At 71.3% G+C, this 57,671-nt stretch carries 43 protein-coding genes and 1 tRNA gene (2 of these 44 cut by a window edge); 31 read left to right on the forward strand and 13 right to left on the reverse strand.

Features of this window, described 5'->3' with window-relative positions; all coding sequences use genetic code 11:
• From ABD333_RS05350 to ABD333_RS05385, 8 genes are all read left to right on the forward strand, one after another.
• Window positions 1-411 carry the 3' portion of a DsbA family protein gene (locus ABD333_RS05350; protein WP_344538186.1) on the forward strand. 345 nt of this gene lie to the left of the window's left edge, so only the last 411 of its 756 coding nucleotides appear in the window; its start codon lies beyond the left edge, outside the window; its stop codon occupies window positions 409-411.
• 95 nt (window positions 412-506) lie between these two features.
• Window positions 507-1,862 carry a prolipoprotein diacylglyceryl transferase gene (gene lgt / locus ABD333_RS05355; RefSeq protein WP_344538187.1) on the forward strand — a complete coding sequence of 452 codons (1,356 nt, stop codon included), beginning with the start codon at window positions 507-509 and terminating at the stop codon, window positions 1,860-1,862.
• 17 nt (window positions 1,863-1,879) lie between these two features.
• Entirely contained in the window at window positions 1,880-2,578 is a 699-nt protein-coding gene (locus ABD333_RS05360; RefSeq protein WP_344538189.1) for a VIT1/CCC1 transporter family protein, read from the forward strand.
• A 66-nt stretch (window positions 2,579-2,644) separates the two neighbouring features.
• On the forward strand, window positions 2,645-3,454 hold the full coding sequence (locus ABD333_RS05365) for a hypothetical protein (protein WP_344538190.1): 810 nt from the start codon (window positions 2,645-2,647) through the stop codon (window positions 3,452-3,454).
• 52 nt (window positions 3,455-3,506) lie between these two features.
• A complete protein-coding gene (locus ABD333_RS05370) occupies window positions 3,507-4,628 on the forward strand; it encodes a hypothetical protein (RefSeq protein ID WP_344538192.1) in 1,122 nt (373 codons plus the stop codon).
• A 355-nt stretch (window positions 4,629-4,983) separates the two neighbouring features.
• Window positions 4,984-9,540, forward strand: coding sequence for a glutamate synthase large subunit (gene gltB / locus ABD333_RS05375; protein WP_344538194.1), 4,557 nt, complete (start codon window positions 4,984-4,986; stop codon window positions 9,538-9,540).
• A gap of 15 nt (window positions 9,541-9,555) precedes the next feature.
• Window positions 9,556-11,019: a glutamate synthase subunit beta gene (locus tag ABD333_RS05380; protein ID WP_344538196.1), complete on the forward strand. Its 1,464-nt coding sequence runs from the start codon at window positions 9,556-9,558 to the stop codon at window positions 11,017-11,019.
• 76 nt (window positions 11,020-11,095) lie between these two features.
• Complete coding sequence (locus ABD333_RS05385) at window positions 11,096-11,671, forward strand: GNAT family N-acetyltransferase (RefSeq protein WP_344538198.1); 576 nt, start codon at window positions 11,096-11,098, stop codon at window positions 11,669-11,671.
• A gap of 19 nt (window positions 11,672-11,690) precedes the next feature.
• Here the strand turns inward: ABD333_RS05385 and ABD333_RS05390 are convergent, their stop codons facing one another.
• Window positions 11,691-13,112 carry a pyridoxal phosphate-dependent decarboxylase family protein gene (locus ABD333_RS05390; RefSeq protein WP_344538200.1) on the reverse strand — a complete coding sequence of 474 codons (1,422 nt, stop codon included), beginning with the start codon at window positions 13,110-13,112 and terminating at the stop codon, window positions 11,691-11,693.
• Window positions 13,113-13,394: 282 nt separating this feature from the next.
• Here ABD333_RS05390 and ABD333_RS05395 point away from each other — a divergent pair, with 282 nt between their 5' ends.
• Entirely contained in the window at window positions 13,395-14,270 is an 876-nt protein-coding gene (locus ABD333_RS05395) for a hypothetical protein (RefSeq protein ID WP_344538202.1), read from the forward strand.
• The gene (locus ABD333_RS05400) at window positions 14,267-14,674 is read left to right on the forward strand and encodes an MmcQ/YjbR family DNA-binding protein (RefSeq protein WP_344538204.1); all 408 of its coding nucleotides are present in this window, start codon (window positions 14,267-14,269) and stop codon (window positions 14,672-14,674) included. Before ABD333_RS05395 ends, ABD333_RS05400 begins: the two co-directional genes overlap by 4 nt.
• Before the next feature lie 37 nt (window positions 14,675-14,711).
• Here the strand turns inward: ABD333_RS05400 and ABD333_RS05405 are convergent, their stop codons facing one another.
• Complete coding sequence (locus tag ABD333_RS05405; protein ID WP_344538206.1) at window positions 14,712-15,452, reverse strand: helix-turn-helix domain-containing protein; 741 nt, start codon at window positions 15,450-15,452, stop codon at window positions 14,712-14,714.
• 77 nt (window positions 15,453-15,529) lie between these two features.
• Between ABD333_RS05405 and ABD333_RS05410 the strand changes: the two genes are divergently transcribed.
• The 3 genes from ABD333_RS05410 to ABD333_RS05420 all read left to right on the forward strand — a co-directional run bounded on the left by ABD333_RS05410 (window position 15,530) and on the right by ABD333_RS05420 (window position 17,926).
• Window positions 15,530-16,084: a type 1 glutamine amidotransferase domain-containing protein gene (locus tag ABD333_RS05410; protein ID WP_344538208.1), complete on the forward strand. Its 555-nt coding sequence runs from the start codon at window positions 15,530-15,532 to the stop codon at window positions 16,082-16,084.
• Window positions 16,085-16,219: 135 nt separating this feature from the next.
• Window positions 16,220-17,650, forward strand: coding sequence for a pyruvate kinase (gene pyk / locus ABD333_RS05415; protein ID WP_344538210.1), 1,431 nt, complete (start codon window positions 16,220-16,222; stop codon window positions 17,648-17,650).
• A gap of 96 nt (window positions 17,651-17,746) precedes the next feature.
• Window positions 17,747-17,926 (forward strand): hypothetical protein, encoded by a 180-nt coding sequence (locus tag ABD333_RS05420; protein ID WP_344538211.1) that lies wholly within the window; start codon window positions 17,747-17,749, stop codon window positions 17,924-17,926.
• Between the two features lie 209 nt (window positions 17,927-18,135).
• On the opposite strand, the gene ABD333_RS05425 is transcribed toward ABD333_RS05420, so the two are convergent.
• Window positions 18,136-18,208, reverse strand: a tRNA-Leu gene (locus ABD333_RS05425).
• An 87-nt stretch (window positions 18,209-18,295) separates the two neighbouring features.
• Between ABD333_RS05425 and ABD333_RS05430 the strand changes: the two genes are divergently transcribed.
• The 6 genes from ABD333_RS05430 to ABD333_RS05455 all read left to right on the forward strand — a co-directional run bounded on the left by ABD333_RS05430 (window position 18,296) and on the right by ABD333_RS05455 (window position 24,234).
• Entirely contained in the window at window positions 18,296-18,910 is a 615-nt protein-coding gene (locus ABD333_RS05430) for an ANTAR domain-containing response regulator (protein WP_344538213.1), read from the forward strand.
• Between the two features lie 401 nt (window positions 18,911-19,311).
• The gene (locus ABD333_RS05435) at window positions 19,312-20,448 is read left to right on the forward strand and encodes a branched-chain amino acid ABC transporter substrate-binding protein (protein ID WP_344538214.1); all 1,137 of its coding nucleotides are present in this window, start codon (window positions 19,312-19,314) and stop codon (window positions 20,446-20,448) included.
• Between the two features lie 97 nt (window positions 20,449-20,545).
• On the forward strand, window positions 20,546-21,511 hold the full coding sequence (locus ABD333_RS05440; protein ID WP_344538216.1) for a branched-chain amino acid ABC transporter permease: 966 nt from the start codon (window positions 20,546-20,548) through the stop codon (window positions 21,509-21,511).
• Entirely contained in the window at window positions 21,508-22,665 is a 1,158-nt protein-coding gene (locus tag ABD333_RS05445) for a branched-chain amino acid ABC transporter permease (RefSeq protein ID WP_344538218.1), read from the forward strand. Before ABD333_RS05440 ends, ABD333_RS05445 begins: the two co-directional genes overlap by 4 nt.
• Complete coding sequence (locus ABD333_RS05450) at window positions 22,662-23,453, forward strand: ABC transporter ATP-binding protein (RefSeq protein ID WP_344538220.1); 792 nt, start codon at window positions 22,662-22,664, stop codon at window positions 23,451-23,453. The genes ABD333_RS05445 and ABD333_RS05450 overlap by 4 nt, the downstream gene beginning before the upstream one ends.
• Entirely contained in the window at window positions 23,443-24,234 is a 792-nt protein-coding gene (locus ABD333_RS05455; RefSeq protein WP_344538222.1) for an ABC transporter ATP-binding protein, read from the forward strand. The genes ABD333_RS05450 and ABD333_RS05455 overlap by 11 nt, the downstream gene beginning before the upstream one ends.
• A gap of 57 nt (window positions 24,235-24,291) precedes the next feature.
• On the opposite strand, the gene ABD333_RS05460 is transcribed toward ABD333_RS05455, so the two are convergent.
• On the reverse strand, window positions 24,292-24,831 hold the full coding sequence (locus ABD333_RS05460; RefSeq protein ID WP_344538223.1) for a DUF4352 domain-containing protein: 540 nt from the start codon (window positions 24,829-24,831) through the stop codon (window positions 24,292-24,294).
• Window positions 24,832-25,086: 255 nt separating this feature from the next.
• Window positions 25,087-25,518: a PaaI family thioesterase gene (locus ABD333_RS05465; protein WP_410558288.1), complete on the reverse strand. Its 432-nt coding sequence runs from the start codon at window positions 25,516-25,518 to the stop codon at window positions 25,087-25,089.
• 45 nt (window positions 25,519-25,563) lie between these two features.
• On the opposite strand from ABD333_RS05465, the gene polA reads away from it, so the two are divergent.
• The 6 genes from polA (at window position 25,564) to coaE (ending at window position 34,891) form a co-directional block, all read left to right on the forward strand.
• Window positions 25,564-28,254: a DNA polymerase I gene (polA, locus tag ABD333_RS05470; RefSeq protein WP_344538225.1), complete on the forward strand. Its 2,691-nt coding sequence runs from the start codon at window positions 25,564-25,566 to the stop codon at window positions 28,252-28,254.
• Window positions 28,255-28,611: 357 nt separating this feature from the next.
• Window positions 28,612-29,691 carry a polysaccharide deacetylase family protein gene (locus ABD333_RS05475; protein WP_344538227.1) on the forward strand — a complete coding sequence of 360 codons (1,080 nt, stop codon included), beginning with the start codon at window positions 28,612-28,614 and terminating at the stop codon, window positions 29,689-29,691.
• A gap of 252 nt (window positions 29,692-29,943) precedes the next feature.
• Window positions 29,944-31,440, forward strand: a complete 1,497-nt coding sequence (rpsA, locus tag ABD333_RS05480) for a 30S ribosomal protein S1 (RefSeq protein WP_344538229.1) — start codon at window positions 29,944-29,946, stop codon at window positions 31,438-31,440.
• 313 nt (window positions 31,441-31,753) lie between these two features.
• Complete coding sequence (locus ABD333_RS05485; RefSeq protein WP_344538231.1) at window positions 31,754-33,712, forward strand: endonuclease/exonuclease/phosphatase family protein; 1,959 nt, start codon at window positions 31,754-31,756, stop codon at window positions 33,710-33,712.
• Between the two features lie 37 nt (window positions 33,713-33,749).
• On the forward strand, window positions 33,750-34,244 hold the full coding sequence (locus tag ABD333_RS05490) for a GNAT family N-acetyltransferase (protein ID WP_344538233.1): 495 nt from the start codon (window positions 33,750-33,752) through the stop codon (window positions 34,242-34,244).
• 20 nt (window positions 34,245-34,264) lie between these two features.
• Window positions 34,265-34,891 carry a dephospho-CoA kinase gene (gene coaE, locus ABD333_RS05495; protein WP_344538860.1) on the forward strand — a complete coding sequence of 209 codons (627 nt, stop codon included), beginning with the start codon at window positions 34,265-34,267 and terminating at the stop codon, window positions 34,889-34,891.
• A gap of 146 nt (window positions 34,892-35,037) precedes the next feature.
• Here the strand turns inward: coaE and ABD333_RS05500 are convergent, their stop codons facing one another.
• Complete coding sequence (locus tag ABD333_RS05500; RefSeq protein WP_344538235.1) at window positions 35,038-36,633, reverse strand: MFS transporter; 1,596 nt, start codon at window positions 36,631-36,633, stop codon at window positions 35,038-35,040.
• A gap of 111 nt (window positions 36,634-36,744) precedes the next feature.
• Between ABD333_RS05500 and ABD333_RS05505 the strand changes: the two genes are divergently transcribed.
• On the forward strand, window positions 36,745-39,216 hold the full coding sequence (locus tag ABD333_RS05505; protein ID WP_344538236.1) for an AfsR/SARP family transcriptional regulator: 2,472 nt from the start codon (window positions 36,745-36,747) through the stop codon (window positions 39,214-39,216).
• Here ABD333_RS05505 and ABD333_RS05510 read toward each other — a convergent pair.
• The gene (locus ABD333_RS05510; RefSeq protein ID WP_344538238.1) at window positions 39,199-45,042 is read right to left on the reverse strand and encodes a WD40 domain-containing protein; all 5,844 of its coding nucleotides are present in this window, start codon (window positions 45,040-45,042) and stop codon (window positions 39,199-39,201) included. The genes ABD333_RS05505 and ABD333_RS05510 overlap by 18 nt on opposite strands.
• A gap of 68 nt (window positions 45,043-45,110) precedes the next feature.
• On the opposite strand from ABD333_RS05510, the gene ABD333_RS05515 reads away from it, so the two are divergent.
• Complete coding sequence (locus ABD333_RS05515) at window positions 45,111-46,340, forward strand: ArsB/NhaD family transporter (RefSeq protein WP_344538240.1); 1,230 nt, start codon at window positions 45,111-45,113, stop codon at window positions 46,338-46,340.
• A gap of 21 nt (window positions 46,341-46,361) precedes the next feature.
• Here ABD333_RS05515 and ABD333_RS05520 read toward each other — a convergent pair whose 3' ends face one another.
• From ABD333_RS05520 to ABD333_RS05530, 3 genes are read right to left on the reverse strand one after another with little or no spacing between them, the layout of a single operon-like run.
• On the reverse strand, window positions 46,362-47,246 hold the full coding sequence (locus ABD333_RS05520) for an inositol monophosphatase family protein (protein WP_344538242.1): 885 nt from the start codon (window positions 47,244-47,246) through the stop codon (window positions 46,362-46,364).
• 24 nt (window positions 47,247-47,270) lie between these two features.
• Entirely contained in the window at window positions 47,271-47,975 is a 705-nt protein-coding gene (locus ABD333_RS05525) for a hypothetical protein (protein ID WP_344538244.1), read from the reverse strand.
• A complete protein-coding gene (locus ABD333_RS05530) occupies window positions 47,972-48,985 on the reverse strand; it encodes a hypothetical protein (protein WP_344538245.1) in 1,014 nt (337 codons plus the stop codon). The genes ABD333_RS05525 and ABD333_RS05530 overlap by 4 nt, the downstream gene beginning before the upstream one ends.
• A gap of 136 nt (window positions 48,986-49,121) precedes the next feature.
• Here ABD333_RS05530 and ABD333_RS05535 point away from each other — a divergent pair, with 136 nt between their 5' ends.
• The 3 genes from ABD333_RS05535 to ABD333_RS05545 all read left to right on the forward strand — a co-directional run bounded on the left by ABD333_RS05535 (window position 49,122) and on the right by ABD333_RS05545 (window position 53,897).
• A complete protein-coding gene (locus tag ABD333_RS05535; RefSeq protein ID WP_344538247.1) occupies window positions 49,122-50,276 on the forward strand; it encodes a sensor histidine kinase in 1,155 nt (384 codons plus the stop codon).
• 171 nt (window positions 50,277-50,447) lie between these two features.
• On the forward strand, window positions 50,448-52,565 hold the full coding sequence (gene uvrB / locus ABD333_RS05540) for an excinuclease ABC subunit UvrB (protein WP_344538248.1): 2,118 nt from the start codon (window positions 50,448-50,450) through the stop codon (window positions 52,563-52,565).
• A 123-nt stretch (window positions 52,566-52,688) separates the two neighbouring features.
• A complete protein-coding gene (locus tag ABD333_RS05545; protein ID WP_344538250.1) occupies window positions 52,689-53,897 on the forward strand; it encodes a serine hydrolase domain-containing protein in 1,209 nt (402 codons plus the stop codon).
• Here the strand turns inward: ABD333_RS05545 and fahA are convergent.
• The 3 genes from fahA to ABD333_RS05560 are packed head-to-tail and all read right to left on the reverse strand — an operon-like array spanning window position 53,887 to window position 57,067.
• Window positions 53,887-55,029 carry a fumarylacetoacetase gene (gene fahA / locus ABD333_RS05550; RefSeq protein ID WP_344538252.1) on the reverse strand — a complete coding sequence of 381 codons (1,143 nt, stop codon included), beginning with the start codon at window positions 55,027-55,029 and terminating at the stop codon, window positions 53,887-53,889. The genes ABD333_RS05545 and fahA overlap by 11 nt on opposite strands.
• 2 nt (window positions 55,030-55,031) lie before the next feature.
• Window positions 55,032-55,898 carry a hypothetical protein gene (locus ABD333_RS05555; protein WP_344538254.1) on the reverse strand — a complete coding sequence of 289 codons (867 nt, stop codon included), beginning with the start codon at window positions 55,896-55,898 and terminating at the stop codon, window positions 55,032-55,034.
• Entirely contained in the window at window positions 55,877-57,067 is a 1,191-nt protein-coding gene (locus ABD333_RS05560; protein ID WP_344538256.1) for a homogentisate 1,2-dioxygenase, read from the reverse strand. The genes ABD333_RS05555 and ABD333_RS05560 overlap by 22 nt, the downstream gene beginning before the upstream one ends.
• A 95-nt stretch (window positions 57,068-57,162) precedes the next feature.
• Between ABD333_RS05560 and ABD333_RS05565 the strand changes: the two genes are divergently transcribed.
• Window positions 57,163-57,671: the 5' portion of an IclR family transcriptional regulator gene (locus ABD333_RS05565; protein ID WP_344538258.1), read on the forward strand. It continues 196 nt past the right edge of the window; only the first 509 of its 705 coding nucleotides appear in the window; the start codon lies at window positions 57,163-57,165; its stop codon lies beyond the right edge, outside the window.

Raw genomic sequence — 57,671 nt, forward strand, 5'->3', positions numbered from 1 at the left:
CAGGCCGCCGCGGGCAAGGTCAGGGTCGTCTACCGGCCGTTCCGGCTGTTCGGCCAGGAGCCGCTCCGGTCCAACTCCCAGCGCGCCGCCAACGCGGCGGCGTGCGCGCCCGCCGGAAGGTGGGTCCAGTACCACGACCGGCTGTACGCCGAGCAGCCCGAGGAAGGCGACGTGGGCTTCCGGAACGGCGACCTGATCAAGTGGGCGGGCGAGACGGGCATCACCGGCGACGCGTTCGCCCGGTGCGTGAACGGCGGTGAGAAGAACGCCGTGGTCGACCAGGCCACCGCGTACGCCGCCAAGGCGGGGGTGACGGCGACTCCGACGCTCATGCTCGACGGGCGGAAGGCCCCGAACGACGCCCTCACACCGGACGGCCTGAAGAAGGCGATCGAGACGGCCGGAAAGTAGCGCGCGGGCCGCTGACCGGTGATCGGGCCGCCGGTGCCGCGGACGACACCGATCTTGGGGCGCGGAGGGGCCCGGAGGCTGTAACGTCCATGCTCATGCAGTCGGTCGCCTACATTCCGAGCCCCTCCGAAGGTGTCTGGCACCTCGGGCCCGTCCCGATCCGCGCGTACGCGCTGATGATCATCATCGGCATCGTCGTCGCGGTCTGGCTGGGCGAGCGCCGCTGGGCCGCCAAGGGCGGCGCCCCCGGCGTCGTCATCGACGTCGCGGTCTGGGCCGTGCCGTTCGGCCTGGTCGGCGGCCGCCTCTACCACGTCGTCACCGACTACCAGCGCTACTTCGGCGACGGCCGGGACCCGGTCGACGCGCTGAAGATCTGGGAGGGCGGCCTCGGCATCTGGGGCGCCGTGCTCCTGGGCGCGGTCGGCGCGATGATCGGCTGCCGCCGCCACGGCGTCTCGGTGCTGGCCCTCGGCGACGCGATCGCGCCCGGCGTCGCGCTGGCCCAGGCGATCGGCCGGTGGGGCAACTGGTGGAACCAGGAGCTGTACGGGCGGCCGCTCGACACCTGGTGGGCGCTCAAGATCGACTATGGCCACCGGCCGAAGCTGCCCGACACCAGCGTGGACCCCAAGTACGCCGACATCGCCACCTACCACCCCACGTTCCTGTACGAGTCGCTGTGGTGCGTCGGCGTCGCGATCCTCGTCATCTGGGCCGACCGCCGCTTCAAGCTCACCCACGGCCGGGCGTTCGCCCTCTACGTGGCCGCCTACACGGTGGGCCGGTTCTGGGTCGAGTGGCTGCGCATCGACGAGGCCCACGAGTTCCTCGGGCTGCGGCTGAACGACTGGACGGCGCTGGTCGTCTTCGTGGGCGCCGTGGGTTATCTCTACTGGGCGCGCGACAAGACCGGCCCCGAGAACGTCGGCGCGGCCCCGGCCGCGGAGACCGCCGAGGGCGCCGCAGTGGTCCAGGAGCCGGACACCGTCGCCGAGGAGGAGGCCGTCGAAGAGCCGGTGGCCGAGGCCCCGGAAGAGCCGGAGACCGAAGAACCGCCGACCGAGGAAACGGCCACGGACGAGTCCGCCGAGCAGCTCCGCGAAACGGACGAGAGCACGGCGGCCACAGACGCCAAGCCCGAGCCCGATCCGGAAGCCGAAACCGAGCCGGAGGCTGCGGCCGAGCCCAAGACCAAGACCGAGACCGAGCCGGAGCCGGAGCCGGAGCCCGAGGCTGAGCCCGAAGCGGAGCCCGCGGCCGAAGTGGAGCCCGAGGCCGAAGCGGAGCCGGAGACCGTGGCTGCGACCGAGCCGGGGGCCGAGAGCAGGGATGAAGAGCCCGCCAAGGGCGACTCCGCCGACGACGAACCCGCCCCCGGCGAGGAGCCCGCTCAGGCCGCCGAGGACAATGAAGGCGGCAAAGGGGCGCCGGTGAAGGACGCCAAGTAGCGGACCGGGGGGCCGGGGTGACAGCGGAGATCCACCACAAGCACCGCGACGTCACCGGTGGCTGGCTGCGTCCCGCCGTGTTCGGCGCGATGGACGGCCTCGTCTCCAACTTCGCTCTGATCGCCGGGGTGGCGGGCGGCCAGGCGAGCCGCCAGGTCGTCCTGCTGGCCGGTCTCGCGGGCCTGGCGGCGGGCGCGTTCTCCATGGCGGCGGGGGAGTACATCTCGGTGGCCTCGCAGTCGGAGCTGGCCGAGGCGGAGATCGAGGTCGAACGGCTGGAGCTGCTCCGGCATCCCAAGGCCGAGATGCACGAGCTCGCCGCCGTCTTCGAGGCGCGCGGCGTCGACCCCGACGTGGCGGCCGAGGTGGCGCGCCAGCTCTCGCGCGATCCCGAGGAGGCCCTGGAGGTGCACGCCCGCGAGGAGCTGGGCGTGGCCCCGGGCGAGCTGCCCTCGCCGTACGTGGCCGCGGGCTCGTCGTTCCTGTCGTTCGCCGTCGGGGCGCTGCTGCCGGTGCTCCCGTACGTGCTCGGCGTCTCCAGCCTCTGGCCGGCGGCTCTGATCGCGGGGCTGGGCCTGTTCGTCGCGGGGGCGCTGGTGTCCCGCGTGACCACCCGCACCTGGTGGTTCAGCGGACTCCGGCAGCTCGCGCTGGGCGCCGCCGCCGCGGCCCTCACCTACGGCCTCGGCGCCCTCATCGGGGCGAACGGGCTCTGAACGGAACGTACCTGAAACACCCTTTTGGGCACGCGAGAGGCGCGTGTACCGATAGAGTCCCGGACTGTGATCGAGGCTCGTGACACCGAGGCGAGGAGCGGGACGGGCGGGCGGGACTTCTGGCCCGCCGACAAACCGGGTTCCCGCGGCCCCAAGCCCAAGCTGCTGTTCGGCGCCGCGGCCGCGCTGCTCGCGGTCGTGCTCGCGGTGGTGGCCGCGGTCGTCCTGACCGGCGGCGACGACGGGGCCGAGAAGGCCACCGCCGGAACGTCCAACGGCCCAGGGGTGCTCCCGGTCGCCTACACGCCGCAGATGGCCGACAAAGCCATGATCAAGCTGGCCCGGCGCGCCGCCGATCCGCGCCCGGTCACCCAGGGCGAGGCCTTCCCGGCCGACACCAAGACGGTCAAGTACCGCACCTACGCGTTCACGCTGGCCGCCTCCCAGGTGTCCGCGGACTGCAAGAGCGTCACGTGGGGGCAGCGCCTGCAGGGCGATCTCGCCAAGTACGGCTGCACGCAGATCGTCCGCGGCTCGTACGTCAGCCAGGACAAACGGCACCTCGGCCAGATCGCGGTGCTCAACCTGGTCAGCCAGGACGGCGCCGAGCAGATCGTCCGCGACCTCGACCCCGCGACCAACGCCGGGTTCGTGCTGCCGCTGAACGCCACGGGCGAGCCCGCCTTCGGCAAGGGCTTCAGCGCCGCGTACTCCCAGGTCCACGGCCACTACGTGATCATCACCTGGGTGCAGCGCGCCGGCGGCGGCCAGCCCGCCTCGCTCAACGAGATGATCGACGCGAGCCTCGCCATCGAGAAGCCCGCCGACTTCGTGTGGGGCCGGCTGGAGCTGATCCCCGGCAGGAAACCGCGATGACGCGGGCCGACACGGTCACACCACCGCGCCGCCGGCAGTAGTCTGCGCCCTCGTGGACCACGACGAGCCAGGCCGGCGTACCGGCCGTCCCCGCCCCGGCTTCGTGCCCGGGGAGCAGCGGGGCCGGCCCGGCCCCCGCCAGCAGCAGCCCCGCGGCTCCGCGCGCCGGTCGGCAGCGCCGCGCAGGCTGGCGTCCGGGCGGGGCGGTGCGCGCCCGGCCCGGCCCGCCCAGCGTCCCCAGCGCCCACCGGCTCCGGCTGAGCCGTTCGACGTCCAGGCGAACGAGCCGCCCGTTCGCGCTCCCGACGCGTTCCAGCCCGCCGATCCCGTCACGTCCGCGCGGCTCGCCGGAACCAGCAAGCCCGGCAAGTCCGGCAAGTCCGCCAAGGCTGCGAGGCCCGGCAGGCCTGCCAAGCGGCAGCGGCGGGATGGCCGGCCGGGACGCGACCCTCGCTGGTTCTTCGTCGCGGCGGGCGCACTCGGTCTCGTCGTCGTCCTCGCCGCCGTGGCGCTGGTGGTGCTCGGCGGGCGGGACGACCCGCCTCCGCCTCGCCCGGCCGCCGCCCGGATGGGGCCGGTGGCCGCGAGCGGGCCGGCGCCCGCCTCGTACTCCAGTTCACCGTCCGCCGACGCCTACACCGGCATCGCCCAGCGTTCGGCCGACCCCGCCCCGCTCACGTCGGCCGAGCTGTTCCCCTCGTCCGCGTCCACGGTCACGCTGGCCTCCGGCAAGGCCAAGCTGACGCTGAAGGGCAAACGGCTCGACGGCGACTGCGCCCCCGCGATCTGGGGCCGGGCCGTCGCGAACGCCTTCAGCGAGGCCGGATGCACCCAGGCGGCGCGCACGCTGTACGCCGACACCAAGCGGGGATTCGCCCTCGCCGTCACGGTGTTCAACCTCAAGAGCGCGGACGACTCCGACCGGGTCGTCGAGCGGCTGGGCAACGGGCGGGGCGGGGGCTTCGTACGCCCGTTGAACGCCGCCGCACCACTGGACGAGTTCGGGCAGGGCTTCGGGATGGCGCGCGGGCTGGCCATGGGCCACTACGTCGTCGTGTCGTGGGCGCAGCGCCTGGACGGCTCGGGCGACGAGCAGGACGAGGCCCTGCTGTCGCTGCTGATCGAGGGCGGGAAGTCCCCGGCCGTCCTCGGCCGCGCCGCCAAGGCCGACTGAACACCGAGCCTCGATCGTTTGACCTTGATCATTCGTCCTCGTCAAGGCCACATCAGGCCCGTCGCGTGTACCCCGGGTTACTTGCGGGTATGGGGCCTGAACCGGTAAACGTCCCGGCCCGGTGATGATGATCACCGAGGTCAGCGCGTTGTCGTGAGAGATTTGACCGGTATCCTGGTCTAAACCACTCAGTGATGACCTACCGGCGATCAGCGCGGCCGAGTTTCGCGATCTGGTCGAGTCGGGCATGATCCCGGCAGTGATGTAATGTCATCACACCGCAGCAGGGCCAACGTCGTCCCGGACTGCACTGACACGCCAAGCCAGTGACACGACGAAGACGACGGGAGGGTTGATGGCTGCTGCTGCCCTCACTCCGGGCCTGCCTCCTAACCAGGGACTGTACGACCCGGCCAACGAGCACGACGCCTGCGGCGTCGGCATGGTGGCCGACCTGCACGGTCGCAAGAGCCACGACATCGTTCAGAACGCCCTGACCGTCCTGAAGAACCTCGACCATCGCGGCGCCGTCGGCGCCGAGCCGGACGACGGCGACGGCGTGGGCATCCTCGTCCAGATCCCCGACTCCTTCTTCCGCGAGGTCTGCGACTTCGCGCTGCCCGAGGCCGGCTCCTACGCGGCCGGGCTCGCCTTCCTCCCGGTCGACGGCGACGAGCGCGCCGCCGCGGTCGCCCACATCGAGACGCTCTGCGTCGAGGAGGGCCTGACCGTCCTCGGCTGGCGCGAGCTGCCGCACGACCCCGACTTCGCCGGTCCGGCGGCCCGGCGCGCCATGCCGCACTTCGCGCAGCTGTTCGTGACCGCCGCCGCGCACGGCCCGCACGCGGGCAAGACCGGCCTGGAGCTGGACCGCGTCGTGTTCTGCATGCGCGAGCGCGCCGAGCAGGACGTACGGGTCTACTTCCCGAGCCTGTCCAGCCGGACGATCGTCTACAAGGGCATGCTGACGACTCCGCAGTTGGAGCCGTTCTTTCCCGACCTGTCGGACCGCCGCTTCGGCAGCGCCATCGCGCTCGTGCACTCGCGGTTCTCGACCAACACCTTCCCCGCGTGGGAGCTCGCCCACCCGTACCGGTTCATCGCGCACAACGGCGAGATCAACACGGTCAAGGGCAACCGGAACTGGATGCGCGCCCGCGAGGCGCTGCTGAAGTCCGACCTGATCCCCGGCGATCTCTCCCGCGTCTACCCGGTGATCGACATCGAGGCCAGCGACACCGCCTCGTTCGACGAGTGCCTGGAGCTGCTGCACCTGGGCGGCCGGTCGCTGCCGCACGCGGTGCTGATGATGATCCCCGAGGCCTGGGAGAACCACACCGAGATGGACCCGGCCCGCCGGGCCTTCTACGAGTTCCACTCCACGCTGATGGAGGCCTGGGACGGACCCGCGTCCGTCACGTTCACCGACGGCACGGTCGTCGGTGCCGTGCTGGACCGCAACGGCCTGCGCCCCGGCCGCTACTGGGTCACCGACGAGGGCTTCGTCGTGCTGGCCTCCGAGGCCGGCGTGCTCGACATCCCCGCCGACAAGGTGGTGCGCAAGGGCCGCCTGCAGCCGGGCAAGATCTTCGTGGTCGACACCGAGGCCGGCCGGATCGTCGAGGACGACGAGGTCAAGGCCGAGCTGGCGGCGCAGCACCCGTACGGCCAGTGGCTGCACGACGGCCTGGTCCGGTTCGAGGAGCTGCCGCAGCGCGAGCGCGAGGTCCCGACCCACGAGACGCTCGTCAAGCGCCAGCAGACGTTCGGCTACACGCTCGAAGAGCAGCGCATCATCCTGACTCCGATGGTCAGGACGGGCGCCGAGCCGATCGGCTCGATGGGCACCGACACGCCGATCGCGGTGCTGTCGGAGCGGCCGCGGCTGCTGTTCGACTACTTCAAGCAGCTGTTCGCCCAGGTGACCAACCCGCCGCTGGACGCCATCCGCGAGGAAATGATCACCTCGCTGCAGTCCACGCTGGGCCCCGAGGGCAACCTGCTGGAGCCCGGGCCGGAGTCGTGCCGCCGGCTCGTGCTGCCCACCCCGATCCTGGACAACGACGAGCTGTCCAAGATCATCCACATCAACGACGAGGGCTCGCTGCCGCATCTGCAGGCCCACGTCGTGCACGGCCTGTACGACGTCAACGGCGGCGGCGAGGCCCTTGAGCACCGGCTTGAGGAGATCTGCTCCGAGGTCTCCCGGGCCATCGCGGCGGGCGCGCGGATCATCGTGCTGTCCGACCGCGGCTCGGACTCGGCCAAGGCCGCGATCCCCTCGCTGCTGCTGACCGGCGCGGTGCACCACCACCTGATCCGGGAGAAGACCCGCACCCAGGTGGGACTGGTCATCGAGACCGCCGAGGCCCGCGAGTGCCACCACATGGCGCTGCTCATCGGGTACGGCGCGTCCGCGATCAACCCCTACCTCGCCATCGAGACCGTCGAGGACCTCATCAAGACCGGGGTCATCGACGGCATCGAACCGGCGAAGGGCGTGCGCAACCTTGTCAAGGCGTACGGTAAGGGCGTCCTGAAGGTCATGTCGAAGATCGGCGTGTCCACGGTCGCCTCGTACACCGGCGCGCAGATCTTCGAGGCCATCGGCCTCGGCGGCGAGGTCATCGACCGCGCGTTCACCGGCACCACCTCCCGGCTCGGGGGCGTCGGCTTCGACGTCATCGCGGCCGAGGTGGCGCAGCGCCACAAGAAGGCCTACCCGCCCGGCGGCAACGAGGCGGCGCACCGCACCCTCGACGTCGGCGGCGAGTACCAGTGGCGCCGCGAGGGCGAGCTGCACCTGTTCAACCCCGACACGGTGTTCAAGCTGCAGCACGCCGCCCGGACCCGCCAGTACGAGATCTACAAGGAGTACACCGGCAAGGTCGACTCCCAGGCCGAGGAGCTGATGACGCTCCGCGGGCTGTTCGAGCTCAGGGAGGGCGAGCGCCCGCCGGTGCCGATCGACGAGGTCGAGCCGGTCGAGTCGATCGTCAGGCGCTTCTCCACCGGCGCCATGTCGTACGGCTCCATCTCGGCGGAGGCGCACGAGACCCTCGCCATCGCGATGAACCGCCTCGGCGGCAAGTCCAACACCGGCGAGGGCGGCGAGGACCCGCGGCGGTTCGCCCCGGACGAGAACGGCGACCTGCGGCGCAGCGCCATCAAGCAGGTGGCCTCCGGCCGGTTCGGCGTGACCTCCGAGTACCTCACCAACGCCGACGACATCCAGATCAAGATGGCGCAGGGCGCCAAGCCCGGCGAGGGCGGGCAGCTGCCCGGCCACAAGGTCTACCCGTGGATCGCCAAGACCCGGCACTCCACCCCGGGCGTGGGCCTGATCTCGCCGCCGCCGCACCACGACATCTACTCGATCGAGGACCTGGCGCAGCTCATCCACGACCTGAAGAACGCCAACCCCGCGGCGCGCGTGCACGTCAAGCTCGTCGCCGAGGTCGGCGTCGGCACGGTCGCGGCGGGCGTGTCCAAGGCGCACGCCGACGTGGTGCTGATCTCCGGGCACGACGGCGGCACCGGCGCCTCGCCGCTCACCTCGCTCAAGCACGCCGGCGCGCCCTGGGAGCTCGGCCTGGCCGAGACCCAGCAGACGCTGCTGCTCAACGGCCTGCGCGACCGCATCGTCGTGCAGACCGACGGGCAGATGAAGACCGGCCGCGACGTCATCATCGCGGCGCTGCTGGGCGCCGAGGAGTACGGCTTCGCCACCGCTCCGCTGGTGGTCTCCGGCTGCGTCATGATGCGGGTCTGCCACCTGGACACCTGCCCGGTCGGCGTCGCCACGCAGAACCCGGTGCTCCGGGAGCGCTTCAGCGGCAAGCCCGAGTTCGTGGTCAACTTCTTCGAGTTCGTGGCTCAGGAGGTACGCGAGTACCTGGCCGCGCTGGGCTTCCGTACCCTCGACGAGGCGATCGGGCACGTCGAGATGCTCGACACCCGCAAGGCCGTCGACCACTGGAAGGCCGCCGGGCTCGACCTGACCCCGATCCTGCACCGTCCGGAGCTGGCCGAGGGCGCCGCCCTCCGCCAGGTCACCGGCCAGGACCACGGGCTGGAGAAGGCGCTGGACAACACGCTGATCCAGCTCGCCGAGGGCGCCATCGCGTTCGGCGAGAAGGTGAGGCTCGACCTGCCGATCCGCAACGTCAACCGCACGGTCGGCACCATGCTCGGCCACGAGGTGACCAAGAAGTGGGGCGGCGCGGGCCTGCCCGACGACACCATCGACGTCACGTTCACCGGGTCGGCCGGCAACTCGTTCGGCGCGTTCGTGCCCCGCGGCATCACGCTGCGGCTGGTCGGCGACGCCAACGACTACGTCGGCAAGGGCCTGTCCGGCGGCCGGCTCACCGTGCGGCCGCCGCTGGACGCGACGTTCGCCGCCGAGACGCAGATCATCGGCGGCAACGTGATCCTCTACGGCGCCACCTCGGGCGAGCTGTTCGCCCGCGGCGTGGTCGGCGAGCGGTTCTGCGTGCGCAACTCCGGCGCGACCGCCGTCGTCGAGGGCGTCGGCGACCACGCGCTGGAGTACATGACCGGCGGCCGCGCCGTGATCCTCGGCGGCACCGGGCGCAACCTGGCGGCGGGCATGTCGGGCGGCATCGCCTACGTGCTCGACCTGGTCACCGAACGGGTCAACCCCGAGATGGTGGACCTGGAGGAGCTCACCGGCGAGGACCGCACGTTCCTGCGCGACATCGTCGAGCGGCACCACGCCGAGACCGGCTCGACGGTCGCGGCGGGCCTGCTCGCCGACTGGGAGGGCGCGCTCGCGCGCCTCACCAAGATCATGCCGCGCGACTACAAGCGGGTGTTGAAGGCCGCCGAGGAGGCTCGGCAGCAGGGACTCGACGTCGACGAGGCCATCATGGCCGCGGCGCAGAAGTGAGAGGGGGACTCCTTTATGGCTGACCCGAAGGGTTTTCTGACCGTCCAGCGGGAGCTCCCCAAGCGCCGCCCGGTCGACGTGCGCATCAAGAGCTGGTCCGAGGTCTACGAGAGCTTCGGCAACGAGAGGCTGGAGAAGCAGGCGAGCCGCTGCATGGACTGCGGCATCCCGTTCTGCCACCAGGGCTGCCCGCTCGGCAACCTCATCCCCGAGTGGAACGACCTCGTCTACCGCAAGGACTGGCACGAGGCGATCGAGCGGCTGCACGCCACCAACAACTTCCCGGAGTTCACCGGCAAGCTGTGCCCCGCCCCGTGCGAGGCGGCGTGCGTGCTCGGCATCAACCAGGACCCGGTGACGATCAAGCGGGTCGAGGCGGAGATCATCGAGCGGGCCTGGGCCGAGGGCTGGGTGCGCCCGCAGCCGCCCGCGGTCAAGACCGGCAAGAAGGTCGCGGTCGTCGGCTCCGGCCCGGCCGGGCTCGCCGCCGCGCAGCAGCTCACCCGCGCCGGCCACGACGTCAGGGTGTACGAGCGGGCCGACCGCGTCGGCGGCCTGCTGCGCTACGGCATCCCCGAGTTCAAGATGGAGAAGCGGCACGTCGACCGCCGCGTCGCCCAGATGCGCGCGGAGGGCACCGACTTCAAGACCTCGGTGAACGTGGGCGTCGACGTCACGGCCGACGAGCTCAGGTCGCGCTACGACGCGGTCGTTCTCGCGGGCGGGGCCACCGCCTGGCGCGACCTGCCCGTTCCCGGCCGCGAGCTCAAGGGCGTCTACCAGGCCATGGAGTACCTGCCGCCGGCCAACAAGGTGCAGGAGGGCGACTACGAGGTCTCCCCGATCTCGGCCGAGGGCAAGCACGTGGTCGTGATCGGCGGCGGTGACACCGGCGCCGACTGCATCGGCACCGCGATCCGGCAGGGGGCCGCCTCGGTCACCCAGCTGGAGATCATGCCGCAGCCGCCCGCCGCCCGTCCCGACAGCCAGCCGTGGCCCACCTACCCCATGCTGTTCAAGATGGAGAGCGCGCACGAGGAGCTCCACGACCTGGGCGGCGACCGGGTGTACGCGGTCTCCACGACCGAGTTCGCCGGTGACGCCGAGGGCAACGTCCGGGCCCTGCGCCTGGTCGAGGTCGAGGGTCCGCAGGCCGGCTTCAAGCCGATCCCGGGCACCGAGCGCGAGATCGAGGCGCAGCTGGTCACGCTCGCGATGGGCTTCCTCGGCCCGCAGAAGGAGGGGCTCCTGGAGCAGCTCGGCGTCGAGCTGGACCAGCGCGGCAACGTGGTGCGCGACAAGGACTACAGGACGAGCGTCGACGGCGTCTTCGCCGCGGGCGACATGGGCCGTGGCCAGTCCCTCATCGTGTGGGCGATCGCCGAGGGCCGCGCCGCCGCGCACGGGGTGGACAAGCACCTGATGGGCGAAACATCCCTGCCCTACCCGATCGTGCCCACCGCGCGTCCGATAGCCTGATCCTTGCAAATCCCGCCGTGCCCCGGCGTCCCACCGGACGACGGGGCACGGCGGAGTCGTGTCCAGGGGGACCCTCATGCCGACTCGTCAGATGGACGTGACCACGTGGTACCTGGAGCAGTGCGCACCGGACGAACTCCGCCCCGCCCGCGTTCCCGAGACGCCGCTGGAGATAGTCCGCGCCGAGATACCCAGCCCTGAGCTGAGCCGTTTTCTCTACACCGCGGTCGGCGGCGACTGGTACTGGACCGACCGGCTGCCCTGGTCGTACGAGCAGTGGCGCAACTGGCTGGAGCGTCCCGGCGTGGAGACCTGGGTGGCCCACGTCCAGGGCACGCCCGCGGGCTACGTCGAGCTGGACCCCCAGCCCGGCGGCCAGGTCGAGATCACCAGCTTCGGCCTGCTCCGCGCGTTCGCCGGCCAGGGTCTCGGCGGCCACCTGCTCACCGTCGGCGCCACCCGCGCCTGGGACCTCGCCACGCGCTGGGCCGACCGCAAGCCCACCGAACGGGTCTGGCTGCACACCTGCTCCAACGACGGCCCGCACGCCCTGCGCAACTACCAGGCCCGCGGGTTCCGCGTCTTCGACGTGCGCTCCGCCACCGAGGTCCGCGACCACACCCCGCCGGGCCCCTGGCCCGGCGCCCGCTGAGGGACTCCCGGCGCCGGTTTCAGCCGAGGCCGGCGGCCAGTTCCCGGAGGACGGTGATCAGTTGTTCGGCCTCGGCGGTGGTGATGCGCCAGTTGACCATGGCGGGACGGAAGACGGTCATGCCGCGGTAGGTGCTCGTTCCCGCGTAGACACGGCCGTCGGCGAGGAGCCTCGCGCCGAGGCGGGCGTTGAGGGCGTCCAGCTCCTCTTCCGGGACGCCGGGCGGGCGGTAGCGGAAACACACGATGGACAGCTGGACGGGCGCGAGGAGTTCGAGGTCGGGAGCGCTCTCGACGAGCTTGCCGAGATGGGCGGCGGCGTCCAGGTGGCGTTCGACCATCGCGCGGTAGCCGTCCCGGCCGTACGCGCGCAGCGTGGCCCAGATGGGCAGGGCGCGGGCGCGCCTGGAGGACTCCGGTCCGTACGTGTTGTAGTTGACGCGGTCGTCGCCCGGCTCGGGCAGGTAGGCGGCGCCCCAGGCCCCGAACGCCCTGGACAGGTCGTCCTGGTCGCGGACGAATGAGAAACCGCTTTCGTACGGCACGTTCAGCCACTTGTGGCCGTCGGCGGTGATGGAGTCGGCGCGCGCCGCCCCCCGGGCCAGATGGGCTGTACGGGGGGACAGCGCCGCGAACATGCCGAACGCGCCGTCGACGTGCAGCCAGGCGCCGTGGCGTTCGGCCAGGTCGGCGAGGTCGTCGAGCGGGTCGGAGGCACCGGTGTTCACGTCGCCGAGGTTGCCGACGATGACGGCCGGGCCGCCGCGGGTCAGGGCCTCCTCCAACGCGGGGAGGTCGATCGCGCCGGAGTCGTCCCGGGCGAACGTCTGGAGGGTGTCGCGGCCGCAACCGAGGATCTGCAGCGCCTTGCGCGTGCTGACATGCACCAGGCCGCTGCTGAGGACGGGCATCCGGGGGAGTCCGGCCAGGCCCTGCGAACTCACGTCCACGCCGTGCTTGCCCGCCCACCAGGCACGGGCGGCGGCGAGCCCGGCGACGTGCGCCAGCGTGGCGCTCGGCGTCAGCACGCCGCCGTAGGAGGCCGGGAGGCCGAAGAGCTCCTTGAGCCAGCCCAGGACGACCGTTTCGGCGCGGGCGGCGAAGGGGGAGGCGATCCAGATGCCGCCGGCCTGGTCGAGCAGCGAGGTGATCCAGTCACCGGCCATCGCGGCGGGCGTGGACCCGCCGGTCACCAGGTGGAAGAAGCGTGGACCCGACACGTGGGTGGCGGCCCCGGTGCCGATGCGCAGGAGCTCGGCCACCGCCGCCGGCCCTCCCACGCCCTGTGCCGGCAGGGGGCCCTCCAGCTCCGCCAGGAGGCCGTCGCGGGTCCGGTCGTGGACGGGCCGGGTCGCGAGGCTCCGCAGGTACGGGGCGGCGGCGTTCGCGACCAGGTCGAGCCCGGCGGCCGCGGTGTCATGTTCGTGGATCGGGTCGCTCATGACGTCAGTGAAGCAGGACGCCCCCGCCACGTAAACGATCACGGTGCCCGCGGCGACCGGTCATGGCCACACCGTGCCTTTCCTTGCCGCCGGCTGTTGTGCTCGGGCCGCCGGGGTCGGTTTAATTCTCGCGCCGGCGCGACGTCTCGCCGGCGACATGATCTCCCGCTTCCCCGCCTGCGGGACTCGGGGCCCGGTCATCCACCGCTGGGGTGACCGGGCCGCCCCGAGAGGTCCGATACGTACAAGACCCCTCCGGATGGTGCCCCTACCGTTGGGCACATGAAGACGATCGACGCCGAACGGCTCGCCCTGGCCGAGGACTTCCTGCGGCGCAACGGGCGGCTCATCGACCGGCACCGGTTCGCGTTCCACTTCCGCGGCGGCCCGGCCGCCGCGATCACGGCGGCGCTGCGCCCGTACGAGAACCCCGACGGCGGCTACGGCCACGGCATCGAGCCCGACCTGCGCGGTGAGGCCAGCCAGCCGGTCCCCGCCCAGCACGCCCTGGAGTTCCTGCACGAGGCGGGCGCGGACGACGACCCCGCGGTGGAGCGGATCTGCGGCTACCTGACGTCCATCACGGGACCTGACGGGGGCGTCCCGTTCGTCCTGCCGACCGTGCGGGAGGCGCCGAGCGCTCCGTGGTGGCAGGCGCCGGACGACCCGCCCGGCCACATCGTCCCTACCGGAACGCTGGCGGGGCAGCTGCACCGGATCGGCCACCGGCATCCATGGCTGGGACCCGCGACCGACTTCTGCTGGGCGTGGCTGGACAAGGCGACCGACGTGCCGCCGTACGAGACGTACGCCATCCTTACGTTCCTCGACCACGTGCCCGACCGGGAACGCGCGGAGGCGGCGTTCGAGCGGCTCCGCGAGCCGATGCTCGCCCACATCGCCCTCGATCCGCAGGCCGGGGGTGAGGCCCACTTCCCGCTCGACGTCGCGCCGGCCCCCGGTGGCCTCGGCCGCCGGCTCTTCGACGGCGACCTCATCGAGACCCATCTCGACGCGCTGGTGGAGGCACAGCGGGAGGACGGCGGGTGGACGGTCAACTTCCTGATCTGGACACCCCAGACCGAGCCGGAGTGGCGCGGATTCGTCACCGTCGAACGACTCCGGACATTGAGGGCATACGGAAGACTGTCCCCATGAAGCGTCTCACCCCCGACGAGGTCACCCGGCACTGCCTCGGGCTGGAGCAGGCGAAGGAGGACTTCCCCTTCGGTCCCCAGCCCGCCGTCTACCGGATCGCGGGCAAGATCTTCGCCCTGCTCAGCGAGGACGCCGAGCCGCCGAGGGTGAGTCTCAAGCTGCCACCGGACGAGGTCCAGGCCCTCCAGGCCCAGTACCCCGGCACGGTGCTGCCCGGCTACCACCTCAACAAGCGGCACTGGGTGACGGTGCTGCTGGAGGGCGACCTGGAGGGCGACGAGGTGCGCGCCATGATCGACCAGGCGTACGACGTCGTGGTCGCCACGCTGCCCCGCCGCCTCCGCCCGGGATTCGTGGAACCCGTGCCCGAGGCCCCATCGCGCAGGCACAGCGACAACGCCTGAAGCTCGGTCGGTCTGCGGGCGGCGGCCTGGGGCCTGGTTACAGGGTGCTTGGGCCTCCGGCCGGGCTCGCCAGCAGGGAGGTCAGGGGCGCGCCCGCCAGCTCGCGCACCTCGTGCGCGAGGTGCGCCTGATCGGAGTAGCCGGTGGCGTAGGCGACGTCCGCGAGCGGGTCGCCCGCGTACGCGAGCTTGAGGGCCCTCTGGAAGCGCAGCACCCGCTGGACCGTCTTCGGCCCGTATCCGAAGGCCGCCTGAACGCGCCGCCGCAACTGCCGCTCGCCGAGCCCCAGCGCGTCGGCGGCATCCCTGACGGAACGATCGGCCAGATCGCGCAGGAGGGGTTCGACGATCGGGTCGGCGGGCCGGGCCTCGCTGCCGCGCCGCAGCACCTCCCTGGTCAGCGTCGCCGCCGGATCGGCGGCCGAGGCCAGCGTCTCGCCCAGGCGGTCGGCGTCCGGACCCCACAGGTCCCGCAGCGGCAGCCGCCCGTCGCGCACGGCGTCGGCGGGCACGCCGAGCACGGGCGGGGCCATGCCCGGTTTGAAACGCACTCCGATCAGCCGGTCGCCGGGCTCCAGCCTGGCCAGCGCCGGGCCGGTGTCAGGCCCAGCGACCTGGAGGCGGGCGTCCCGGCTCCACCAGATCAGATCCACGCAGCCGTCGGGGACGACGCGCTGCTCGAACGGCGCGTCCGTGCCGTCCGGGAGCTCGTGGTGCCATACGCAGGCCAGCCCGGCTCCCGCGGGCGCGGGATGTTCAAGATAACGGCTGGCCTTCACCCTTCCTGCATACCACCCCCGCCGATGGGCAGGGCGTAGGTAGTACCCGAATCCGACTAGAACGGGAGAATTCCGCCATGGCCACCGATCTTCAGGGGAAGACCGTCGCCTTCCTCTGCGCTCCGGAGGGCGTCGAGCAGGTCGAGCTGACCGAGCCCTGGAAGGCCGTCGAGCAGGCCGGTGGGCAGCCCCGGCTGGTCTCGACGCAGTCCGGACGCATCCAGGCGTTCGACCACCTCGACAAGGCCGACACGTTCCAGGTCGACACGACCGTGGACGTCTCGCCGCCGCAGGAGTTCGACGCGCTGGTCCTGCCGGGCGGCGTCGCCAATCCCGACTTCCTGCGGACGCAGGAGAACGCCGTCGCGTTCGCCAAGGCGTTCTTCGACGCCGGAAAGCCGGTCGCGGCGATCTGCCACGCGCCCTGGACGCTCATCGAGGCCGACGTCGTCCGCGGCCGTACGATGACGTCCTGGCCGAGCCTGCAGACCGATCTGCGCAACGCCGGCGCCACGTGGGTCGACGAGGAGGTCAAGATCTGTGAGGGCGGCCCGAACGTGCTCGTCACCAGCCGCAAGCCCGATGACCTGAAGGCGTTCTGCCAGGCCGCCGTGGAGGTCTTCAAGCGCTGACCGCGCGGATGGTGGTGACGTGGGTCACACTTCACCTATGGTCTAGACCTCTGACCTAGACCAGTCGGTGAATCTTCGGCGACCGCATCCTGCACGAATATCCGTACTCGTTGGTAACTAAGTAGCGTTGTGCACGTGACCCGTCGAGCGAAGATTGTCAGCACCATCGGCCCTGCCTGTTCCAGCCCCGAGCAGATCCGCGCCCTCGTGGAGGCCGGCATCGATGTCGCCCGGCTCAACATGAGCCACGGCGAGCACGCCGTCCACGAGCAGGTCTACCACCGCCTGCGAGCCGCCGCCGAGGCGACCGGCCGCGGCGTCGGCGTCCTGGCCGACCTGCAGGGGCCCAAGATCCGCATCGGGCGCTTCCCGGACGGCCCGGTACGGCTGACCCTCGGCGACGAGTTCACGATCACGACCGAGGACGTGCCCGGCAGCCGCCGCGAGGTGTCCACCACCTACCAGGGCCTGCCCGGGGACGTCGGCCCCGGCGACGCCGTCCTCATCGACGACGGCCGGGTGGCGCTGGAGGTCGTGGAGGTCGACGGCCCGCGCGTGCTCACCCGGGTGACGGTCGGCGGCATGGTCTCCGACAACAAGGGCCTCAACCTGCCCGGCGTCCCGGTGAGCGTGCCCGCCCTCACCGGCAAGGACGAGGAGGACCTGCGCTGGGCGCTGCGGCTCGGCGTCGACATGGTGGCGCTGTCGTTCGTCCGCACGCCCGAGGACGCCGACATCTGCTACCGGATCATGGAGGAGGAGGGCGTCCGCGTCCCCCTCATCGGCAAGATCGAGAAGCCGCAGGCCGTGGCCGCGCTGCCCGAGATCGTGGCCGCCTTCGACGGCATCATGGTCGCCCGCGGCGACCTGGGCGTCGAGCTTCCGCTTGAGGAGGTGCCGATCGTCCAGAAGCGCGCCATCGAGCTGTGCCGCGAGAAGGCCCGCCCGGTGATCGTCGCCACTCAGATGCTGGAGTCGATGATCTCCGCGCCGCGGCCCACCCGCGCCGAGACCTCCGACGTCGCCAACGCCGTCTTCGAGGGCGCCGACGCGGTGATGCTCTCCGGCGAGACCAGCGTCGGGCAGTATCCGATCGAGGCCGTCGAGACGATGAGCCGCATCGTCACGACGGCCGAGAAGGCGTCCCTCCAGGCCACGCACGCGCTCGACCGCATCCCCGAGACCGTCGGCGGCGCGATCGCCAAGGCCGCCGCCGAGGTCGGCGCGATCATCGGCGCCGAGGCCCTCGTCGCGTTCACGATGTCGGGGGAGACGGCCCGCCGGCTGTCCCGTTACCGTTCGCCGATCCCGCTGCTGGCGTTCACGTCGGTGCCGGCGGTGCGCGGCAAGCTCGCCCACGTGTGGGGCGTCGAGACGTTCATCGTCCCGCACGCCCACCACACCGACGACATGGTCCGCCAGGTCGAGCAGGGCCTGCTGGAGACCGGGCAGGTGCAGAAGGGCGACCGCGTGGTGATCGTGGCGGGTTCGCCCCCCGGCACCCCCGGCTCGACCAACGCCCTCCGCGTGCACCGCATCGGCGACGCCATCGCCGTCCGCGACTGAAACCCGCCGGGGTCCGTGGGCGCCGGGCCGGACCCGATCCGGCGTCGGCCCGGGATACCGCTGGACACCGGGGTGAAGTGATCACATCATGGCCATATGAGCGATCATTCGCAGGACACCGACGACGAGCAGACCCCCGCGGCGCGGTGGCGGTCGCTGCCGTCGCACACGCCGTTGGGGGACACCGTGGCCTCCCAGGAGGTGCCGCCCAAACCCCAGGTCATCGCCGAGCCGGGCAACGTGAAGCTGGACGAGGCCACGCGCTACCCGGTCTGACACGCGCGACCGGCCGTTGCACGAGGTGCCCCGCATGATCGTCCGAGTGTCAGGTCCGGTCCCGCTCGGGACCGGCCGACCGGAGCGACGAGCATGCGGGGATGAAGAGGGAGATGAACCTGGGGGAACGAGTCGCGCGAACGCCCTTCAGCGGAGGAGTGCTCCTCGACGGGGTGGGGCTCGGTCGCGGCGGCGCATGTCGGGATGGGTGCCCCGAGTGGGATTCGAACCCACACTAAACGGTGTTTGAGACCGCTTCCTCTGCCATTGGGATATCGGGGCGCATTTCGGACATCCTCCTGAGGTTAAAACCCTCGTAGCGGATCGCCCTACCTGCCGCAGACCAGACTAGCGCGTCCCGGTAGTCTCGTGCGCGTGACGGAGAGCGCGCGACGTGTGGTGATCGCTGAGGACGAGGCACTGATCCGCCTGGACCTCAAGGAGATGTTGCAGGAGGACGGCTACGAGGTCGTCGGCGAGGCCGGGGACGGCGAGACCGCCGTGCGGCTCGCCGCCGAGCTGAAGCCCGACCTGGTGATCCTCGACGTCAAGATGCCGGTGCTGGACGGCATCTCGGCGGCCGAGCGGATCTCCGCCGACCGGATCGCGCCGGTGGTCATCCTCACCGCGTTCTCCCAGCGCGAGCTGGTGCAGCGGGCCACCGACGCGGGCGCCATGGCCTACCTCGTCAAGCCGTTCACCAAGACCGACCTGGCGCCCGCCATCGAGATGGCCGTCAGCCGCTACACCGAGCTGCGGGCGCTGGAGGCCGAGGTCGCCGGTCTCCAGGACCGCCTGGAGACCCGCAAGGTCGTCGATCGTGCCAAGGGACTGCTCCAGGAGGCCAACGGCTGGACCGAGCCCGAGGCGTTCCGCTGGATCCAGAAGACCTCCATGGACCGCCGCCTGACCATGCGCGCCGTCGCCGACGCCGTCCTGGCGGGCGCCCTCGGCAAGCCCTCCGACGAGCCTCCGGCCCCCTGACCGGCCGGTCGCTCCGGCCGGTCTCCGGGCGGTCTCCGGACGGTCTCCGGCGGGTCGCTCCGGGTGCCGCGAACGGCCGTCACGTCTTCGGTAGGAAGTCGGCGACCATTCGGCGTACATTGGTGGGTCCTCTGTGTCGGGTGGTAACTTTCTGTAATCAGCCCATGTACGGGCCGGTGTCACATGGGCACGGAGGCGTAACGAAGGGGTAACCCTTCTGCCCTTGGGTGCTGATCTGTGACGTCACATCGGTGTACTACGGACAGGTCCCCGAGTGACCGCTTTCACCCGCTGAGGGCGAAGTCGCGGGGTCAACACTCGTACCCGATCCATTGAGGATCCGGATGGAAAGGTTGGGCACCTTGCGGCGCAACATGATGAGAGTCACCGGTGCGGTGGCGATGAGCGCGGTGCTTGCGCTCGGTGCGGTCGCCTGCGGCGGCGACGACAAGGACTCGTCTGGCGGGGGTGACAAAGTCACGCTCGGCTTCATGGGGGACCTGACCGGTGAGAACTCCGGCATCGTCATCCCACCGTGGAACGGCGCCCAGTTGGCGGTCGAGCAGTACAACGCCACCAACCCCAAGGTCAAGATCGAGCTCAAGCGCTATGACAGCCAGGGCAAGCCGGAGCAGGCGACGGGTCTGGCCCAGCAGGCGATCAAGAACGACAAGATCCAGGGTCTGATCGGTCCCGCGTTCTCCGGTGAGTCCCAGAGCGTCGCCCCGATCCTCGACGAGGCCAAGATCCCGAGCGTTTCGCCCTCGGCCACCAACGTCACCCTGGGCGAGAAGAAGTGGACGTACTGGCACCGCGTCGTCGCCGACGACGAGGTGCAGGGCGCGGGAGCCTCGGACTTCATCGCCCGCGCGTTCAAGGCCAAGAAGGTCTTCGTCGTCCACGACAACCAGGACTACAGCAAGGGCCTGGCCGACTACGTCACCAAGGGCGTGCAGGCCAAGGGCGCCACCGTGGCGACCGACGTGGTCGACCAGAAGGGCACCGACTACTCCTCGACGGTCAACAAGGCCAAGCAGGCCGCGCCGGACGTGCTGTTCTTCGGCGGCTACTACGCCCAGGCCGGGCGGCTCTTCAAGCAGCTGCGCGAGGGCGGCGTCACGGTTCCCCTGGTGACGGGTGACGGCTCGCTGGACGGCGGCCTGATCAAGGGTACCGGCGCCAACAACGCCAACAAGGTGTACGTGAGCTGCCCCTGCCTGATCGACCCCGAGGGCAAGAAGAACCCCAAGGCCAAGACCTTCAACGACGCCTACAAGGCGAAGTTCAACGCCGACGTCGCGATCTACTCCGGCGAGGGCTTCGACGCGGCGACCGCCTTCATCGAGGCGATCAAGGCCGGCAACACCACGCCCGAGAAGATCAACCAGTTCCTCTCGACGATCAACATCGAGGGCGTCGCCAAGCCGATCAAGTTCGAGAGCAACGGTGAGCTCGCCGCCAAGGACATCTACGTGTACGAGTCCAAGGGCGGGAAGCTGCCGCTGCTCGGCAACACCAAGGACGCGACGGTCAAGTAACGCGGCATCGCACGTCTGTCAGACGACAAGCATGTAGGCGCGGGAGCGGGAGCGAGCGCAGTGCGCGCTCCCGCTCCTTTGACAAAGGCGATCCAAGGTGTTCGACGAACTCATTAACTCATTCTGGCCGTACACCATCGACGGCCTGTCGCTGGGCGCGATCTACGCGCTCGTCGCCCTGGGCTACACGATGGTCTACGGCGTCCTGCGACTCATCAACTTCGCGCACTCCGAGATCTTCATGATCGGCACGTTCGCGGCACTGTTCACCGTCCAGGCCATGGGCGTCTCCGGAGTGAGCGGCATCTCGCTGGTCGGCGTGGTGATCGTTCTTGCTCTGGCGGGCGCGCTGGCCGCCGGTGGCAGCGCCGTGGCGCTGGAAACCCTGGCCTACCGGCCACTCCGTAAGAAGGGCGCCTCACGACTGGCCGCCCTGATCTCGGCCATCGGCGCGTCCATCTTCCTGCAGCAGCTGTTCGCCACCGTCGTCATTCCCGCGGTGTTCGACCGGCCGAAGGAAGGCGGCCGGCTCCCCGTCCAGGAGCACTTCGTCCAGCGGTCCAACGTCATCGACGTCGGCCCGATCGAGATCAGCAACGACAAGCTGATCATCTTTCTGGCGGCCATCGTCATGATGATCGCGCTCGACCAGTTCGTGAGCCGGACCAGGCTGGGCCGGGGCATCCAGGCCACCGCGCAGAACCCCGAAGCGGCAGTGCTGATGGGTGTCAACATCGACCGCATCGTGACGGCGACCTTCGCGGTCGGCGGCGCGATGGCGGGGGTCGCCGCCGCGCTCTATCTGGTGCGGTTCGAGGAGACCCACTGGTTCGTCGGGTTCCTCCTCGGTATCAAGGCCTTCACCGCGGCCGTGCTCGGCGGCATCGGCAACCTGCGCGGCGCCCTGGTCGGAGGGTTCGCTCTGGGCCTGCTGGAAATGTACGGCTCGGCGATCTTCGGTTCCGAGTGGAAGGACGTGGTGGCGTTCTCGGTCCTGGTCCTTGTCCTCATGTTCCGTCCCACCGGCATCCTCGGTGAGTCCCTACAGCAGGCGCGCGCATGAACCTCAAAAAGTCGACGAATGGCGCCGGCCAGTCCCTCAAGGGCAAGGCGGGCACTCTGCTGGACGTGCCCCGCGACTGGTGGGCGACCGCTCCCGGCTATGCCCGCTGGACGGTCTACCTGCTCCTGGTCATCGCGGCGCTGCTCCTCCCGAGCGAGTCGCTCAAGCCGATCATGTCCCCGGACACCGACTGGCCGACGCTTCTCACCGATCAGATCGCCATCTTCGTGCTTCTGGGCATCGGCCTGAACGTGGTGGTCGGCCAGGCCGGCCTGCTCGACCTCGGCTACGTGGCGTTCTACGCCATGGGCGGCTACACCATGGCGATCTTCGGCACGAAGTACGGATGGAGCTTCTGGGAGATCCTGGTCGTCGCGATCCTGATCTCGGCGGCCTCCGGCGTGCTGCTGGGCGCCCCGACGCTGCGGTTGCGCGGCGACTATCTCGCGATCGTGACGCTGGGCTTCGGTGAGATCGTCCGCATCGTGGCCAACAACACCGACTACGTGAACGGGCCGCGGGGCGTCCAGGCCATCCCTCACCCGCCGAGCCTGAGCGAGTGGGAGATCGGCGGGGTCGCGCCCTTCAAGTACGGGATCCTGGACGCACGCCCGTACTACTACCTGATGCTCGTTCTGATCATCGTGGTGATCATCTTCACCAAGCGGCTGGAGAACAGCCGGGTGGGCCGCGCCTGGATGTCGATCCGGGAGGACGAGGACGCCGCCGAACTGATGGGCGTCCCGACGTTCAAGTTCAAGCTGGCGGCCTTCGCCATCGGCGCGGCGATCGGTGGCAGCGGCGGCGTGGTCTACGCCTCGAAGGTCAGCTCCATCAACCCGGAGAACTTCACCTTCCTCATCTCGGCGACGATCCTCGCGGGCGTGGTCCTGGGCGGCTCGGGCAACCTCCCGGGCGTGATGCTCGGCGCGTTCCTGGTGGTCTGGCTGCCCGAGCGGTTCCGCGGGCTGGCCGACTACCGCATCCTCGCCTTCGGCGCGGCACTGGTGATCATGATGGCGCTCCGGCCCGAGGGCATCTGGCCCTCCCGCAGACGCAAGGCGGAGCTGGCCGAGGGAACAGGGGGAATGGGCAGCATGGGCGCCGAGGTGAGCGGTCCCGGCGGCACGGCACCGGCGGAGGTGAGCAAATGAGCGCGGACAAGACCCCTCCGGCGGTGCTCGAACTGCGCGGCGTCATCATGCGCTTCGGCGGTGTGGTCGCGCTCAACAAGGTCGACCTGACGATCGGGCAAGGTGAGATCTTCGCTCTGATCGGCCCCAACGGCGCGGGCAAGACCACGGTGTTCAACGTGACCACCGGCGTGTACCGGCCGACCGAGGGGCAGGTGCTCTTCAACGGTCAGCGCATCGACGGCAAGAAGCGGTTCACGGTGACCAAGCTCGGCGTCGCCCGCACGTTCCAGAACGTCCGGCTCTTCCACAACATGTCGGCGCTGGAGAACGTGATGGTGGGTGCCGACGCGCACCACCGGACCGGTTTCGTCGGCGCGGCCCTGGGACTGCCGTGGCACCGCCGTGAGGAGCGGGAGGGACGGGAGAAGGCCCGCGAGCTGCTGGAGTTCGTGGGAATCCCGCACCGGCTGGGAGAGACCGCCAAGAACCTGCCCTACGGCGACCAGCGACGGCTGGAGATCGCCCGGGCGCTGGCCACCGAACCCAAGCTCCTGCTGCTCGACGAGCCCGCCGCGGGCATGAACCCCGCGGAGAAGGTGGCCCTGCAGGAACTGATCCGCAAGATCCGTGACGCCGGGCGCACCGTGCTGCTCATCGAGCACGACATGAGCCTGGTCATGGGGATCAGCGACCGGGTGGCGGTCCTGGACTTCGGCCAGAAGATCGCCGACGGCCTGCCGGCCGAGGTGCAGAACAATCCGCGGGTCATCGAGGCGTACCTGGGGGCTCCGGCCGATGCTTCTTGAAATCAAGGACGCGCACGTCCACTACGGAAAGATCGCGGCGCTCAAGGGCATCACGATCGAGGTACGCGAGGGCGAGATCGTCACGCTGATCGGCGCCAACGGCGCCGGCAAGTCCACGACCCTGAAGATGATCTCTGGTCTGCGCCCGCTGTCGGGTGGCAGCGTGCTCTTCGAGGGCAAGGACATCAGCAAGATGCCCGGCCACAAGCGGGTGCTCGCGGGAATCGGCCAGGCCCCCGAGGGCCGGGGGATCTTCCCCGGGATGTCGGTGGAGGACAACCTCCACATGGGGGCCTACGCGCGGAGGGGGGACGCCTCCAAGGAGCTCAAGGAGGTCTACGAGCTCTTCCCGCGCCTGGCCGAACGCAAGAGCCAGGCCGGCGGCACCATGTCCGGCGGCGAGCAGCAGATGCTCGCGATCGGGCGCGCGCTCATGGCCAAGCCCAAGGTCGTGCTCCTGGACGAGCCGTCGATGGGCCTGGCCCCGATGCTGGTGCAGCAGATCTTCTCGATCATCAAGGAGATCAACCGGCGCGGGACCACCGTTCTGCTCGTCGAGCAGAACGCCCAGCAGGCCCTCCAGATCGCCCAGCGCGCGTACGTGCTGGAGACGGGCCACATCGTGAAGTCCGCCCCGGCGGCCGACCTCCTGGACGACCCGGCGGTCCGCGCCGCCTACCTGGGCGGCGACCTCGGCGAGGCCGCTTCCGCCGGCACACCGCCGAAGGACGCCACGGTCACGCGGACCGACGACTCCCCGGAGGGGGACGAAGGGAACTGACAGCCGCGACGGGAGCCCTGGGACCGATCGACCGGTCCCAGGGCTCCTTCGTATGCCTCAGGGGAGCGGGATGTTCGCCGGGGGCGGGTCGGAGACGGCGCCCGGCGAGGGAGACCCGAACAGCCGGATGCCGTTGACCTTGACACCGGGCGGCACGTCGTACCAGAGATCGAACTCGATGCGGACGCCCGCCCCCACGGCCAGCTCCTCGGGCTGCCGCTTGACCATCATCGCGTTGACGTCCACCGGATGGGTGCGCCCGTCCGCGGTGACCAGCAGCTGCTTGCCGGTCGTCATGAACTGCGTGGTCCGGCCGCGGTTCTCGGTGATCAGCCGTACCCGCACGAACGTTCCCTTGGGCTTGATGTCGGCGTGGCTGCCGACGATCTCCGGAATGCCGGCCCGGAACCCGATGATCCTGAACTCCTGGTCGCCGCTGTGCCCGGTCCGTCCCCGTACCGCGGTCTCGCCGTCCCGGACCGGCCGGGGCGGCACCTCGTAGGTCGTCTTCCTCTCCGGCTCCTCGCCGCCGGAGCAGGAGGTGGACCCGGTCCACGACAGCAGGACCAGGAGGACTGCCACGGCGCGGCGTTGCATGATCCAGAACGTACTGCCGCGCAGGGGCCCTGGGAACGGCCTGACCAGCGCCGCAACCCGATCGTAACGATCGCTCATCTCGTCCGCTTACGGCGGAGAGGACTCGGGCCTGGGATCACCTTTGGGGCCGTACGGACCTTCCCCGGACACGTACGTTGTCTACTCGGTGATCCCAGGCCGTTCCAATCCACGCTACCGACCGTTCATGGCCGACCGCAAAGGATGTGGCGACTTGACCTGAAAAAGATCCCGTTGTCAGGAAACAGGGGCGTCCCTGAGCATGCAGGTGAGCCGGGCGGTGCACACGCGGCGGCCCTGGTCGTCGCTGATCACGATGTCGAACGTGGCGAGCGTGCGGCCGGCGTGGACGCGGGTGGCGACGGCGGTGACGAAGCCCTCCGTGGCGGAGCGGTGATGGGTGGCGTTGATCTCGATGCCGACGGCGATACGGCCCTCGCCCGCGTTGAGGGCGGCGCCGACGGACCCGGCCGACTCGGCCAGCACGCAGGAGGCGCCGCCGTGCAGGAGCCCGTACGGCTGGGTGTTGCCCTTGACCGGCATGCGGGCGACGACGCGTTCCGGGGAGGCTTCGAGATACTCCACCCCCATCGCGTGCGCCAGGTCACCGTGGGCGTCGATCCCGTGTTCCTCAAGGATCTTCGCCCGCTGCTCGCCGGTGTCAGTCACGTATGCCTCCCTCAATCTGTCGTACGGGCAGACTAGAGTCCTGGTGTGGCGAAAGAACCATCGACCCCTGACAAGCGGCTCCTCCTTCTCGACGGGCATTCCCTGGCCTACCGGGCGTTCTTCGCGCTTCCGGTCGAGAACTTCTCGACGACCGACGGGCAGCCGACCAACGCGGTCTACGGCTTCACCTCGATGTTGATCAACGTGCTGCGGGACGAGCAGCCGTCGCACATCGCGGTGGCGTTCGACCGGTCGGAGCCGACGTTCCGGCACGAGCAGTACGTGGAGTACAAGGCCGGCCGGCAGAAGACGCCCGACGAGTTCCGGAGCCAGATCAGCCTCATCTTCGAGGTGCTGGACGCGCTGCGCATCCCGCGTCTGTCGGTGGCGGGTTTCGAGGCCGACGACGTCATCGCCACGCTCGCGACGCAGGCCACCGCGGCCGGCATGAAGACGCTGATCGTCACCGGTGACCGCGACGCGTTCCAGCTGGTCAACGAGGACGTCACGATCCTGTACCCGATCCGGGGCGTGTCCGAGCTGGGCCGCTACGACCCGGCCGCCGTCGAGGCCAAGTACGGCGTCCCGCCCGAGCGCTACCGGGAGCTCGCCGCGCTCGTCGGCGAGAGCAGCGACAACCTGCCGGGCGTGCCCGGCGTCGGGCCCAAGACCGCCGCCAAATGGCTGGTCAAGTACGGCGACCTGGACGGGCTCGTCGCGCACGTGGACGAGATCAAGGGCAAGGCGGGCGACAACCTGCGCGAGCACCTCGGCGACGTGCTGCGCAACCAGCAGATCAACAAGCTCGACTGCGAGGTCGGGCTCGAACTCACCCCGCCGCAGCTGTCGATGGGCCAGTGGGAGCGCGAGGAGATCCACGCCCTCTTCGACTCCCTGCAGTTCCGGGTGCTGCGCGAGCGGCTCTACTCGTCCCTCTCGGCGCCCGAGCCGGAGGCCGACGAGGGCTTCGACATCGAGCTCGCCCACCTGGAGCCCGGCGCCCTCGGCGCCTGGCTGGAGCAGAACGCGACCGCCGCCGACCGCCTCGGCGTCGCCGTCACCGGCTCCTGGGGCCGCGGCACCGGCGAGCTGACCGCGCTCGCGCTCGCCTCCAAGAAGGGCCCCGCGGTCTCCCTCGACCCGGCCGAGCTCATCGAGGACGACGAGAACGCCCTCGCCGCCTACCTGGCCGACCCCTCGCGCCCCAAGGCCATGCACGAGGCCAAGGGCCCGATGCTGGCCCTCTACGCCCGCGGTCTCACCCTCGAAGGCCTCACCAGCGACACCGCGCTCGCCGCCTACCTCGCGCTGCCCGGCCAGCGCACGTTCGACCTGGCCGACCTGGCCCTGCGCTACCTGCACCGCGAGCTGCGCAGCGAGAGCGACGACTCCGGCCAGCTGACCCTCGACGGCTCCGGCGAGGAAGAAGCGGCCAACGGCCTCGCCGTCCGCGCCCGCGCGGTCGCCGAGCTGGCCGACGTCTTCGACAAGGACCTGGAGAAGCGCGGCGCCACCCGCCTCCTGCACGAGGTCGAGCTGCCCCTGGTCCGCGTCCTGGCCGACATGGAACGAGCGGGCATCGCCGTAGACGCCGACCACCTCGCCAACCTCTCCGCCTCCCTGGGCGGCCAGGTCAAGGAGACCGAGCAGCTCGCCCACGACGCCGTCGGCCACGAGTTCAACCTCGGCTCGCCCAAGCAGGTCCAGCAGGTGCTCTTCGAGGAGCTCAACCTCCCCAAGACCAAGCGCACCAAGACCGGCTACACCACCGACTCCGACGCGCTCACGGGCCTGCTCGCCAAGGACGGCCACCCCGTCCTGGAGCACATCCTGCGCTGGCGCGAGGTCGCCAAGCTCAAGAGCATCGTCGACTCGCTCATCCCGATGGCCGACGACGCCGGCCGCATCCACACCACGTTCAACCAGATGGTCGCCGCCACCGGCCGGCTCTCCTCGACCGACCCCAACCTGCAGAACATCCCGATCCGCACCGCCGAGGGCCGCCAGATCCGCGAGGCCTTCGTGGTCGGCGCCGACCACGAGTCCCTGCTCACCGCCGACTACAGCCAGATCGAGTTGCGGATCATGGCCCACCTCTCCGGCGACGAGGCCCTCCTGGAGGCCTTCTCCTCCGGCGCCGACTTCCACACGATCACCGCGTCCCGGGTCTTCGGCCTGCCCGCCGACCAGATCGACTCCGAGCTGCGCGCCCGCATCAAGGCGATGAACTACGGCCTCGCCTACGGCCTGTCAGCGTTCGGCCTCTCCCAGCAGCTGCGCATCCCGCCCGACGAGGCCCGCGGCCTCATGGAGGAGTACTTCCAGCAGTTCGGCGGCGTCCGCGACTACCTGCAGAACGTCGTCGCCAAGGCCCGCCAGGACGGCTACACCGAGACCATCCTCGGCCGCCGCCGCTACCTGCCAGACCTCAACTCCGACAACCGCCAGCGCCGCGAGATGGCCGAACGCATGGCCCTCAACGCCCCCATCCAGGGCTCCGCGGCCGACATCATCAAGGTCGCCGGCCTCAACGTCGACCGCGCCCTGCGCGCCCACGGCCTCAGATCCCGCATGCTCCTCCAGGTCCACGACGAACTGGTCTTCGAAGTCGCCGCAGGCGAACAAGACGACCTCAAGGCCCTGGTCCGCGAGCAGATGGCAAGCGCCTACGAACTCAAGGCCCCCCTGGAGGTCTCCATGGGCACCGGCCGCACCTGGCAAGACGCTGCTCATTAATGGCTTTTATGGCCTCGGGGGCCTCGCCTGGCGGCTCGGCCCCCGAACCACAAAAGCGGCGAGCGCGACATCGCTTCGCGATCTTCGCGGGAAGCTTCGCCTTCGGCTCGCTTCCCGCTCAGCGCCGCGCGCTCGCGTGACACCTGGGCAAGGCGGATCGGGTTTTGTGAGGCTGAGCGGTCGGTCAACGTTGCTGTTCGGTGCTGGGCAGGCTGGACGCGTTCGCGTGGCGGCCAGTGGGGTGCTGACGGCGTGGTGGCCGAGCGTTTCCTTTGTGGACGTCCGGCCTTCTGTTCGTGGGGGGTTGGGCGGGCCTAGGCTGGTCTGGTCGCGTCACGCCCGATTGACGGGAGGCCCGTGCCAGCCCTCCACAAGTTCGCCGGTTTCCTGATCGTTTGTGCGGTGGTCCTCGGGCTCGCGCTGCCCAGGGTCAAGGAGGAGAGACCCAGGACGGACGCCGCGCATGCGGCGCAACGGGGCAAGGCGTCGCCCACGGTCACGCCTGCGAGGTCTGCCAAGCCATCGGGGGCGGTGAAGATTGGGGCCGCGAGTGCGGCGGCGGTGTCGGTCAAGGCGAACGAGCTGGGTGCGATTCCGGTGCTCATGTACCACCGGATCATGAAGAAGGCCGAGCTGTCGCTGGACCGGACGACCAAGGAACTGCGGGACGAGCTCACGCGGCTCGCCGAGGAGGGGTACGTGCCCATCACGGCGGCCGAGCTGGTGAGCGGGCGGATCGACGTGCCGCTGGGGAAGCATCCGGTGGTGCTGACGTTCGACGACAGCACGCCGGGTCATTTCGGGCTGGACGAGCGGGGTAATCCCAAGGCGGACACGGCGGTGGCCATCCTGATGGAGGTCGCCGCCAGGTTTCCCGGATTCCGGCCCGTCGCGACGTTCTATCTGAACGAAGATCTTTTCGGGATGGGGGAGCGGGCCGGGGAAGGGCTCACGTGGTTGCGGCAGCACGGGTTCGAGCTCGGCAACCACACGGTGAGCCATCCCGATCTTTCGACGTTGTCCAAGTCGGAGGTGCAGAAGGAGATCGGCGGGATCGAGGCCAAGATCGTGTCGTTGACGGGGGCGCACGCGGCGACGCTCGCCTACCCGTTCGGGTCCGAGCCCGACAAGCGGTCCTGGGCGCAGAAGAAGGACGGGGAGTACGAGTTCAAGGGCATCTTCCTGGCGGGCTGGAAACCGTCGGAATCCCCGTTCGCCAGGGGCTTCGACCCGTTCGCGATCTTGCGGGTGCGATCCGAGGGCAAGATCGGCGAGAACGACTGCCGGGAGTACTGCTCGACCGCCTGGCTGGACAAGTTGGACAAAGATCCGGACACGCGATACACATCGGACGGCGATCCGAATACCATCTCGTTCCGGGCGTCGGACGAGAAGTCGCTGGCCAAGCAATACCGGCCTTATGGGCGTTCCTACTGAACGGAGGGGCCCAACCGGCCCCCCTCCGATTGACCCCAGGAGTCTCGTCCCATATCCTGATCGCTGCGCTGTGGGCTTGCGCGTGCTTCAGACGGAGCAGGCTCGCGCTCGGTCAGGTCGTTGACTTCGGTTCGGTTCATTGACGTCGCTCAGGCTGCGTCCCTTCCCTTCCCGGTCCTCGGCAGGGCGGATATAAGGCCCTCCGCGCATTAATGACACCTACGCATGTCCGTATCCGGAGCCAGCCGACACATGACGAGCAGCACCGAGGCCACCTCGACCACCCCGCAGGTAGCGGTCAATGACATCGGGTCCGAGGAAGCCTTCCTCGCGGCGATCGATGAGACCATCAAGTACTTCAATGACGGCGACATTGTCGAAGGCACCGTCGTCAAGGTCGATCGTGACGAGGTCCTCCTCGACATCGGCTACAAGACCGAGGGTGTCATCCCCTCGCGTGAACTCTCCATCAAGCACGACGTCGACCCCAACGAGGTCGTCAGCGTGGGAGACCACGTCGAGGCCCTCGTCCTTCAGAAAGAGGACAAGGAAGGCCGTCTGATCCTGTCCAAGAAGCGTGCTCAGTACGAGCGCGCCTGGGGCACGATCGAAAAGATCAAGGACGAGGACGGCATCGTCACCGGCACCGTCATCGAGGTCGTCAAGGGCGGCCTCATCCTCGACATCGGCCTGCGCGGCTTCCTGCCCGCATCGCTGGTGGAGATGCGGCGCGTGCGGGATCTCCAGCCGTACGTCGGACGCGAGCTCGAAGCCAAGATCATCGAGCTGGACAAGAACCGCAACAACGTGGTCCTGTCCCGTCGCGCCTGGCTGGAGCAGACCCAGAGCGAGGTCCGCCAGACCTTCCTCAACACCCTCCAGAAGGGCCAGGTCCGCAAGGGCGTGGTCTCCTCGATCGTCAACTTCGGTGCGTTCGTGGACCTGGGCGGCGTCGACGGTCTGGTGCACGTCTCCGAGCTGTCCTGGAAGCACATCGACCACCCGTCCGAGGTGGTCGAGGTCGGCCAGGAGGTCACGGTCGAGGTCCTGGACGTCGACATGGAGCGCGAGCGCGTCTCCCTGTCGCTCAAGGCGACCCAGGAAGACCCGTGGCAGCAGTTCGCCCGGACCCACCAGATCGGGCAGGTCGTGCCCGGCCGCGTCACCAAGCTGGTGCCGTTCGGCGCGTTCGTCCGCGTCGAGGAGGGCATCGAGGGCCTGGTGCACATCTCCGAACTGGCCGAGCGCCACGTGGAGATCCCCGAGCAGGTCGTCCAGGTCGGCGACGAGATCTTCGTGAAGATCATCGACATCGACCTCGACCGGCGCCGCATCAGCCTGTCGCTCAAGCAGGCCAACGAGGGCGTCGTCGTCGAGGAAGAGGAGTTCGACCCGACCCTGTACGGCATGCCGGCCGAGTACGACGATCAGGGCAACTACAAGTACCCCGAGGGCTTCGACGCCGACACCGGCGAGTGGCTTGAGGGCTTCGACGAGCAGCGCGAGACCTGGGAGCGGCAGTACGCCGAGGCCCGCGCGCGGTTCGACGCGCACCGCAAGCAGATCGAGGACGCCCGCAAGGCCGAGGCTGAGGCCGAGGCCACGGGCGGCACCACCTCGGTCGGCGGCGGTGGCGGCGGCGAGACCTCCTACTCCGGTGGCGGCGAGGACGCCGACACCGCGGGTGGCGCTCTCGCCACCGACGAGGCCCTCGCGGCCCTGCGCGAGAAGCTGTCCGGCGGCCAGTGAGCCCCACGGGGGCACCCGCCCCCGTGAAGGCTCGCCGCCACGCCGGTCGGTAACGTAGGACCACGGCCGGAGGGAGATCCCCAGGATCCCCCTCCGGCCGTGATCTATTTCCCCGAACCCCCATCAACGCCCCGAAGCACGACGACCAGGCGGCACCAGCTCGGCCCATGGCCTGGCGAGCCCAGCGGTGCTCTGGTGGAGGGTTGGTGGGGCTTCGCCGGACTGTGGTTGTTGCCGATACCCTCGGACATCGGCCCCCTGATCCCGGGGGCCGTCCCCTCGTACCCGCTCGTCCTCCGGAGCAGTTGTTCCCTTGGCCAGTACAGATGTAGGCACCATCAACGGGCCCACCCAGTCGGCCGGTCCCTCGATCGTCCCGCAGGGTCCGGCGCGGCTCGCGCTGATCGCGATCACGGTCGCCGTTCTCGCGCAGACTCTGCGTTTCTCGCTTCCCCAGCTCGATCGGTTCGCCGACACGGCGGGCGTCGGCGCGGCCGCCGGGCTCGTGCTGCTGGTCTATCTGGCGGGCTTCCTCAGCCCGCTGATCAGGCGCGTGGCCGGGCCGCAGGGCCTGCTGCTGGCGGGCGTGGGCGGCCTGTTCGCCGTGCGGCTGCTCGCGCAGGCGCTGTCGCCCCAGCTGTGGCTGGTGTTCCTCGGAACGGCCATCGGCATGATCGCGGTGGCGGCGCTGTACGAGGGCGCCCGCGGGTTGTCGGGTGTCGGCTTCGCCACGGCGGCGGTCGCCGGTCTCGCGGTGGACTCCGCCGTCCGGATGGCGTTCGCGACATGGGATCCGGCCTGGCGTTCGGGGGTGTGGCCGTGGCTTGCTTGCCTGGTCTATGTGGGGCTCGGTGTCGCCGCGCTCTGGCGTGAGATGTCCTCGGGGCCGGTGGCCGCGCCTGGCATCTCCTGGCGGGACGCTCTGGGCGCGGCGGCGTTCGGGCCGTTCCTCGCGCTGCAGATTCTCATCTTGTCGAGCCCGGCGTTCGTCGCGTCCTCCGGCTGGCAGTCGCTCGTCGGCGCGCACGTGGTGATCGTCGCCGGGCAGGGGCTGGCGCTGGCGTTCCTGGCGTCCGGCCTCGCGGTACGTGCCGTTCCGGGCGGGGTGTGCGTGCTCGGCGGCACCCTGCTCGGGGTGGGCGCCGGGGCGATCGCCGGGACGTACGCGGTCGCGGGCATCGAGATCGTGCCGGTCGTGATCGTCGGCCAGCTGCTCGCGGCCTGGCTGCTCGCGGTCGCCAGCCGGGCTCCGCTGCGCCGTGCCGGGGCCGGAGGGCCGGTGTGGCGGATCGATGTCGGCGCGGCTCTCGGGGGCCTCCTCGTGGCGCTGATCCTCGTCCCGTACCAGGTCAGTGCGGTCACGCCGCTGCCGTTGCCCAACAACCTGCTGCCGGGGCTGGCCGGGATCGCGCTGGGCGGCCTGGCCGCGATCGCCGCCGCGCGCGGCGGGCCGCTGCCGGCCCGCGCGCCGCTCCGGGCGGTGACCGCCGGCGCGGCCTCGCTCGCCCTGCTGCTGGGCAGCGTGATCTTCACGATCGCCACCCCGAAGAAGGAGGCCCGCGCGGCCACTCCCGGCCAGGTGCGCGTCGTCACCTACAACATCCACGACGCCGTCAACACCAAGGGCCGTCTGGACCCTGAGGGCATCGCCAAGACCATCGAGGCGCAGAAGGCCGACGTCGTTCTGCTCCAGGAGGCCAGCCGCGGCTCCCTTCTGTCGGGCACCACCGACGTGGGCGTGTGGCTGTCGCGCCGGCTCGGCATGAAGCTGCTGTGGGGTCCGGCCGCCGACGGCCAGTTCGGCAACGCGATCCTCACCTCGCTGCCCGTGAAGAAGTCCGGCACCAGCCGGATGCCGAGAGGCGACTGGTCGCAGATCCGCGGGTTCGTGTGGGCGCGGCTCGCCGTCGGCACGACCTCGCTCGACGTCTGGTCGACGCACCTGGAGGGCGGCGCCGACCAGGGCGACGAACGCCTGCGCGAGGTGGCCGCGCTGCTGCGCAGCTGGGGCGGCGCGCCTCGTACGATCATCGGCGGCGACATGAACGCCCAGCCGGGCAGCCCGGAGATCAGCCGGCTGCTGGAGGGCAACGGGGGCAGCTCCGAACTGCGCAGCGCGGCGACGGGCGACAACACCCCGACCACGCCGGACGGCGACCGGATCGACTGGATCATCGGCACCGACGACCTGATGTTCGACGACTACACGGTGGGCCGGTCGACCGCGTCGGACCACTATCCCGTCGGGGTGACCGTCCGGATCGGGCGCTGAGCGGACCGGCGGCGCGCGTCCCGGTAGTGTCGGCTGCATGAGCGCAGAGGACGTCAGGATCGAGCCCGCGAAGCCCGACGACGCCGGGGAGATCCTGACCGTCCAGCGCGCCGCGTACGTCAGCGAGGCGCAGCTGTACGGCGATCCCTTCATCCCGCCGCTGGTCGAGTCGTACGAGCAGCTCCACCGGCTGCTGAACGGCGACGCGGTGGTGCTCAAGGCGGTGACGGCCGGGCGCCTCGTCGGAGCCGTGCGCGCCCAGTTCAGCGACCACACGTGCCTGATCGCCCGGCTCGTGGTGGCGCCCGACATGCAGGGCCGCGGCATCGGCAGGCGGCTCATGGAGGCGCTCGAACGCGAGGTGATCGCCCGTGCCGACGCGTGCGTGCTGTTCACCGGCCATCTCAGCGACGGCAACCTGCGGCTCTACCGCCGGCTGGGCTACGCCGAGACCCACCGCGAACGCGTCGCCGCGCACCTCACCCTCGTGCACATGCGCAAGCCCCTGGTGCCCGCCGCCCAGGAAGCGTGATCACGTACGCTGGGGCCGTGCTGCTGAGAGTGGGACTGACCGGCGGGATCGGCTCGGGCAAGAGCGAGGTGTCCAGGCGCCTGGCCGCCCACGGCGCCGTCGTCATCGACGCCGACAAGATCGCGCGTGAGGTCGTGGAGCCGGGCACGCCCGGACTGGCCGCGGTCACCGCGGAGTTCGGTGCGCAGGTACTGCTGCCGGACGGGCGCCTGGACCGCGAGAAGGTCGCCGCGATCGTCTTCGGTGACGCCGACCGGCTCAAGGCGCTCAACGCCATCGTGCACCCGCTGGTCGGGGAACGGATGCAGGAGCTGATGGACGCCGCGCCGGAGGACGCGATCGTCGTCTACGACGTCCCCCTGCTCACCGAGAACGACCTCGCCGGGTTCTATGACGTCGTCGTGGTCGTCGACGCCCCGGTGCGGACCCAGCTCGACCGGCTCACCACCGTGCGCGGCATGACCGAGGAGGCGGCCCGGGCCAGGATCGGTGCCCAGGCCACCCGCGAGGCCCGCCGTGCCGTCGCCGACCACGTGATCGACAACTCGGGCTCGCTCGACGACCTCAAGGCCCGGGTCGACGAGCTGTGGGAGGAGCTGACCCGCCGCGCCGCCGCGGAGCGCGGGCAGCCGCACCAGGAGGCGTGATGCAGATGGCGTGGGTGACCGACCAGGGCAGCCCCGAGCGCTACGAGGGCTTCGTCGCCGCCGCGCCCGGTGGTGGTGCCGCATGCCGGAGGATGCGCGCCGTGTCCGCCCGGCGAGAGGGCCGGACGGACACGGGCCGATTCGGGTCAGGCGCCACCCGCGGTGACCTCCTCGCGCCGCGTTCCGCTTGCGGGCTCCTCCGCTCCGGCGTCCGTACTGGCGTTCTCGCCGCCCAGGCGCACCGAGCGCAGGACGCTGAGTGAGACGGCGGAGAGGGTGATCACGAGGATCGCGCTCGCCAGCGAGACGGCGGTCAGCGCGTCGCCGAACGCCGCGTGCGCGGCGCGCAGGAGGTCGGCGGCGACGGCGGCGGGCAGCCCCGCCGCGGTCTCCACGGCGCCGCTGAGCGAGTCGGCGGCGGTCTCCCGGGATCCGGGCGGCACCTGGCCGGGCACGTCGATCCTGCTGCCGTAGACGGCCGTCCCGAGGCTGCCGAGGGTCGCGACGCCGAGCGCGATCCCGAACTCCCCGGCGGTCTGCGCGACGGCCGACGCCGAGCCGGCCTTCTCGACCGGCGCCGCGCCCACGATCAGGTCGAAGACGAAGACGCCCACCGGCGCGGTGCCGAAGTACCCGATGACCAGGCCGGTCATGAGGAGCCCCAGGCCGTCCGCCGCCGCGAGCACCAGCAGGCCGGCTCCCGCCAGCCCGAGGCCCGCGCCGAGGACGTGCGACGGGCGGAACCGGCGGGCGGCGAGCGGCGCCAGCACGGAACCGGCTCCGAGCGCCACGGTCGGCGGAACGAGCCAGAGGCCCGCCTTGAGGGGCGCCATCCCCTCGACCAGTTGCAGGTACTGGCTGACGAAGAGGTAGAGCCCGCTCTGCACGACGCCCGTGAGCAGCAGGATCGCCAGCGCGGCGGTGAAGCCCCGCCCCTTGAACAGTGCCATGTCCAGCAGCGGCGTCTCCAGGGACCGCTGCCGCCGGACGAACCACAGCCCGAAGGCCACGCCGGCCACGACGGCCGCGTACGGCACGGGCCGCGCGGGCTCGTCGGCGAGCTCCTTGAGCCCGTAGATGACCGGCATGATCGTGGCGAGCGACAGGGCGACACTGACCAGGTCCACGCGGCCGGCGGCGGTGTCGCGGTACTCGGGCAGCAGCACCGACCCGGCGACCAGGAGCAGCAGCATCACCGGGACGCCCAGCAGGAACACCGATCCCCACCAGAACGACTCCAGCAGGACGCCGCCGACCACCGGCCCCAGGGCGGCGCCGCCCATGAAGCACGCGGTGAAGATGCCGAACGCCATCGCCCGCTGGCGCGGGTCGGTGAACATCGTGCCGATCAGCGCGAGCGCGGACGGGCCCAGCGTCGCGCCGGTGACGCCCAGCAGCACCCGGGCGGCGATCATCATTTCGGGGTTCGCGGCGTACGCGGCGAGGACGGAGGCCGCGCCGAACGCCGCCGCGCCGGTCAGCAGCAGCCGCCGGCGGCCGATCCGGTCGCCCAGCGTGCCCATGGTGATCATGAAGCCGGCCACCATGAAGCCGTAGACGTCCATGATCCACAACAGCTGGGTACCGGACGGGCGCAGGTCGGCGCCGAGGTGCGGGGCGGCGAGGAACAACACGCTGTTGTCCAGTGCCAGCAGCAGGACCGGCAGTGCGAGGACGGCGAGGCCGGCCCACTGTCTGGCCCCGGCGCGGGCACCGGCCTCGGGGGATGCGGTCAACGACATGACGGAGCCCTTCTCGAACTCTCGCGAACAGGTGCGATATCGGTCTCCACGGTGCACCGAGCCCGTTATGGAAAGATTCGGGCAGGGTTATGGACCGGTTAGCGTGGACCCATGCGTTTTGGGGTGCTCGGTCCGCTGGAGGTCTGGGCGGACGACGGAGGCTCAGTGAGGGTGCCCGAGCTGAAGGTCCGCGCCCTGCTCGCCGACCTGCTGGTGAACGAGGGGCATCCGGTGCCGCCGGACCGGCTCATCGCCGACCTGTGGCCGCGCGACCTGCCCGGCAAGCCGCTGGCCGCGCTGCGCGCCAAGGTCTCCCAGCTCCGCCGTGCGCTGCGCGAGGCCGAGCCGGACGGACCGGACCTGGTGCTCTCCCGGCCGCCGGGGTACGTGCTGGAGTCCGGAGCCGTGGACGCCCGTACCTTCGAGGAGCTCATCGCCAGGGCCCGCGAGGCCGAGGGGCCCGCCGCCAAGGCGACGCTCCTGACGGAGGCGCTCAGGCTCTGGCGGGGCCCGGCGTTCGCCGACTTCGCCGACGAGGAGTTCACGCGCGCCGCCATCGCGCGCCTGGACGAGCGGCGGCTGACCGCGGAGGAGGACCTCGCGGAGGCACGGCTGGAGCTCGGCGAGCACAGCGCGCTCATCGGCGAGCTCAGCGACCACGTCGCCCACCACCCGTTGCGGGAACGTTTCCACGCCGCGCTCATGCTGGCCCTCTACCGGTCGGGGAGGCAGCACGAGGCGCTGGACGTCCACCGCGCCCTCCGCGACCGTCTCGGGGAGGAGCTCGGCCTCACGCCGGGCCACGAGATCAACGCCCTGCAGCAGGCGATCCTCGCGCAGGACCCGGCGCTGGACGCGCCCCGGCCGCCGAGATCACCTCGCCCGGCCCGTGCACCGCTCGGGGCGTCCTCCGCGTCCTGGCCGCCTTCGCCGCACACGCCGCACACGCCGCGCACGTCCCGCACCCGCCTGCCCGCCCCGTTCACCGAGCTGGTCGGCCGCGCGGACCTCGTCGCGGAGCTCCGCCTGCTGGTCACCAAGGAGCGGCTGGTCACGCTCACGGGCCCCGGCGGCGTCGGCAAGACCCGTCTCGCGCTCGAAGCCGCCGCGCCGTTCCCCGACGGCGCGTACGTCGTCGAACTCGCCCCGCTCACCCCGGGCGCCTCCCTGGGCAAGGTGGCCGAGGCCGTCGCCACCGCCCTGGACCTCGGCGACGCCGATCCGCTCGCGGCCCTCTCGGACGCCGCCGTCCTCCTCGTCCTGGACAACTGCGAGCACGTCGTCGAACCGGTCGCGGAGCTCGTCCACCTCCTGCTCACGTCGGCGCCGGACGTGCGGATCCTCGCCACCAGCCAGGAGCCCATCGGCATTCCCGGCGAGGTCGTCCGCGTAGTCCCGCCACTGGCGGAGCCCGACGCCGTACGGCTGTTCCTGTCGCGGGTGGCGGCCGCCGCACCGGACTTCGTGCCCGGCCCCGCCACCGACGCCGCGGTCGCCACGATCTGCCGCCGGCTGGACCGCTTGCCCCTCGCCCTCGAACTCGCCGCCGCCCGCGTCAACGGGCTCGGCGTGACGGAGCTGGCCGACCGCCTGGACGACCGTTTCCGGCTGCTGTCGGCGGGCCGCCGCGGCACGCCGGACCGCCAGCGCACGCTGCGCGCGACGATCGAGTGGAGCTGGGAGCCGCTGACCGAGCCCGAGCGCATCCTGCTCCGCCGCCTCGCCGTCCATCCCGGCGGCCTCACGCTCGACGCGGCCGAGGACGTCTGCGCGGGGCACGGCGTGGCGGTGCAGGAGCTGCCGGGCCTGCTGGCGGGCCTGGTCGACCGTTCGCTGGTCGTGCGTACGGGCGACGGCCGCTACGGGCTCCTGGAGTCGATCGCGGCCTACGGCATGGAACGGCTGCGCGAGTCCGGCGAGCTCGACCGGACGCTACGGCGCCGCGACCTCTACTACACGATGGTCGCCGAGTGCGCCGAGGTCTACCGGCTCGGACCCGCCCGGATCCGCTGGACCGAACGGCTCGCCGCCGAGACCGCCAACCTGCGCGCCTCGTTCGAGAGCGTCCTGCGCCGCCGCGACACCGAGCTGGCCGTGCGCCTCACCGGCGCGCTCGCCTGGTACTGGACGCAGAGCGGCAGGCTGGAGGAGGCGCGCCGCTCGCTGGCGGGCGCGCTCGCCCAGGCCGAGGCGCGGCACAGGGAGGTGCTCGAGAACGACCGGGACGCCCGCAGGGTCGCCTTCGTCCTCGACGGCCTCGCGGGCATCCATCTCATCGAGGGCCAGGCCCGCCGGGCGGCCGTGCTGCTCGGCGCGGCCGCCGCCGTCCGCGACGCGGTCGATCCCGGCGACGCCCGCCTGTCCTGCGTTCCCGTCGAGGGCCCGACTCGTGCGGGCCTCGACGAGAACGCCCGGCTCATGGCCGCCGTGCGCGCCGCGCTGGACGACGACACGTTCGCCGCCGAGTTCGCCCGGGGCCGCGCTCTGACTCCGCGAGAGGCGGTCTCCGGGCACCTGTCAGCGGTCGGCTCCGCGGCCACCTCGGAGCTCGGCTCGGCGGTCGGCTCAGAGGTCGGCGTCTAGGCTGAGGCGGCGAACCTCCGGCAGGTACGGGTCCAGCTCACCCGGCTCGAACCGGCACATGCCGATGCCGTACCAGAACTCGGCGGTCGCGTTGCCCTCCCACTTGTAGCGCCCGTCCGGCGCTAGGGCGGCCCAGCCTTCCGAAAGCCCCAGCAAGGTGGCCTTCCGCGTGGGCGCCGCCGGGTCGCGCACGTCCCAGAGGATGACCGCGCCGTCGTCGCCCGCGCTCGCCAGCGTGGCACCCGTGGGATCGAAGGCCAGGGACCACACGCGGCGGGTGTGACCGCTGAGGGTGTGCAGGTGGCGTCCGGTGGACGGGTCCCAGAGCCGGATCACCAGGTCGTCGCCGGCCGTCGCGAGGAGCGTGCCCGCGGGCTGGAAGGCGGCGGCCCAGAGCCGGCCGGTGTGGTGGGTCAGCACGTGGCGGCTCTCGCCGGTGAGCAGGTCCCAGAGGCGGACGGTGCCGTCGTTGCTCGCGCTGGCCAGGGTCTCGCCGGAGGGATGGAAGGCCACGCGGTAGACACGGTCGGTGTGGCCGCGCAGCTCCCGCACGCACTCGCCGCTGCGGGCGCCCCAGATCCGTACGACCCCGTCGTCGCATCCGGTGGCCACCTCCTCGCCGTCCGGACTGAAGTCGATCGACCGGACGCGGCCCTTGTGGTCGGCGAGGTTGACGATCTCGCGGCCCGTCGTCCAGTACCAGAGCCGCACGCTGTCGTCGTCGTTGGCGGTGGCCAGCACGTCGCCGGCGGGGCTGAACGCCTGCGCCCAGACGTGGTCGGTCTCGACGTTGAGCTCGCGTTCGAACGTTCCGGTGCCCGCCTGCCACAGGTGCACGCCGCCGTCGTTGGTGGCGGTCGCCAGCTGCGCGCCGCGAGGATTGAACGCGGCGGAGGTCAGGTTGTCGGCGGTGCCGCGCAGTTCCCGGACGAGGCGTCCGGTGCGCGGCTCCCACAGCCGGACCAGGCCGTCGTTGCCCGCGCTCGCCAGCAGCCCGCCGTCCGGGCTGAAGGCGACGGTGGTGACGCGCCGCCCGTGGCCGCGCAGGACCACCCGGCTCTGGCCCGTCTCGGCGTCCCACACGCGGGCGGTGCCGTCGTTGCTGCTGGTGGCGAGCTGCGCTCCGTCGGGCCGGAAGGCGAACGGCCAGACCGCGCCGCGGTGCCCTGCCAGTTCGAGGCGCTGGCGGCCGGTCTCGGTGTCCCACAGCCGCACCGAGCCCGCGCTGTCGGCCGTCGCGAGCCGGCCGCCGTCGGGACTGAACGTCACCTGGTAGATGGCGCCGCCGTGGCCCGACAGCGTCAGCGTGTGCCGCGCGTCGCCGCGCGGCCCCGCGTTCTCCCACAGCCGCACGGAGCCGTCGGTGTCACCGGTGACCATCACGTCGCCGCCGGGGTGGAACGCGATGGCGTAGACGCGTCCGGTGTGGCCGAGGAGCTCCTGGCGGATCTCGCCCGTACGGATGTCCCAGAGCCGCACCACGCCGGCCTCGTCGCCCGCGGCCAGCAACGATCCGTCCGGATGGAAGACGGCCCGGTAGACCGCGCCCCGGTGGCCGGTGAGCGTGCGCCGCAGCTCGCCGGTCTCCAGGTCCCACACGCGCAGCGTGCCGCCGGCGTCGCCGGTCACCATGCGGGGCGCGTCCGGGTCGAAGACCGCCGTGAAGACGGGCGCGGTGTGTCCGGGCAGCTCGTGCCTGAGGCGGCCGGTCCTGGTGTCCCAGACGCGGATCGTGCCGTCGGCCGCGCCCGCCGCGACGAGGAAGCTCTCGCGGGGTCCGACGACGACCGGCCAGACACCCTCGGGATGCACGGTCAGCGTGTGCGCGCAGCGCCCGGTCGCCAGGTCCCAGAGCCGCACGGTCCCGTCGGCCGAGCCGGACGCGAGCATGTTGCCGTCCGCGTCGAAGGCGACGGCGTAGGCGCGGTCGCGGTGGCCCTCCAGGGTGCGGAGCGGGGTGCCGGTGACGGCGTCGACGACCAGCACGCCGCCGTCCTCGCTGCCGACCGCCAGGACGGCGCCGCCCGGGCTGTACGCGAGCGGCTGCGGGAGGCGGCTGGTCTGGAAGTGGAAGCCGTACGGCACGCCCACCGCCGCCGGGGCGACCTGGACGTCGATGGGGCGGCCGGGGGCGATGGCGGCCTCGCGCAGCTCGGGCGCCTGGGCGATCCGGTCCGGCAGTGACGCGCTGATGAGCGCGGCCCGCGTCCAGCGGCTGCCCTCGATGGCCACGTCCCGCAGGTCGGCGTTGGCCAGGCGTGCCCGGTTGAAGTCGGCGCCGCGCAGGTCGGCGCCCGTCAGCCGGGCGTCGTCGAGGCGCGCCCCGGCCAGCGACGCGTCCCGCAGGATCGCCCGCGAGAGGTTGGCCCCGACCAGTTGCGCGTCGGTGAGGTCGGCACCGGTGAGGTCGACCTCCTGCAGGTCGCGGTAGGACAGGTCCTCGCCCTGCAGGTTGGCGCCGCGCAGGTCGGCGCGGGCGGGCGTGCGCAGGCGCGTGGTGACCTTGATGGCGTTGGCGCGGGCCACGTCGTGGTGGTCGGGGTCGGCGAGCACGTCCGCGGCCCAGCCCTGCAGGGCCCGGGTCTCGGCGAGGTCGCAGAGGAAGTCCACGGTCAGCTGCGACAACGCGCGCAGCGACAGGGCGCGCGGCTCGGCGCCGCGCGCGAACTCGTCGGCGATGTGCCGCGCGACGAGCCACTCCATCACCGAGCCGTGGATGAACCCGAACAGCCCCTCCTCGGTGCGCACCAGCAGGCTTCCCGCGCCGACCGCGTGCGTCACCTGGTGCGGCGACATGCGGCCCTCGGTGAGGTCGGTGAGCGTGCCGGCCACGTCCGAGAGCTCGTTCAGCCGCAGGAACGACTCGTTGCTCTCCCACAGGCGCAGCGCGAGCGTGCCGACCGCCTGCCACATGTCGCCGCTGTCGAGGCCGGAGGGGCCGCCCGCGCCGCGCACCCGTTCGGCCTCGTGGGCGAGCCAGGAGGTGAGGATCTCGCGGTAGAGGTCGGCGGGACTGACGGTGTGGCGGGCCTGCGCCACGGCCCGCAGGCGTTCCTCGGGAAGGTCGGCGATGAAGCTCAGCATGCGCGGGTTGCTGGTCAGGCCGAGCAGTTCCTCGATGCCCGACAGCAGCCGCAGGCGGGCCTCGGCGACGTCCTCGTCCCCGTACCGGTGCACGAGGTAGGACCGGACCTGCGTGGGGGTGAAGTCCTCGATGCCGAGCACCCGCCGGTGGGGCAGCACGCCGACCTTCTCGCCGAGCGCGGTCAGCACCTGCGCCTGCGACTTGAAGTGCTGGGTCCGGCTGGCCACGACGATCTTGGCCTTGTCCTGCGCGGCCCGCAGGAGCGTGTCGAGGTGCTCGGCCGCCTGGTCGTAGGTCACGCGCGTGACCAGCTCGTCGAAGCCGTCGAAGAGCAGCACGATGCGGCCCTGCCGCAGCATGTAGTGGAACGCCTTCAGATCGATCAGCTCCTCGCCGTGGTTGGCGAGATGCGCGGCCACCAGGCCGTCGACCGAGTGCGCCTTGTCGAGCGCCCGCAGCTCGATGAGGATCGGGATCACGTGCGGCAGCTCGGCGGGGATGCGCCGGGCCAGCTCGCGCAGCGCGAACGTCTTGCCGCGCCCGAAGTCACCGAGCAGCAGCAGGAAACGCCCGTGGTCGGCCGCCAGCAGCCGGAGCATCTCACCGACCAGGTCCTCGTGGACCTCCGGGCCGGACCCGGGACGGTCGAGATCGCGATAGCGCTGCGGCACGTACAACGCGGGCGGGTACAGCCCGCCCGAGGCCAGCCGCCGCGTCTGCCCGCTCACGTACTCCGACAGGTCGAGCAGGCCCTGGAACTCGGTGAGGCTGCGCAGCCTGATCCCGCGCCGCAGCGCGTCCTCGCGCAGCGACCGGGGCGGCGGAGGGCCGATGTAGACCAGCTCGGAGCCGTGGTCGGCGCCGTCGGCGTGGACGTGCCGCAGGAACGCGCCGACGTCCGCCTCCGAGAGCGCGCCGACGTGCGCGCCGATGCGGTACTGCCGGACGAACCCGTCCTCCAGATGCGTCAGCAGCAGGTGCGGCGGGTCCGCCCTGCCGTCCGCCCGCGGCGCGGGGACGATCCGCCGGATCGTGGCGCGCTCGAACCGTGTCTCGCACGCCTCGGCGATCCGGTCGAGCAGCTCCGCGGTGGGATCGGACGCGGGCTCGACCTCCGCGCGGCGCGGCCCGAGCTCGGGCGCCGGGCCGACCGCGGGCTGTGCGGGCGCGTCCTGGCGCGGGGACGGGAACGTTCCGCCGACCCGGATCCACTCGCGGGCGAGCCGTTCGGGGCCGCGCCGGGCCGCCTCCTCCGGGATCCAGCGCTCCAGGCCGTCGCGCCGCACGACCACCACCTGGTGGCGGCCGGGACCGAGCGCCGGAACGCACGGCGGCCCGGACGGCAACTGCGGCAGGCCGCTGCCGAAGTCGGGCTCGGCGCCCTGGAAGAAGAGGTTGACGTGGCCGCCGAGGAGCGAGTCGACGGTCGCCGGGTCGGGATCGCGCAACGCGTTCGGCTCGCCGGCGACGGGCGTGTGCTCGACGGCCCCGAGACGGAGCCAGCCCTCGTCCTCGAAATGGCGCAGCCGTTCGGTGAACCACGCCGCCTGCGCCTGGCCGACCTGCCCGTACCGGTCCTCCTGGCGGTGGGTCTGCGGGAGCGTGGAGTTGAGGCCCGCCACCACGACCTTGAGCTCCGGCACCGGGAACAGCGTCCACGGCTGGGCGCTGTCGAACACCAGGCTGTCGAGCCCCTGGTAGAGCTCCTTGAAAAGCCCGGCGAAGTGCCGCCACTTGGGCCAGTACGGCGGCTGCGGGTCGATGTCGTCGGCCTCGCAGCTGGAGAAGTACGCCTGCGAGGCCGCGCGGTTGACGTCGTGTGTGCCCGGCACGATCACCACGCGCTGCGCCTCCAGCCCGAGCAGCGCGCGCAGGCTGGTGAGGAACGACAACGCCTCGGCGAACTCCTTGCGGCTCCCCGAATGGGTGAGGTTGCCGGTCACCACCAGCAGGTCGGGCCGTGGCACTTCGGTGTCGGCGAGCCGCGTGACGTCGCTCCAGATGCGGTCCTGCAACTCGGTCGCGGTCGTGGGCTCGTCCGGCCCGGCGAGCGTACGGCCGAACCGCGGCCCGGCGACGTGCAGCACGCTGATGTGCTCGCGCGGCTCACGGTCCGGTCCGGCCCCGGCGGGGAACGACGGCGCGGCGACCGGCGCGCGCCTGGCCTGCCGTTCGCCGGTCTGCTCCGGCAGCCGGGGCGAGGCCGGGCCGCGGCCCCCGTGGTCATCGTGCTCGACCCGTCCGGGCAGGGGCGTGCCTCCGGCACCGCCCGGGAACCCGGGCCCCGCCATCGGCATGGCGTGCCCGGCGAGGGCCTCCTCGATGCGGCGCATCAGCAGGCCCCGCGCCTCGTCGGGGTCGTCGATCCCGACCAGGTCGACGTAGGTGATGGTCGACAGCAGCCCGTCGATCGGGCAGTCCTCGATCCGTACCGTCACCAGCTTGTTGGCCGGGTTGTCCGGGTCGGCGCGCAGCGCGGTCATCCACTCCCACCGGCCGTAGCGCGAACGCAGGTAGTTGCGCGACAGCACCGCCACCACGACCTTCGCCTCCGACAGGCCGCGGTCCATGAAGTCGATGAAGTTCGTGCCCGGCACGAAGTCCCAGGCCTGCATCATCGTGCGGTGCCCGGCGGCCTCCAGTTGCCAGGCGATCCAGGACGCCCACCGCTCGTCGGCGGGCGAATAGCTGATGAAGAAGTCGGTCGGGCGTTCCTGCCGCGACGGGCCGGGGGGAGTCATGAGCGGATTATCTCGCGGTCCGCTCGGAGGGCACAGCGCTACGGGGCGCATATGGGATCATGTTCGCCGTGTCACGTCCCGGACAGGCCCTCCGCGCAGCCGTGAGCGGCATGGGCGTGCTCGACCGGATCCGCGTCGGCCTGCTGGTTCTGGGGCTGTTCTTCGTGGCCACCGGCCTGCTGCCGAGGGACGAGGCCGGCGACAGCATCGAACGCATCGCCCCGCTGCTGCTGTTCCTGTTCAGCGTCATCGTGCTGGCCGAGCTGACCAAGGAGGCCGGCGTCTTCGACGCGATCGCGCAGCGGCTGGCGAGCTGGGGGCGCGGCGACTACTTCGCGCTCTTCCTGCTGTGCGTGGCGTTCGCCTCGGTCACCACCGTCTTCCTCAACCTCGACACGACGGCCGTGCTGCTGACGCCGGTCATGCTCGCGCTGGCGGTGCGGGCGCGCATCGCCGCGCTGCCGCTCGCGGTGACGACCGTGTGGCTGGCCAACACCGCGAGCCTGCTGCTGCCCGTCTCCAACCTGACCAACCTGCTGGCGGCGGACCGGGTCGCCCTGGAGACCCCGGCGTTCGCCGCGCGGATGTGGGCACCGCAGCTCGCTGCCCTCGCCGTGACGATGGTGCTGCTGTGGGTCTTCTACTGGCGCCGTTCGATGCGGGGCGCGGACGCCGGACGCTACGAGCCGCCCCCACCCGAGCCGGTACGCGACCGGGTGCTGTTCGGGGCGACGGGGATGGCCTGCCTGCTGTTCATCGCGGCCATCCTCGCGGGCGTGCACACCGGCATCCAGCTGGGCATCGCCGCGACCGTGGCGGCGGTCGTCGCGGTGGCCGCGTTCGCGGTGCGCGACCGCCGCGCGCTGCGGCCGTCGCTGATCCCCTGGCAGCTCATGGTCTTCGTCACCGGGCTGTTCCTGGTGGTGCCCACGCTGGAGCGGTACGGGCTCGACGAGGTGATGCGGGCGGTCGTCGGCACCGACGACGGGGTGGCCGGGGCGATGCGCGCCGCGTTCGCCGGGGGTGGCCTGTCGAACGTGCTCAACAACCTGCCCGCGTACGTGGCGGGGGAGTCGGCCGTCCCCAAGGGCAACCACGATCAGCTGCTGTCGCTCCTCATCGGGACGAACGTCGGCCCCGTGATCACGCCGTGGGGCTCGCTGGCGACCCTGCTGTGGTTCGAGTGGTGCAGGCGCTGGGACGTCCGGGTGCCGATGCGCAAGTTCGTCCTGACGGGGACGGCGCTGGCGGTGCTCGGGACCGCGGCGTCGGTGGGCGCCCTCCTGATCACCGGCTGACGCTCACCGGCTGAACGGAGGTCAGCGGCTAGCGGGCACGGTCGCGTTGATCGCGCCGAGGGCGGCGCCGGCCGTCCGGAGCAGGCGGCCGAGCAGCTCGGGACGGGCGGCCACGAAGCCGCGTTCGGCCGGGGGGAGCTCGATGCTCGGCCGGTACGGGCCGCCGTCGAGCGCACGGAGCTCCGCGCCCGCCTCCTCGGCGAGCAGCGCCCCGGCGGGCAGGTCGACCAGCTCGGGCCGGTAGCCCACGATGCCGTCGATGTCGCCGCGGGCCAGCATCGCCCACGCGACCAGCGGCGCCCACAGCTGGAGCAGGCGGCCTCCCCGGCGCTCCAGCATCGCCTTCAGCGGCACCGCGACGGCGTCCTCGTAGCCGACGTCGTGGCCCTGGATCCAGGCGAGCACCGGCTTGTCGGCGCGGCCGGGCCGGGGCCGGGCGGGCAGCCGCAGCGGCGTTCCGTCCGGGCCCACCGCGCCCTCACCCCGCACGGCGCTCCACGTACGGCGGCTGACCGGCTCGTGGACGACGCCGAGCACCGGTTGCGATCCCGCGCAGAGCGCCAGGCCGATCGCGCACACCGGCATGCCGATCGCGACGTTGTTGGTGCCGTCGAGCGGGTCGACCAGCCAGGTGAAGCCGCCGTCGGCCGCGCCGACCGTCCCGGCCTCCTCGGAGATGATCCGGTGGCCGGGGAAGGCGCCGCCGAGCCGTTCCAGGATCAGGCCCTCGCAGGCCAGGTCGAGGTCGGTGACGACGTCCGCGTCGGCGTCCTTCAGGCGTATCTCCAGCGGCCCGGTCATGCGGGCGCGCAGGAGGTCGCCGGCGGCCTGCGCGGCCTCGACGGCGACGCGTCCCGCCTCGGTGAGATCGACCAGAGGGGCCGGTGCGGGGTGCGATGCGTTCATCGGGGCCTCTCCGTACGGGTGGGGTCAGAGTCGTGCCGGCGGATGGACGTCGTCCGGCGTCATGCCGGGGTGGGCCGCGGTGAGCAGCCGCGCCGAGCGGCGGGCCGCCCGGGCGGTCTCGCCCGGAGCGCAGCGTTCGCGGTGGGTGCGGTGGGTCGGGACGTCGAGGGGGCCGATGGACAGGTCGCCGCCGCCGGGCGTCTGCCGCCCGAGCGCGACGGTGGCGGCGTCCGGGCCGTCCTCGATGAACGTGCTGTGGAAGACGCCCGCCGGGAGCGTGTAGGTGTCGCCCGTCCGGTGCACCGAGGAGTCGCCCGGAGCGCAGCTGACCGTACGGGACGTGGCGTGCAGCTCGTCGATGCCGCCGCGGCTGACCACCTGGAAGATCCGCTGCTCCGGTGCGCCGGGCGCCGGGGGCTCGGTGACGTCGGCGCGCGCGTTGCGCACCGTCCCGTACAGCACGAAGCTGATCAAGTCCCAGCTGTGGCAGTGCACCGGCGAGGTCGTCGCGGGCGCGGCCGGCACCTCCGGAGACCACAGGTGCAGGCAGACGCCGAGGTCGCCGCTGCGCTCCACCGGCAGGCACAGGAAGCCCAGCGGGTGCCGCACCGCCGCGATCGCCAGCCGCCCGGCCGCGACATCGTCGAGCACGCGGCGGGCCCAGGCCGGGAGCACGCCCGCCGCCGTGCCCGCCGCGAGCGCTCGCTGGATGTCGTCGTATCGCATCATTCGAACGGGTCCTTGGCCCGCAGGCCCTTGCGGATGATCTCGATGACGTCCCGGTCGGTGTAGCCCCGGGCCAGGTCGATGCCGAGGACCTCGAAGAGCTTGCGCGTCTCCTCGACGGTCGGCTCGTCGTCGAGCGGCGCCAGCCGGGCCTGCTCGATCGGGACGCGGCGCGCCTGGTCCAGGCTGACCTGGAGCTCGGCGCTGTACCAGCCGTAGTAGAACTTGTCGGCGTCGATCACCAGCGCCTCGCCGCGCGGGTCGTCCCGCGTGACCACCACGCACGACTTGGAGAGGTCGTAACGCAGGGTGGTCATCGTCTGGGACAGGCCCATGTCGATGTCGAGCATGCCGAAGCGCTGCTTGTGCCAGCACGCCGCCAGGATCGTCGCGTACGCCTCCTTGCGGGTGCGTTCGGTCGTCCACTGCTCACCGGTGCCGTCGGGCTCGTCGGAGACCGACCGCCGGTGCCGGGCGTAGGCCTCGCAGACCTCGACGTTGGTCGGGTCGAGGATCTCCACCCGGAACAGCAGGGTGCGCCGTTCGCGCCGCGCCGCCGCCACGCACTCGGGGAGGGTGCGGGCGCGGATGTAGGTGCCGGTGCCGCCCTTGAAGAACCAGCGGTCGGTGGCGCGCCGCGCCTCGGCGAGGACCTGGCCCACCTGCGCGCCGCTGATCACCCGTACCACGGCGGTCTCGTCGAGCGCCCGCTTGGTGTCGGAGATCACACTCTCGAAGCGCTCGATGTGCTGGAGACGCTCGCTCAGCCCGTCCAGCGTGGCCGAGGACGCCCGCAGCGTGTCGCGGACCTCGGCCTCGACCGGGATCCGGCGGCCGCGGTCGCGCAGCACCGAGGACGCCAGCAGGCCCATCACCGCCAGGATGGCGCTGTTGACCACGTCCGACTCGTTCGGGACCTTCAGGCCGAGACTGATCACGGCGACGACGACGGCGATGGTGAGCGCGATGACGGCGTCGGCGTTCTTCCCGAGCCAGATGGCGAATCGGGTCATCGTGGTCTAATTCCCCGTTCCCTTGGCGGCGCCGTCATCGTAACCACAGTGCCGGTGGCAGGCCACTCGGCGGAAGCGGGTACCCCAGGGTATTTATATGGCCTGGTGGGGCAATGCCTCGCTATAGGCTCGTCACATGCGCTTTCGGAACTGGTGGTCGGCGCTGTGGCCGACACGTCGGTCTCGGGCGCTGGACCTCTCGCTGGCCGCCGGTACCGCCGTTTTCGACGGGGTCTGGCTGTGGTTCGCGCCGCAGGACTTCTGGCTGCCCGCCCCGGTGGTCTCGATCAGCAGCGCCATCCTCGCCCTCGGCCTGGTGGTGCGGCGCCGCCATCCCGTCGGGCTCGCGCTCTTCATGGCGGTGTTCGGCACGCTGGCGGGCGCCGGCGGGCTCGCTCCGTTGATCATCCTGTACTCGCTGGGGGCGTACGCCGCGTCACGGCGCACCGCGATCGTGATCACGGTGGTCGGCTACCTCTGCTTCCTGGCCTTCCCCGGCCCGACCGCGGGCGGGGAGTCGTTCCTGGCCCTGGTGACGTTCGGCGCGGCGTTCACGGCGCTGCCGCTGGTGCTGGGGCTCTACATGGGCGCGCGCAAACAGCTGATCGCCTCCCTCCAGGAGCGGACGCGGCGGCTGGAACGCGAGGTGCACCTGCTCGCCGAGAAGGCCAGGGCCGAGGAGCGCACCCGCATCGCCCGCGAGATGCACGACGTCGTGGCCAACCGGGTGAGCGTCATGGTCGTGCACGCCGGTGCCCTGAGGGCCGTGGCCGTCCGCGACCCCGAACGCGCCGCCGAGACCGCCGCGGTGATCGGCGACATGGGCCGCCAGGCGCTGGACGAGCTGCGGCAGGTCATCGGCGTCCTGCGGCAGGGCGAACAGGCCCTGCCGCAGAGCTCGCCGACGCTGGACGACCTCCGTGCGCTGGTGGGCCAGTCCACCTCCGCCGGGCTCAACGCCGACCTGCGGGTCCACGGCGAGGTACGGCCCATGCCGCCGGCGATCGGCCGGACGGTCTACCGGCTGGTCCAGGAGAGCCTGACGAACGTCCACAAGCACGCCGGAGACGCCGACACCAAGATCGGCCTGCTCCTCCTGCCGGAGGCGGTCGAGGTGGAGATCGAGAACGCCCCGCCGAACGGCCGGCCCCAGCACGGCCTGCCCAGCGGCGGCAACGGCCTGGTGGGCCTCCGGGAGCGGGTCGTGGCCCTGGGCGGCACCTTCGACGCGGGACCCTGCGAGAACGGCGGCTACGCCGTCCGGGCCCGGCTGCCGCTCCCCGTCTCCTGAGGGGTCGCCTGAGAGGCCTCTGAGGGCCTCCAGAGGTGCCTCTTGGGGGCCTCCAGAGGTGCCCTCCTGGGGGAAATACCGCAGGCTGCGAGATTGTCGTACCCCGTGCATAGAGTGTTGGGGGAGTGGGCCGACCCGGTCCGCGGGGGTTTGATCAGGGAGATTGAGGGCATGCGGCCGATCACTGACCTGCAGCGCAAGGTGGCGCCGTTCGAGGTCGTCACGGAGATGACGCCGTCGGGCGACCAGCCGCAGGCGATCGCCGAGCTGGCCGAGCGCGTGCGGCGGGGCGACAAGGACTCGGTGCTCCTCGGCGCCACCGGCACCGGCAAGACCGCCACGATCGCCTGGCTCGTCGAGAAGCTCCAGCGGCCCGTCCTGGTCATGCAGCCCAACAAGACGCTGGCCGCGCAGTTCGCCAACGAGCTGCGCGAGATGATGCCGCACAACGCGGTCGAATACTTCGTCTCCTACTACGACTACTACCAGCCCGAGGCCTACATCCCGCAGACCGACACCTACATCGAGAAGGACTCCTCGATCAACGACGAGGTCGACCGGCTGCGCCACTCGGCGACCAACTCGCTGCTCACCCGCCGCGACACCGTCGTGGTCGCGTCCGTCTCGTGCATCTACGGCCTGGGCACCCCGCAGGAGTACGTCGACCGCATGGTCCGGCTCCGCGTCGGCCAGCAGGTCGAGCGCGACGACCTCCTGCGCCAGCTCGTCGGCATGCAGTACACGCGCAACGACCTGGCGTTCACCCGCGGCACGTTCCGGGTCCGCGGCGACACGGTCGAGATCATCCCGCAGTACGAGGAGCTCGCCGTCCGCATCGAGATGTTCGGCGACGAGATCGAGAAGCTCGCTACTCTCCACCCGCTCACCGGTGAGGTCCTCACCGAGGACGAGGAGCTCTACGTCTTCCCCGCCTCCCACTACGTCGCGGGCCCCGAGCGCATGGAGCGCGCGATCGGCGACATCGAGGCCGAGCTCGGCGAGACGCTGGCCACGATGGAGCGCCAGGGCAAGCTGCTGGAGGCGCAGCGCCTGCGCATGCGCACCACCTACGACATCGAGATGATGCGCCAGGTCGGCACCTGTTCCGGCATCGAGAACTACTCCCGCCACATCGACGGCCGCTCGGCGGGCACCGCCCCCAACACGCTCCTGGACTTCTTCCCCGAGGACTTCCTCCTCGTGGTCGACGAGTCCCACCAGACCGTCCCGCAGATCGGCGCGATGTACGAGGGCGACGCCTCCCGCAAGCGCATGCTCGTCGAGCACGGTTTCCGCCTGCCCTCCGCGATGGACAACCGCCCGCTGAAGTGGGAGGAGTTCCTGGAGCGCATCGGCCAGACCGTCTACCTGTCGGCGACCCCCGGCTCGTACGAGATGAACCGCGTCAAGGGCGACGTCGTCGAGCAGGTCATCCGCCCCACCGGCCTGATCGACCCCGAGATCGTGGTCAAGCCGACCAAGGGCCAGATCGACGACCTGATCCACGAGATCCGGCTGCGCACCGACAAGGACGAGCGCGTCCTGGTCACCACCCTCACCAAGAAGATGTCCGAGGACCTCACCGACTACCTGCTGGAGCTCGGCATCGCGGTCCGCTACCTGCACAGCGAGGTCGACACCCTGCGCCGCATCGAGCTGCTCCGCGAGCTGCGCGCCGGCGAGTTCGACGTCCTGGTGGGCATCAACCTCCTGCGCGAGGGCCTCGACCTGCCCGAGGTGTCCCTCGTCGCGATCCTGGACGCCGACAAGGAGGGCTTCCTGCGTTCGGAGACCTCCCTCATCCAGACCATCGGCCGCGCCGCCCGCAACGTCTCCGGCCAGGTCCACATGTACGCCGACACGGTCACCCCGTCCATGGCGCGGGCGATCGACGAGACCAACCGCCGCCGCGCCAAGCAGCAGGCCTACAACACCGAGCACGGCATCGAGCCGACCGCGCTCCGCAAGAAGATCGCCGACATCCTCGACTCCCTCGTCCGTGAGGACGCCGACACCGAGACCCTGATCGGCGGCGGCGGCCGCCAGCAGAGCCGCGGCAAGGCCCCGGTCCCCGGCCTGGCCTCCCGCCGCAAGGAGGTCGGCCGCCATGCCGCCGACCTGGTCGGCGAACGCCCGCGCGAGGAGATGGAGTCGCTCATCCAGCAGATGACCGACCAGATGCACCAGGCCGCCACCGACCTGCAGTTCGAACTCGCCGCCCGCCTTCGCGACGAGATCAAGGAGCTCAAGCGCGAACTCCGCGACATGAAAGAGGCAGGCGTCAAGTAGCGCGCGGCAGAACGCGCCGCAGGGGCCGGTCGCGCGCCAGCAGGGGGCAGGGAAACGGGGGCGAAACACCCCGGCGTGTTGGGTCGGTTCTCGTCCGGCTTCCATCCGTACGAGGAGGACCCCATGACGTCACGCCGTTCTGTGCTCGGCGCCGTTCCGCTGGCCGTAGGAGCCCTACCGTTCACCGGGGGAGCGGCGTGGGCCGCGCAGGGGCGCCGGATCTCGCGGGATCTGCGTCCCGGCGGCGCGTTCGACCGGTACATCAAGGAACTGGCCGGCAAGGACGAGTTCTCCGGCACGGTGCTGCTCGCCCATCGCGGCCGCCCGGTGCTGACCCGTTCGTACGGAATGGCCGACCGGGAGCGCGGAATCCCCAACCGGCACGACACCGTCTACGCGCTGGCGTCGACGTCCAAGGTGTTCACGGGGCTCGCGGCCGTGCATCTCGCCCAGCGCGGCAAGCTGCACTTCTACGACACGGTCGGCACCCATCTGAAAGGCCTGCCCAAGGACATCGCCGACCACGTCAACGTGCACCATCTCCTCACGCACACGGCGGGTCTGGGCGACGCGCGTAGGCCGGGGGAGGAGCCGCCGCGCGAGGAGGTCTTCGACAACTACGAAGACCAGATGGCCGCGTTCTGGAAGAACGTGCGCGAGTACGAGCTCGAATTCACGCCGGGAACCCGCAAGGCGTACAGCAGCATGGGCTACACCCTGCTGGGGGAGCTCATAGCGAAGGTCGCGGGGATGCCGTTCCAGGAGTACGTGCGCAAGCACATCTTCCTCCCGGCCCGTATGACCGGCGCCGGCTACTACAACAGGGCGCAATGGCTGAGCGACAAACGCATCGCGCACCCGTACATGTACCAGAAGGACGGGTCACGCGTGGACGCCGTCCGAAACCTCGACAAGGGCGCCGTCTATGGCGACGCGGGCGGCGGCAGCAACTCGGCGCGCAACTGGATGGGGACGGGAGGCGGCAACGGCTTCGCCTCGGCGCTGGACATGCTGCGCTTCTCCGTGGCGGTGCGGCGCGGCACGCTGCTGAGCCGCCCGTTCCACGAGCTGTACGTGAACGGCAAGATCTCCGCACCGCCGCTGAGGCCGAGCGATGATCCCAAACGCGGCGAGGGTTTCCATGCGTACGGCCCTGCCGTGTCGCTGTACGACGGCGAACGGGTGATCACGCATGGCGGCGGGGCCGGGGGCATCTCGACGAACTGGTCGGTCTATCTCGACCTCGACTGGTCGGCGACCATCCTCTGCAACTACGACCTGAGGTCGATCGAGCCCATCATCGCCCTGGAGCGCCGCCTCGTCACCGCCTGACCGCGGGGAGGATCCGGCCGGTCACCTCGCCCAGGGAGACCTCGCCCCAGCCGCCGCTGATGGTGATCTCGTCGCCGTCCTCCAGGAAGGTGCGGGTGCTGCCGTCGGGAAGCTTGACGGGCTCCTGGCCGCCCCAGCTCAGCTCGATGAACGAGCCGCGCTGGTCGGGCGAGGGGCCGGAGACCGTGCCGGAGGCAAAGAGGTCGCCGGTGCGGAGGGAGGCTCCGTTGGCGGTCAGGTGGGCGAGCATCTGGGCCGGTGACCAGTACATCGTGGCGTACGGGGGCCGTGAGACCGTGTGGCCGTTCAGCCGGAGGGCCAGCGTGAGGTCCAGACCCCACGGCTCGTCCTCGTGCAGGTAGGGGAGGGGCCGCGGGTCCTGGGCGGGCGTGGGCACGCGGGCGCCGGCGAGCGCGTCCAGCGGGACGATCCAGGGGGAGACGGAGGTGGCGAACGACTTGCCGAGGAACGGGCCGAGCGGCACGTACTCCCAGGCCTGGATGTCGCGGGCGGACCAGTCGTTCACCAGGCAGACACCGAAGACGTGGTCGGCGAACGCGCTGGTGGGCACGGGCTCGCCGAGCGGGGACGGCGTGCCGACGACGAACCCCACCTCGACCTCGACGTCCAGCCGCCGGGAGGGACCGAAGCCGGGACTCTCCTGGTCGGGGGCCTTGCGCTGGCCGGTGGGCCGCACGATGCCGGTGCCCGACGGGACGACGGTGCCGGAACGGCCGTGGTAGCCGACGGGGAGATGCTTCCAGTTGGGCAGGAGCGGCGCCGAGTCGGGGCGGAACATCCGTCCGAGGTTGGTCGCGTGCTCTTCGGACGCGTAGAAGTCGACGTAGTCGGCCACCTCGAACGGCATGTGCAGGCGCACGCCGGCCAGGGGGTGCAGCACCGCCCGGCCGCCGCCGGTCAGGATGCCGGTGATCTGCTCGCGGACCTCGGTCCAGCGGGCGCGGCCCTGCGCCATGAACGGGTTCAGGGACGGTGCGGCGAACGTGGCGTCGTCGAGCGTGGCGGCGAGGTCGAGCACCTGGTCGCCGAACCGGACGCCGACGCGGGGCGCCCCACCGGACGTCGAGAACACGCCATAGGGGAGGTTCTCGATCCCGAATCCGTTGGTCATCGTCATCCTTCCGCTAGGCCGAGCTCGCGGGCCTGGTCGATGGGAGTGCGCGTACTGCACGAGCCGTAACTGGCGAACGTCCGCCGCAACCGGTCGACGGCCCGTTCGTCCAGCGCCTTGAGCCGGGCGGTCAGCGCGGCGGCGTCGGTGATCTCCAGCGCCCGCCGGACGTCGTACGCCTCGGCTCCGGCGACCGCCTCGGCCGTGGCCAGCAGCAGGTTGAGGTAGCCGTGGTGGGTGAAGCCGGTCGCCGGGTCGTGGTGGCGCACGGCCTCGTGCAGGCCGGCGGTCGCCTTCACCGGCACGCCCGCCGCCACCGCCGTGACCAGCGCGCCGGCCAGCACGGACGGGCTGGGGAACAGCTCGGCGCGCAGGCCGCCGCACCGCAGCTTCAGGCCCTCGCCGTCCTGGAGTGCCCGGACGGTCTCGGGGACGCGGTCGTACGAGGCGGGCTCGAAGAAGACCGGCGCGCAGCCCTGCGCGACGTTCCGCACCATCGCCATCGCGGGCGCCTCGCCGCCCGGGATCGCGGCGAGCGGCACCTCCAGCAGCGCGATCTCCAGGCGCGGGTCGACACCGATGTCGGCGAGCGCGTCGGAGAGGCCGTCGACGCCGGTGTCGGCGATCAGCCCGACCCGGAACCGGTGGCCGCCGTTCAACCGCCCGCGCAGCTCGGCGAGGCGGCTCGCCGGGCACAGGAATCGGTGGCTGAGCATGGGGTGCCGCCCTGCCTGGTCCGCGAGGTGCCGCCGTACGGCGTCGGCCAGGTCCAGCGCGGTCGGCGGGAACAGGCCGGCGTCGTCGACCAGAGCCTCCAGCAGCGACACCGCCCGCACGCCCGCGGGCGTCACCGGCGGCCGCCCGCCCACGTCCAGGCGTATCCCTCGTCCTCGCAGGCCAGCCCGCCCTCGCCGACCTGGAGCGGCCGGAACGTGTCGACCATGACGGCGAGCTCGTCGAAGAACTCGGCGCCGATGCTGCGCTCGTACGCGCCGGGCTGCGGGCCGTGCGCGTGCCCGCCGGGGTGCAGCGAGATGGAGCCCTGGCCGATGCCCGAGCCCTTGCGGGCCTCGTAGTTCCCTCCGCAGTAGAACATCACTTCGTCGGAGTCGACATTGGAGTGGTAGTACGGCACCGGGATCGACAGCGGGTGGTAGTCGACCTTCCGCGGCACGAAGTTGCAGATGACGAAGTTGGTGCCCTCGAAGACCTGGTGCACGGGCGGCGGCTGGTGCACGCGTCCGGTGATGGGCTCGAAGTCGGCGATGTTGAACGTGTACGGGTAGAGGCAGCCGTCCCAGCCGACGACGTCGAAGGGATGCCGCGGGTAGACGTAGCGCGTGCCGGTGATCCCGCCCCGCGCGCCGCGGTGCTTGACGAGCACCTCGACGTCCTCGCCCTCGGCCTCCAGCAGACCGTCGGGCCCGTGCAGGTCACGTTCGCAATAGGGAGCGTGCTCCAGCAACTGGCCGAACTTCGACAGGTACCTGCGCGCGGGCGTGATGTGGCTGCTGGCCTCAATGCAGTAGAGCCGCAGCGGCTCGTTGCCGTCAGGCACCCACCGGTGGGTCGTCGCGCGCGGCAGGGCGACATAGTCGCCCTGGCGCACCGGCAGCGCGCCGAAGACGGTCTCCACCGTCCCCGCGCCCGACTCGACGTAGACGCACTCGTCGCCGATCGCGTTGCGATAGAGCGGCGAGGTCTCCCCGGCCGCGACGTACGACAGGCGCACGTCGTCGTTGCCGAGCAGCAGCCGCCGCCCGGTGACGGCGTCCTGCGCCTTCCAGTCGAGCGTGAGGTCGTGCGTTTTCAGGTGCCGGGGACGCAGCGGATGGTTGGGGCTGAGGTTTAGGTCGGGCGGCTCCCACGGCTGCGCGTCCACGATCGCGGACGGGATATGGCGGTGGTAGAGCAGCGACGAGTCGGACGAGAAGCCCTCCTCGCCCATGAGCTCCTCGAAGTAGAGGCCGCCCTCAGGGGTGCGGTGCTGCGTGTGGCGCTTGGGCGGTACGTTCCCGACCCGCCGGTAGTAGGCCACGGCCCGTCCTCCTCCTTGTCCGATTATCGGACTCTAACATCCGATTATCGGATAGCCTACGAACGTGTGCCCGGTCACGTCAATGAGGGGAACGCATGCCGGAGATCTCCAAGACCGCCGACCAGGCGCTCGCGCTCCTGCTGAACGTGGCGGAGCAGGGCCCCGGCACGGCCGCTGAGCTCGCCGAACGCCTCGGCATGCACCGCACCGTGACGCACCGCCTGCTCGCCACGCTCGAAGGCCGCGGCTTCGTCCGCCGCCATCCCCGCGGCTACGGCCTCGGCATGGTCCTGCGCCACCTGGCCGACTCGGTGGAGAACGACCTGCTCACCATCGCCCGCCCGATCATGGCCGACCTCAGCACCACGACAGGCGAGACGGTCACCCTCCATGTCCGCGAGGGCACCGAGATCGTCGTCGCCCACCGCGTCCTCGGCACCCGCCACCTGGTGAAGGTCGACTACCAGTCCGGCCACCGCCGCCCCCTCACCGCGGGCGCCGCCGGCCGCGCGATCCTGGCCCACCTCGACCCCTCACCCGTCCCCGTCGACGATCCCGCGCGCCTGGCCGAGATCCGCCGCCGGGGCCACGACTACTCCCACGA

The organism is Actinomadura fulvescens (assembly GCF_039533225.1).
GTDB classification, from domain to species: domain Bacteria; phylum Actinomycetota; class Actinomycetes; order Streptosporangiales; family Streptosporangiaceae; genus Spirillospora; species Spirillospora fulvescens.

Bases quoted from the DNA above. Each gene is read 5' to 3' on its own strand.
- lgt (WP_344538187.1), top strand. From the start codon at position 507: ATGCAGTCGGTCGCCTACATTCCGAGCCCCTCCGAAGGTGTCTGGCAC.
- gltB (WP_344538194.1), top strand. From the start codon at position 4,984: ATGGCTGCTGCTGCCCTCACTCCGGGCCTGCCTCCTAACCAGGGACTG.
- ABD333_RS05380 (WP_344538196.1), top strand. From the start codon at position 9,556: ATGGCTGACCCGAAGGGTTTTCTGACCGTCCAGCGGGAGCTCCCCAAG.
- ABD333_RS05385 (WP_344538198.1), top strand. From the start codon at position 11,096: ATGCCGACTCGTCAGATGGACGTGACCACGTGGTACCTGGAGCAGTGC.
- ABD333_RS05390 (WP_344538200.1), bottom strand. From the start codon at position 13,112: ATGAGCGACCCGATCCACGAACATGACACCGCGGCCGCCGGGCTCGAC.
- ABD333_RS05395 (WP_344538202.1), top strand. From the start codon at position 13,395: ATGAAGACGATCGACGCCGAACGGCTCGCCCTGGCCGAGGACTTCCTG.
- ABD333_RS05400 (WP_344538204.1), top strand. From the start codon at position 14,267: ATGAAGCGTCTCACCCCCGACGAGGTCACCCGGCACTGCCTCGGGCTG.
- ABD333_RS05410 (WP_344538208.1), top strand. From the start codon at position 15,530: ATGGCCACCGATCTTCAGGGGAAGACCGTCGCCTTCCTCTGCGCTCCG.
- ABD333_RS05420 (WP_344538211.1), top strand. From the start codon at position 17,747: ATGAGCGATCATTCGCAGGACACCGACGACGAGCAGACCCCCGCGGCG.
- ABD333_RS05435 (WP_344538214.1), top strand. From the start codon at position 19,312: ATGAGCGCGGTGCTTGCGCTCGGTGCGGTCGCCTGCGGCGGCGACGAC.
- ABD333_RS05445 (WP_344538218.1), top strand. From the start codon at position 21,508: ATGAACCTCAAAAAGTCGACGAATGGCGCCGGCCAGTCCCTCAAGGGC.
- ABD333_RS05450 (WP_344538220.1), top strand. From the start codon at position 22,662: ATGAGCGCGGACAAGACCCCTCCGGCGGTGCTCGAACTGCGCGGCGTC.
- ABD333_RS05455 (WP_344538222.1), top strand. From the start codon at position 23,443: ATGCTTCTTGAAATCAAGGACGCGCACGTCCACTACGGAAAGATCGCG.
- ABD333_RS05460 (WP_344538223.1), bottom strand. From the start codon at position 24,831: ATGCAACGCCGCGCCGTGGCAGTCCTCCTGGTCCTGCTGTCGTGGACC.
- rpsA (WP_344538229.1), top strand. From the start codon at position 29,944: ATGACGAGCAGCACCGAGGCCACCTCGACCACCCCGCAGGTAGCGGTC.
- ABD333_RS05490 (WP_344538233.1), top strand. From the start codon at position 33,750: ATGAGCGCAGAGGACGTCAGGATCGAGCCCGCGAAGCCCGACGACGCC.
- ABD333_RS05500 (WP_344538235.1), bottom strand. From the start codon at position 36,633: ATGTCGTTGACCGCATCCCCCGAGGCCGGTGCCCGCGCCGGGGCCAGA.
- ABD333_RS05505 (WP_344538236.1), top strand. From the start codon at position 36,745: ATGCGTTTTGGGGTGCTCGGTCCGCTGGAGGTCTGGGCGGACGACGGA.
- ABD333_RS05510 (WP_344538238.1), bottom strand. From the start codon at position 45,042: ATGACTCCCCCCGGCCCGTCGCGGCAGGAACGCCCGACCGACTTCTTC.
- ABD333_RS05520 (WP_344538242.1), bottom strand. From the start codon at position 47,246: ATGAACGCATCGCACCCCGCACCGGCCCCTCTGGTCGATCTCACCGAG.
- ABD333_RS05525 (WP_344538244.1), bottom strand. From the start codon at position 47,975: ATGATGCGATACGACGACATCCAGCGAGCGCTCGCGGCGGGCACGGCG.
- ABD333_RS05530 (WP_344538245.1), bottom strand. From the start codon at position 48,985: ATGACCCGATTCGCCATCTGGCTCGGGAAGAACGCCGACGCCGTCATC.
- ABD333_RS05535 (WP_344538247.1), top strand. From the start codon at position 49,122: ATGCGCTTTCGGAACTGGTGGTCGGCGCTGTGGCCGACACGTCGGTCT.
- uvrB (WP_344538248.1), top strand. From the start codon at position 50,448: ATGCGGCCGATCACTGACCTGCAGCGCAAGGTGGCGCCGTTCGAGGTC.
- ABD333_RS05545 (WP_344538250.1), top strand. From the start codon at position 52,689: ATGACGTCACGCCGTTCTGTGCTCGGCGCCGTTCCGCTGGCCGTAGGA.
- fahA (WP_344538252.1), bottom strand. From the start codon at position 55,029: ATGACCAACGGATTCGGGATCGAGAACCTCCCCTATGGCGTGTTCTCG.